The 56,960-nt window shown below is 42.0% G+C and carries 51 protein-coding genes, 1 tRNA gene and 1 riboswitch; of the genes, 11 read left to right on the top strand and 41 right to left on the bottom strand.

All coding sequences use genetic code 11. The features are described from left to right. Window positions 1-666: 666 nt before the first annotated feature. Window positions 667-1,089: a hypothetical protein gene (locus tag ACHUGF_RS17395; protein WP_394133136.1), complete on the bottom strand. Its 423-nt coding sequence runs from the start codon at window positions 1,087-1,089 to the stop codon at window positions 667-669. 327 nt (window positions 1,090-1,416) lie between these two features. On the opposite strand from ACHUGF_RS17395, the gene ACHUGF_RS17390 reads away from it, so the two are divergent. Beyond that, the gene (locus ACHUGF_RS17390) at window positions 1,417-2,382 is read left to right on the top strand and encodes an integron integrase (protein WP_394133134.1); all 966 of its coding nucleotides are present in this window, start codon (window positions 1,417-1,419) and stop codon (window positions 2,380-2,382) included. 27 nt (window positions 2,383-2,409) lie between these two features. Here ACHUGF_RS17390 and ACHUGF_RS17385 read toward each other — a convergent pair whose 3' ends face one another. The 11 genes from ACHUGF_RS17385 to metA form a co-directional block, all read right to left on the bottom strand. Then, the gene (locus ACHUGF_RS17385; RefSeq protein WP_394133132.1) at window positions 2,410-3,324 is read right to left on the bottom strand and encodes a M14 family metallopeptidase; all 915 of its coding nucleotides are present in this window, start codon (window positions 3,322-3,324) and stop codon (window positions 2,410-2,412) included. A gap of 251 nt (window positions 3,325-3,575) precedes the next feature. Continuing rightward, a complete protein-coding gene (locus tag ACHUGF_RS17380; protein ID WP_394133131.1) occupies window positions 3,576-3,812 on the bottom strand; it encodes a hypothetical protein in 237 nt (78 codons plus the stop codon). Window positions 3,813-3,972: 160 nt separating this feature from the next. Further along, window positions 3,973-4,731 carry an SDR family oxidoreductase gene (locus ACHUGF_RS17375; RefSeq protein ID WP_394133130.1) on the bottom strand — a complete coding sequence of 253 codons (759 nt, stop codon included), beginning with the start codon at window positions 4,729-4,731 and terminating at the stop codon, window positions 3,973-3,975. Between the two features lie 11 nt (window positions 4,732-4,742). Then, the gene (gene mmsB / locus ACHUGF_RS17370) at window positions 4,743-5,648 is read right to left on the bottom strand and encodes a 3-hydroxyisobutyrate dehydrogenase (RefSeq protein ID WP_394133128.1); all 906 of its coding nucleotides are present in this window, start codon (window positions 5,646-5,648) and stop codon (window positions 4,743-4,745) included. A 12-nt stretch (window positions 5,649-5,660) separates the two neighbouring features. After that, a complete protein-coding gene (locus tag ACHUGF_RS17365) occupies window positions 5,661-6,776 on the bottom strand; it encodes an enoyl-CoA hydratase/isomerase family protein (protein ID WP_394133126.1) in 1,116 nt (371 codons plus the stop codon). Beyond that, window positions 6,776-7,552 (bottom strand): enoyl-CoA hydratase, encoded by a 777-nt coding sequence (locus ACHUGF_RS17360; protein WP_394133124.1) that lies wholly within the window; start codon window positions 7,550-7,552, stop codon window positions 6,776-6,778. Before ACHUGF_RS17360 ends, ACHUGF_RS17365 begins: the two co-directional genes overlap by 1 nt. Before the next feature lie 61 nt (window positions 7,553-7,613). Beyond that, window positions 7,614-8,771, bottom strand: coding sequence for an acyl-CoA dehydrogenase family protein (locus ACHUGF_RS17355; RefSeq protein WP_394133122.1), 1,158 nt, complete (start codon window positions 8,769-8,771; stop codon window positions 7,614-7,616). Between the two features lie 189 nt (window positions 8,772-8,960). Beyond that, complete coding sequence (locus ACHUGF_RS17350) at window positions 8,961-10,454, bottom strand: CoA-acylating methylmalonate-semialdehyde dehydrogenase (protein ID WP_394133121.1); 1,494 nt, start codon at window positions 10,452-10,454, stop codon at window positions 8,961-8,963. A 208-nt stretch (window positions 10,455-10,662) separates the two neighbouring features. Beyond that, the gene (locus ACHUGF_RS17345; protein ID WP_394133119.1) at window positions 10,663-11,856 is read right to left on the bottom strand and encodes an acetyl-CoA C-acyltransferase; all 1,194 of its coding nucleotides are present in this window, start codon (window positions 11,854-11,856) and stop codon (window positions 10,663-10,665) included. Between the two features lie 306 nt (window positions 11,857-12,162). Further along, entirely contained in the window at window positions 12,163-14,010 is a 1,848-nt protein-coding gene (locus tag ACHUGF_RS17340; RefSeq protein ID WP_394133118.1) for a diguanylate cyclase, read from the bottom strand. 287 nt (window positions 14,011-14,297) lie between these two features. Then, entirely contained in the window at window positions 14,298-15,245 is a 948-nt protein-coding gene (metA, locus tag ACHUGF_RS17335; RefSeq protein ID WP_394133116.1) for a homoserine O-acetyltransferase MetA, read from the bottom strand. Between the two features lie 366 nt (window positions 15,246-15,611). On the opposite strand from metA, the gene ACHUGF_RS17330 reads away from it, so the two are divergent. Further along, window positions 15,612-16,355 (top strand): SDR family NAD(P)-dependent oxidoreductase, encoded by a 744-nt coding sequence (locus ACHUGF_RS17330; RefSeq protein ID WP_394133115.1) that lies wholly within the window; start codon window positions 15,612-15,614, stop codon window positions 16,353-16,355. Between the two features lie 93 nt (window positions 16,356-16,448). Here ACHUGF_RS17330 and ompW read toward each other — a convergent pair whose 3' ends face one another. The 7 genes from ompW to phhA form a co-directional block, all read right to left on the bottom strand. After that, window positions 16,449-17,102, bottom strand: coding sequence for an outer membrane protein OmpW (gene ompW / locus ACHUGF_RS17325; protein WP_394133113.1), 654 nt, complete (start codon window positions 17,100-17,102; stop codon window positions 16,449-16,451). A 338-nt stretch (window positions 17,103-17,440) separates the two neighbouring features. Continuing rightward, window positions 17,441-18,091, bottom strand: a complete 651-nt coding sequence (locus ACHUGF_RS17320; RefSeq protein ID WP_394133112.1) for a nucleotidyltransferase family protein — start codon at window positions 18,089-18,091, stop codon at window positions 17,441-17,443. Window positions 18,092-18,211: 120 nt separating this feature from the next. Further along, the gene (gene maiA, locus ACHUGF_RS17315; RefSeq protein ID WP_394133110.1) at window positions 18,212-18,862 is read right to left on the bottom strand and encodes a maleylacetoacetate isomerase; all 651 of its coding nucleotides are present in this window, start codon (window positions 18,860-18,862) and stop codon (window positions 18,212-18,214) included. 62 nt (window positions 18,863-18,924) lie between these two features. Next, the gene (locus ACHUGF_RS17310; protein WP_394133109.1) at window positions 18,925-19,911 is read right to left on the bottom strand and encodes a fumarylacetoacetate hydrolase family protein; all 987 of its coding nucleotides are present in this window, start codon (window positions 19,909-19,911) and stop codon (window positions 18,925-18,927) included. A gap of 240 nt (window positions 19,912-20,151) precedes the next feature. Continuing rightward, window positions 20,152-21,690, bottom strand: coding sequence for a transcriptional regulator TyrR (gene tyrR / locus ACHUGF_RS17305; protein WP_394133107.1), 1,539 nt, complete (start codon window positions 21,688-21,690; stop codon window positions 20,152-20,154). A 159-nt stretch (window positions 21,691-21,849) separates the two neighbouring features. After that, complete coding sequence (locus ACHUGF_RS17300) at window positions 21,850-22,191, bottom strand: 4a-hydroxytetrahydrobiopterin dehydratase (RefSeq protein WP_394133106.1); 342 nt, start codon at window positions 22,189-22,191, stop codon at window positions 21,850-21,852. A 33-nt stretch (window positions 22,192-22,224) separates the two neighbouring features. Then, window positions 22,225-23,022: a phenylalanine 4-monooxygenase gene (gene phhA / locus ACHUGF_RS17295; RefSeq protein WP_394133104.1), complete on the bottom strand. Its 798-nt coding sequence runs from the start codon at window positions 23,020-23,022 to the stop codon at window positions 22,225-22,227. Window positions 23,023-23,340: 318 nt separating this feature from the next. On the opposite strand from phhA, the gene napF reads away from it, so the two are divergent. Both napF and ACHUGF_RS17285 read left to right on the top strand, forming a co-directional pair. Continuing rightward, a complete protein-coding gene (napF, locus tag ACHUGF_RS17290; protein ID WP_394133102.1) occupies window positions 23,341-23,823 on the top strand; it encodes a ferredoxin-type protein NapF in 483 nt (160 codons plus the stop codon). A 121-nt stretch (window positions 23,824-23,944) separates the two neighbouring features. Then, window positions 23,945-24,388 carry a bactofilin family protein gene (locus ACHUGF_RS17285; protein ID WP_394133100.1) on the top strand — a complete coding sequence of 148 codons (444 nt, stop codon included), beginning with the start codon at window positions 23,945-23,947 and terminating at the stop codon, window positions 24,386-24,388. Window positions 24,389-24,555: 167 nt separating this feature from the next. Here ACHUGF_RS17285 and ACHUGF_RS17280 read toward each other — a convergent pair whose 3' ends face one another. The 12 genes from ACHUGF_RS17280 to hinT form a co-directional block, all read right to left on the bottom strand. Further along, a complete protein-coding gene (locus ACHUGF_RS17280; RefSeq protein ID WP_394133098.1) occupies window positions 24,556-24,981 on the bottom strand; it encodes a GFA family protein in 426 nt (141 codons plus the stop codon). 80 nt (window positions 24,982-25,061) lie between these two features. Next, window positions 25,062-25,754 carry a DUF2982 domain-containing protein gene (locus ACHUGF_RS17275; protein ID WP_394133096.1) on the bottom strand — a complete coding sequence of 231 codons (693 nt, stop codon included), beginning with the start codon at window positions 25,752-25,754 and terminating at the stop codon, window positions 25,062-25,064. Window positions 25,755-25,864: 110 nt separating this feature from the next. Beyond that, a complete protein-coding gene (locus tag ACHUGF_RS17270) occupies window positions 25,865-26,713 on the bottom strand; it encodes an ElyC/SanA/YdcF family protein (RefSeq protein ID WP_394133094.1) in 849 nt (282 codons plus the stop codon). A 293-nt stretch (window positions 26,714-27,006) separates the two neighbouring features. Then, window positions 27,007-27,555 (bottom strand): NAD(P)H nitroreductase, encoded by a 549-nt coding sequence (locus ACHUGF_RS17265; RefSeq protein WP_394133092.1) that lies wholly within the window; start codon window positions 27,553-27,555, stop codon window positions 27,007-27,009. A gap of 103 nt (window positions 27,556-27,658) precedes the next feature. Next, entirely contained in the window at window positions 27,659-28,249 is a 591-nt protein-coding gene (locus tag ACHUGF_RS17260) for an HvfX family Cu-binding RiPP maturation protein (protein ID WP_394133090.1), read from the bottom strand. A gap of 168 nt (window positions 28,250-28,417) precedes the next feature. Continuing rightward, the gene (locus tag ACHUGF_RS17255) at window positions 28,418-29,566 is read right to left on the bottom strand and encodes a phosphotransferase family protein (RefSeq protein WP_394133088.1); all 1,149 of its coding nucleotides are present in this window, start codon (window positions 29,564-29,566) and stop codon (window positions 28,418-28,420) included. After that, window positions 29,563-30,234 carry a nicotinamide riboside transporter PnuC gene (gene pnuC / locus ACHUGF_RS17250; protein ID WP_394133086.1) on the bottom strand — a complete coding sequence of 224 codons (672 nt, stop codon included), beginning with the start codon at window positions 30,232-30,234 and terminating at the stop codon, window positions 29,563-29,565. Before pnuC ends, ACHUGF_RS17255 begins: the two co-directional genes overlap by 4 nt. A gap of 11 nt (window positions 30,235-30,245) precedes the next feature. Continuing rightward, window positions 30,246-30,506 (bottom strand): hypothetical protein, encoded by a 261-nt coding sequence (locus ACHUGF_RS17245; RefSeq protein ID WP_394133084.1) that lies wholly within the window; start codon window positions 30,504-30,506, stop codon window positions 30,246-30,248. A 198-nt stretch (window positions 30,507-30,704) separates the two neighbouring features. Next, window positions 30,705-32,888 (bottom strand): TonB-dependent receptor, encoded by a 2,184-nt coding sequence (locus ACHUGF_RS17240; protein ID WP_394133082.1) that lies wholly within the window; start codon window positions 32,886-32,888, stop codon window positions 30,705-30,707. A gap of 56 nt (window positions 32,889-32,944) precedes the next feature. Then, window positions 32,945-33,050, bottom strand: a riboswitch (TPP riboswitch). Window positions 33,051-33,344: 294 nt separating this feature from the next. Beyond that, entirely contained in the window at window positions 33,345-33,737 is a 393-nt protein-coding gene (locus tag ACHUGF_RS17235; RefSeq protein ID WP_394133080.1) for a YcfL family putative periplasmic lipoprotein, read from the bottom strand. 9 nt (window positions 33,738-33,746) lie between these two features. Then, the gene (locus ACHUGF_RS17230; RefSeq protein WP_394133078.1) at window positions 33,747-34,790 is read right to left on the bottom strand and encodes a PaaI family thioesterase; all 1,044 of its coding nucleotides are present in this window, start codon (window positions 34,788-34,790) and stop codon (window positions 33,747-33,749) included. Further along, window positions 34,783-35,136, bottom strand: coding sequence for a purine nucleoside phosphoramidase (gene hinT, locus ACHUGF_RS17225; RefSeq protein ID WP_394133076.1), 354 nt, complete (start codon window positions 35,134-35,136; stop codon window positions 34,783-34,785). The genes ACHUGF_RS17230 and hinT overlap by 8 nt, the downstream gene beginning before the upstream one ends. 506 nt (window positions 35,137-35,642) lie before the next feature. Here hinT and ACHUGF_RS17220 point away from each other — a divergent pair. Beyond that, on the top strand, window positions 35,643-37,403 hold the full coding sequence (locus ACHUGF_RS17220) for a M61 family metallopeptidase (protein ID WP_394133074.1): 1,761 nt from the start codon (window positions 35,643-35,645) through the stop codon (window positions 37,401-37,403). Between the two features lie 134 nt (window positions 37,404-37,537). On the opposite strand, the gene ACHUGF_RS17215 is transcribed toward ACHUGF_RS17220, so the two are convergent. After that, on the bottom strand, window positions 37,538-39,292 hold the full coding sequence (locus ACHUGF_RS17215; protein ID WP_394133072.1) for an acyl-CoA dehydrogenase family protein: 1,755 nt from the start codon (window positions 39,290-39,292) through the stop codon (window positions 37,538-37,540). A 231-nt stretch (window positions 39,293-39,523) separates the two neighbouring features. On the opposite strand from ACHUGF_RS17215, the gene ACHUGF_RS17210 reads away from it, so the two are divergent. Next, window positions 39,524-40,426, top strand: coding sequence for a hypothetical protein (locus ACHUGF_RS17210; RefSeq protein WP_394133070.1), 903 nt, complete (start codon window positions 39,524-39,526; stop codon window positions 40,424-40,426). A gap of 78 nt (window positions 40,427-40,504) precedes the next feature. On the opposite strand, the gene ACHUGF_RS17205 is transcribed toward ACHUGF_RS17210, so the two are convergent. Together ACHUGF_RS17205 and ACHUGF_RS17200 are read right to left on the bottom strand one after the other, a co-directional pair. Continuing rightward, a tRNA-Ser gene (locus tag ACHUGF_RS17205) sits at window positions 40,505-40,592 on the bottom strand. 129 nt (window positions 40,593-40,721) lie between these two features. After that, window positions 40,722-41,351: a YchE family NAAT transporter gene (locus ACHUGF_RS17200; protein WP_394133068.1), complete on the bottom strand. Its 630-nt coding sequence runs from the start codon at window positions 41,349-41,351 to the stop codon at window positions 40,722-40,724. A gap of 420 nt (window positions 41,352-41,771) precedes the next feature. On the opposite strand from ACHUGF_RS17200, the gene ACHUGF_RS17195 reads away from it, so the two are divergent. After that, entirely contained in the window at window positions 41,772-41,927 is a 156-nt protein-coding gene (locus tag ACHUGF_RS17195; RefSeq protein ID WP_394133066.1) for a hypothetical protein, read from the top strand. A gap of 14 nt (window positions 41,928-41,941) precedes the next feature. On the opposite strand, the gene ACHUGF_RS17190 is transcribed toward ACHUGF_RS17195, so the two are convergent. The 3 genes from ACHUGF_RS17190 to ACHUGF_RS17180 all read right to left on the bottom strand — a co-directional run bounded on the left by ACHUGF_RS17190 (window position 41,942) and on the right by ACHUGF_RS17180 (window position 46,545). Beyond that, window positions 41,942-42,526 carry a hypothetical protein gene (locus ACHUGF_RS17190; protein WP_394133064.1) on the bottom strand — a complete coding sequence of 195 codons (585 nt, stop codon included), beginning with the start codon at window positions 42,524-42,526 and terminating at the stop codon, window positions 41,942-41,944. 237 nt (window positions 42,527-42,763) lie between these two features. After that, complete coding sequence (locus ACHUGF_RS17185) at window positions 42,764-44,818, bottom strand: dipeptidyl-peptidase 5 (protein ID WP_394133062.1); 2,055 nt, start codon at window positions 44,816-44,818, stop codon at window positions 42,764-42,766. Between the two features lie 185 nt (window positions 44,819-45,003). Beyond that, window positions 45,004-46,545 carry a fumarate hydratase gene (locus tag ACHUGF_RS17180; protein ID WP_394133137.1) on the bottom strand — a complete coding sequence of 514 codons (1,542 nt, stop codon included), beginning with the start codon at window positions 46,543-46,545 and terminating at the stop codon, window positions 45,004-45,006. Window positions 46,546-46,940: 395 nt separating this feature from the next. Here ACHUGF_RS17180 and pabB point away from each other — a divergent pair, with 395 nt between their 5' ends. After that, complete coding sequence (pabB, locus tag ACHUGF_RS17175) at window positions 46,941-48,419, top strand: aminodeoxychorismate synthase component I (protein ID WP_394133060.1); 1,479 nt, start codon at window positions 46,941-46,943, stop codon at window positions 48,417-48,419. A 150-nt stretch (window positions 48,420-48,569) separates the two neighbouring features. Then, a complete protein-coding gene (locus tag ACHUGF_RS17170; RefSeq protein ID WP_394133058.1) occupies window positions 48,570-49,112 on the top strand; it encodes a DUF4287 domain-containing protein in 543 nt (180 codons plus the stop codon). Between the two features lie 29 nt (window positions 49,113-49,141). On the opposite strand, the gene ACHUGF_RS17165 is transcribed toward ACHUGF_RS17170, so the two are convergent. From ACHUGF_RS17165 to ACHUGF_RS17150, 4 genes are all read right to left on the bottom strand, one after another. Continuing rightward, on the bottom strand, window positions 49,142-49,405 hold the full coding sequence (locus ACHUGF_RS17165; RefSeq protein WP_394133056.1) for a hypothetical protein: 264 nt from the start codon (window positions 49,403-49,405) through the stop codon (window positions 49,142-49,144). 426 nt (window positions 49,406-49,831) lie between these two features. Continuing rightward, window positions 49,832-52,945 (bottom strand): efflux RND transporter permease subunit, encoded by a 3,114-nt coding sequence (locus ACHUGF_RS17160; RefSeq protein WP_394133054.1) that lies wholly within the window; start codon window positions 52,943-52,945, stop codon window positions 49,832-49,834. Continuing rightward, on the bottom strand, window positions 52,942-54,261 hold the full coding sequence (locus ACHUGF_RS17155; protein ID WP_394133052.1) for an efflux RND transporter periplasmic adaptor subunit: 1,320 nt from the start codon (window positions 54,259-54,261) through the stop codon (window positions 52,942-52,944). The genes ACHUGF_RS17160 and ACHUGF_RS17155 overlap by 4 nt, the downstream gene beginning before the upstream one ends. Beyond that, window positions 54,251-54,889, bottom strand: coding sequence for a TetR/AcrR family transcriptional regulator (locus ACHUGF_RS17150; protein ID WP_394133050.1), 639 nt, complete (start codon window positions 54,887-54,889; stop codon window positions 54,251-54,253). Before ACHUGF_RS17150 ends, ACHUGF_RS17155 begins: the two co-directional genes overlap by 11 nt. 1,093 nt (window positions 54,890-55,982) lie before the next feature. Here ACHUGF_RS17150 and ACHUGF_RS17145 point away from each other — a divergent pair. Together ACHUGF_RS17145 and ACHUGF_RS17140 are read left to right on the top strand one after the other, a co-directional pair. Next, entirely contained in the window at window positions 55,983-56,351 is a 369-nt protein-coding gene (locus tag ACHUGF_RS17145; RefSeq protein ID WP_394133049.1) for a hypothetical protein, read from the top strand. Between the two features lie 128 nt (window positions 56,352-56,479). Beyond that, complete coding sequence (locus ACHUGF_RS17140) at window positions 56,480-56,800, top strand: hypothetical protein (RefSeq protein WP_394133047.1); 321 nt, start codon at window positions 56,480-56,482, stop codon at window positions 56,798-56,800. Window positions 56,801-56,960 lie beyond the last annotated feature (160 nt).

The raw sequence follows: 56,960 nt of genomic DNA, 5'->3' as shown, positions 1-56,960 counted from the left end.
GCCGAATGTAGAGCTTCTGTCAGATCCACTGTTGTTGTAGATTACTATTGCTTGACAAAGGGGAGTCCATGTAGCCCAATTAAGGGGTGAACAACGCCTCCACCCAACCTAAAGCATTGTGCCATAAACACTAAAACTGAAGTAGAAGCAAAAGTGCCAAGCGTTGTGAATCCCTCTTAAATTGCTTGTTATAGGGCGAACACTATAAATTTCATAATTTTCCCACACAAAAACAAACACTTAGTCACAAAACACAAAGCCACTTCGGACCTATAATCTACCGTATTGTATACAAGAAAAGGAAATGCAACTATGCCCTACTTTGTTATAAATCAAAACCAACAAGCGAATGGAGACCACGAGGTTCACCAAAAAAACAGTGGGTGTGCTCACATGCCAAATGTAAGTAACCAAATTGACCTTGGGTACCACGCAGACTGTAAAGGAGCAGTCCTAGAAGCAAAGAGAAGATGGCCAAGCCACAGAATTAACGGATCCTACTACTGCTGTAACCCTTGTCATACGAGCTGAACCACATTAGGGCTAGGAATTGGACTAGCCCTATAACGCCCATTTAAGGGGCTGATAATAGTTTGCTAAAATAGTGTAGCGAAGCGAAACCGAGCAAACTGTTAGCAGTCCCGCTTTAAATTCTTGTTAGTTGTACTATTTACGATACTCATATTTTACTTTTAAATCAGCGCTTTTCCTACCATTTGGGTTAATACGACGAGCCTTATATAAGTCAGAAACACTTATAATTAATTCAGTGTCATTTACCCAACGCACCTCAAGGCCAGTTTCTTCTGGACGACCTGCAAAAGTGAATATACGTTCTGCTGTTAGCTTAGGATTATCGCTTTTTATATCAACACCACCAAAGAAGTCTGTTGTTGCTCCGCCACAATCTCCAATAGATATTTCAGCTACTTGTTTTCCGTCGGGGGAAGCAACAGATTTTACTACTTCATGATAGCAAGTAGATTCACAACCTCTGAGGATAAGTGAAAAAGCAGCCCAAAGGACTAGTAATATCCAAAAGGAATATCCACCAAAATTAAATAGGGCTTTCTTAATTGCAGAACGCATCAACTCTCCATGTACAACTAACATTTGTATAGTGCGCATGCGCATTTATCATGTCAGACCTGTAAAAACGCGCACGACTAAATTATTGAATTTAATCAGCTTACAGAAGTATTTATCAATACACCACTCTGAAAAAACGCGCATGCGCGATTATTTTGCGTACTATTTCGAATAATGATTCATAACCATATGAAATTTAATGATTTATCAAAAATGGAATTCAATAAATGCGCAAAGCATTTGACCAGAAAACTTGAAATATCGCGATTCTGATTAATACTGTACAAATATACAGTTTTGGCGAGATAAAAAACAAGGATGTTCATTATGCAAAACAGAAGCCCATTTTTAACTCATGTACAGCAACAAATGCGGATGAAAGGATATAGCCTAAAAACTGAAAAAGCATATCTGTACTGGATAAAAGCCTATATTTTGTTTCACCAAAAACAACACCCAAGCTTAATGGGGGAAACGGAGGTAGCTGATTTTTTGAGTTATCTGGCGAATAAACGCCATGTTGCAATAAACACACAGAAAGTGGCATTAAACGCATTGGTATATCTATATCAAAAACACCTAAATACTCCCTTTGCAGATATAGGGTTTAAATACGCCTCTAAACAACGGCAGTTGCCCATAGTGCTAAATCAAAGCGAAATATCTGCAATATTATCTGAACTTAACACGCGTGACCGTTTAATAATTGAAATGCTATACGGTAGTGGCTTGCGAATATCTGAATGTTTAAGATTAAGGGTTCAAGACATTGATTTAGAGAGGCTATCTATCACTGTCCGAGATGGAAAAGGACGCAAAGATAGACAAACACTCCTTAGCCAAGTTTGTGCAAATCAATTACCTGAAGTGATTCAAACAGCGAAAAGCATACAAGCCAAAGACAATGAAAGTTGCATTGGGCCTTCTTTGCCTTATGGATTAGAAAGAAAATACCCTAATGCATTCAGAAAGACCGCATGGATGTTTATTTTTCCATCGCTAAAGACCTGCCTTCACCCTAATACAGGAACACTTTGCCGCCATCATCTGCACCATAGCGTTATCAGAAAGGCATTAAGTAGAGCCGTATCTGCCACTGAAATCAATAAACGGGTAACCTGTCACACTTTTAGGCATAGTTTTGCGACTCATTTGCTTCAAGCTGGACGAGATATTCGCAGTGTACAGGAACTATTGGGGCATAATGATGTAAATACGACTCAAATTTACACACATGTACTGGGTCAACATTATGCGGGGACTGCTAGCCCGTTAGATAGTTTGAAGTATTAATGTGCCCTTTAAATCCAATCAATGGCGCTATTTATTTAGAGATAACAAATAATCTAAACCACCAATAATCGCAGCAACCTGAGCGTCGTTGCACTGCTCAGAGGAGACTTTCGGGCTGTCAGGATAAACTTCAGTCGTGGTGTTAAATTGATTGTTAGTCATGCCAGCACATAGGCCCAACTTTTTGGTGGGATAGTTAATTACACCAAACTGCTCAATATCGACACCAATTAATTGGCCATCATCATCTGGGGCAATATGAGTCACTTTGGCCACTTCATCATTAATGGCTTTTTGAAAATCGGCTTGTGGGTTATCGGTATCACCTACCAAATAAAAACCATCTGGGATCACGCCTTTGTCGTACACCTTGCCATCTCTAGCAGCCAATGCGGGTCTAAATTCTAACTCATCGGTATCGGTCGTTTCATGTAAGTCAAAATGAGCATAAACCGTGTTATTTACTTCATCTTGCAACAGCTTCATGAGTGCGGCTGATTCTTCAGCTGGGCTATTGGCATAGAATGAGCGATTTGGGTCAACTGCGTTTGGATTCCAACGGTTAATGGTTTCATATCCCCAAGGGCTCACACAGGGGGCAATGATAAAATTAAACTGCGCTGAATAGCGCTTGGCATCATGCAGTAAGAACTGAATCGCTCCTTGAACGCCACTGGTTTCATAGCCATGTACGCCGCCAGTAATGAGGATGGTTGGTTTTGCTTCATCCCAGTGTGTTGATTTAAATGCCATTAATGGGAACCGGCTCGGATTGTAAGATAATTCACCGTATTGAATTTGGGTAAAGTCTTCACTTACATGTTTAAGCTTTGCTAACACTTCATCGGCATAGCTTCGCTTAACTGAGGTTTGGGCCAACCACTGTTGCTTGTGTTGTTCATTCCATGGCTCACCTGGAATGCCGATATATGAAAAGGCCATCATACTTCCTATTTATTGTTTTATGTTGTTCGGATTGAGCTATTGAGCTATTGAGCTATTGAGCTATTGAGCTATTGAGCTATTGAGCTAAATAGTGCCTGAGTGGCGATAGGTGTGCAATGAATGGGTGCACTGATAAACGTAAAAATTTGTTCTGTGGTTGTTTAGGGTTAATGATTTTGTAAGAGGTAATGATTTGTAGGGAATAGTGATTTTGTTGTGCTGATGACTCTTTAGAAATAATCGCGAAGTTATTTAGCGTTTGGTAGACGAAACTTTTGTGCAAACCAGTGCAATACAGCCACTTGCTGTACTTTCGTTAATCCGAAAAAAATACAAATCCATGGCGATACCAGTAAAAACCAAGGTAAAGCAGCAGTTGAGCGATCAGAAAAAAACAAATACAGAAAACCACTGTAGTTAACCAGCACACCTGCGGCGCCAATAACTAACATAAGTTTTCGATATATTTGTTCTAAGCTTGGCATGTTGTTCTTCCTTTTTGTTGGCCGCTCACGTTATCAAACTGTCCAGTAAAATTATACGTCATAATCTGCTTCCGAGCATTTTTCAGACATTAGATGATAATTATTGCAATAAAAAGCCCCTCATACGTGATCATACAAGGGGCAAATTTAGCTGTAATCGTTATAGACGAATACCACCATCAATTTCAAACACACGACCATTGACATAATCGTTTTCAATGATAAAACGCACTGTTGAGGCAATTTCTTGTGCTTCGCCTAAACGGCCAACGGGTACCATTTTCTCTAAACGCTCTAGTGCTTCAGGCTTCATTGCGGCGGTCATTTCCGTTGCAATCACACCTGGTGCAACTGAAGCACTACGAATGTTGTAACGCGCAAGCTCTTTTGCCCAACCCACAGCCATCGCTGCAACACCCGCTTTTGACGCTGAATAGTTAGATTGCCCCATATTACCGGCTTTAGCTAGGCTAGAAATATTGATGATCACACCTTCATTTCCGCCTTCAATCATTGCAGCAGCGGCTTCGCGACCACACAAGAATGTACCAGTGAGGTTCACGTTAATCACTGATTGGAACTGCTCAAAGCTCATGCGGTCTGTGACTTTACCTTCTTTGGCTTTTACCATAAGGCCGTCACGTAAAATACCGGCATTGTTAATGAGCACATGAATGTGACCTAAGTCTTCACGGATATACTTGAAGCCAGCTACTACGTCTTCTTCGTCTGTAATATCAAGCGCATAACCTTGCACTTCAGTTGTCGCACCTAAATCAGCGCAGGCGCGTTCTAGCTTTTCTTGGTCAACATCAATTAACGCAAGCTTGGCACCTTGTGCAGCTAAGTCATGCGCCATTGCCAATCCTAAACCACCGGCACCACCCGTAATGACTACAACCTTATCTTTCAATTCCATTATGGGATCCTTTATTTTTTATCTTGATTGGCGAATTGTTCAAAAATACTTGAGAAATCAAGACGGCCATTACCTTGTTTTGCATGGTTAACATACAAGCTGCGAGCTAATGCGCCCATTGGCGTGCTAGAGTTTGACGCCAATGCTGCTTGTTGAGATAGACCTAAATCTTTCACCATTAGGTCAACCATAAAACCACCTTGATAGCCATTTGATGATGGCACGCTTTCCATCACATCTGGGCAAGGATTATATTTGTCCAAAGTCCAGTTTCCACCACTACTCACTTTCATGATGTCAGACAATACTTTAGGGTCTAATCCGTTATCAATACCCAGCTGCAGTGACTCACTGGTACCTACCATTAATACTGAGAGCAGCATGTTATTACAAATCTTGGCAATTTGTCCCGCACCAATTGCCCCTGCATGGAAAATATTTGCACCCATTACGGTTAATACCGTTTGTGCTTTTTCATATGCACTGTCGCTGCCACCACAAATAAAGGTTAATGTGCCTGCTGCAGCCCCTGCTGTGCCCCCCGAAACAGGCGCATCCATGAAGGCGATACCTTTTTCATTTGCATGTTGGCCCACTAGCTGTGCTGTACCCGCATCGATGGTCGAGCAATCAATCAACACTGTGTCTTGCCCCACTACATCCAATAAACCTTTGTCAGTGTCGCTGCCAAGGTACAAGCTTTGTACGTGTTTGCTAGCAGGCAGCATCGTAATCACAAAATCAGCGGATGCTGCTGCACCACATGCTGTTTTTGCACTCAATGCACCCTGTGCTGTAAGGGCTTCAACAGCTGCGGGTACAAGGTCAAACACTGTGACTGTCATGCCGGCTTTAATCAAGTTAGCGGCCATTGGGCCACCCATATTACCTAATCCAATAAATGCTACTGTTGCCATTATGCGTTCCTTTTACATGTGTTTTAGTGGGTGTGCATCCACAGCCCAAGGTGATGTGAGCAATTGCGTCACAGCTTCTGGTGTTACTTCACTTGCATGGCTAAATTGCCATTGAGGATTACGGTCTTTGTCAATCAACAATGCACGTACACCTTCACAGAAGTCACCATGTGAACAGCAATTGACACTCACACCTAGCTCCCATTTAAAGCAATCAGCCAAGCTTTTGTCTGAGCCTATGTTAGCTTGTGCAAAAATTAAGAACCAACTTAGTGGGCTCCCTGCCATTGCGGTTTTTTGTGCGCGTTTTAACCAATCTAGCTCAGTATCTAATGTTGATAATTGATGGTGAACATCTTCAATTTCACCTTGCATCAACATATCAATCTCTGTTTGGTATTGCTCTAAAAGGCTTTCACCTATGTCGGCTTGCGTTGCATCTTGCATGCGATTGAGTAACTGAGTTAATAGTGTGTGGTTGTCACTGCTATTTTTACTCCAGTTAACCTCTGCTAAAGCATCAAATAATGGCTCTTTATCGTCGCTGCCTAAGAAGTGATTACCTAGATTCACGTAAGCGGCATCGGCTGCATTCATGTTATAGGCTGTTAGGCCTAAAAACAGACCTGTTTTACCCGGCATGCGATTTAAAAAGTAACTGCCGCCCACATCTGGGTATAAGCCAATAGTGACCTCTGGCATCGCAATACGACTGCGCTCAGTCACAATACGATGACTACCACCCGCCATTAACCCAAGGCCACCGCCCATCACAATACCGTCACCCCACACCATTACTGGCTTGCCATACTGGTGTAGTAAATAATCGAGCTGATACTCTTGAGTGAAAAAGTCACAGGCTTCAATGGTCATTTGCTGAGGTGTGGCCACTGAGGCATGGTAAATGGCACGTACATCACCACCGGCACAAAAGGCCTTATCGCCACTGCCATCAAGCACCACAAAGGCAATGCTGTCATCTTGCTGCCACTGTTTTAGCTGTTTGGTCATGGCTTTCACCATATCCAAATTTAATGCATTGAGTGCTTTTTCGATATTCAGTGTCACGACACCAATCTGCTGGCCAGACAAAGTACCTAATGTTTGAAATATTACATCTTGAGTCATTAGCAGTTCTTCCAGTTAGGTTTACGTTTCTCCAAAAAGGCATTCACGCCTTCAGCCTGATCTTCTGTATCAAACAAACCAATAAACAGTTCGCGCTCTAATGGTAAAGCTTGAGTGCGTGGCATAGTTCGACCGGCTTGGATCAGCGTTTTACACACAGTGACACTGCTGGGTGATTGACGCGCCACTTTTGCAGCCAGTGCCACAGCAGCATCAAGTGCTTGGCCTTGCTCAACCACTTCTTCCACTAAGCCGATTTGCTCAGCCTTTTCTGCACCGATCCGCTCGCCACATAGGATCATACGTTTAGCCCAGCCCTCACCCACGAGTGCAGTGAGGTTTTGCGTACCGCCTGCACAAGGCAGTAATCCAACGGTTGCTTCTGGCAGCGCCATTTGTGCCTGAGATTCTGCAATGCGAATATCACATGCTAGAGCTACCTCTAAACCGCCGCCCATGGCATAGCCATTGATAGCGGCAATTGACACGCCTCTAAAAGCACTTAAGGTTTCAAAGGCATGGCCAAAATGTTTTGCCATGCTGGCCGCATTGCCTTTATCACCATCAGCAAATAAATTTAAGTCTGCACCCGCTGAAAAAAACTTCTCGCCCTGACCTGTGATCACCAATGCATAAATGTCTTTATCTTGGTTGAGCTCTTCAACCATGCTTGCTAATAACTGCAGACTTTCTGCCGTCCAGGTATTCGCTGGCGGATTATTCATGGTTAGAATGGCAGTATTGCCTTCAATTTGTTTTAAAATGGCTTCGCTCATAATCTGTCCTTAATCAGTCCTGAATCAATGGGGATTTACAGGTGAGTTAATCACTCAACCATTATAAAATTGGGTGTGCATTCTCATCTAATAAACGACGCGCAATGATTAAACGCATAATTTCATTAGTACCTTCAAGAATTTGATGTACACGTACATCACGGAAATGACGCTCAAGTGGGTATTCGCGAATATAACCATAACCACCATGCAACTGCAGCGCGCTATCACATACTTGGAATCCAACATCGGTTGCGAAACGTTTTGCCATAGCACAATATGCCGTCGCTTCAGGATCTTTAGTATCTAATTTAAATGCCGCTAAACGCACCATTTGGCGTGCAGCAACCAGTTCAGTCGCCATATCGGCAAGTTTAAATTGCAACGCTTGGAATGCGGCAATTGGCTTACCAAATTGCTTACGCTCATTCATGTACTGAGTTGCACGCTCAAGTGCGGCCTGCGCAGTACCAATTGAACAGGTTGCAATGTTAATGCGCCCACCATCAAGCCCTTTCATAGCAAACGTAAAGCCTTGGCCTTCTTCGCCTAATAGATTGGTCACCGGAATACGTACATTTTCAAATGTGATTAAGCGGGTTGGTTGGGCATTCCAGCCCATTTTATCTTCTGCTTTACCGTAAATCACACCTTCAGCATCAGCTGGAATTGCCACAGCTGAAATGCCTTTAGGGCCAGCTTCACCCGTGCGGCACATGACCACTAACAGCTCGGTATCGCCAGCCCCTGAGATAAACATTTTTGAGCCGTTGATAACGTATTCATCGCCTTCACGTACCGCTTTAGTTTGTAACGATGCTGCATCGCTACCCGCACCCGGCTCAGTCAAACAGTATGAAGCAAGTTTTTGTCCTGTTGTCAGGCTCTCAGACCACTGTTCACGTAGGCTTTCACTGCCCCATGTTGTCACCATCCACGTTGCCATATTATGAATGGTAAGCATGGCTGTAGTAGCTGTACAACCATGAGATAGTTCTTCGAAAATAATCGATGAATCAAGGCGAGATAACCCCATTCCACCTTCTGATTCTGGCGAATATAGTGAGCAAAAACCCAGTTCACCGGCTTTTTGAATCACATCTTTTGGGAAGTGATGTTCTTCATCCCATTTAGCGGCGTAAGGTGCTAGCTCTTCTTGTGCAAATTGGCGGGCTAAATCGGCAAATTGACGTTGGTCTTCATTTAAATTGAAATCCATTTTTACAATCCTCGTTATTCTTTTATGACTCTTGGGCCATTTTTATGTTTTATATGTTTGCGTTGCTAATCGAGAAACAAATTCTCTTTGAAGCAATTGCTCACTTTTGCTCAACTATGATGAATAGTCGAAGTTGAGAACCTGAGCTCAAAGGCAAAAAGCCCCATCTTATGATGAGGCTTTATCAACTTACTTCAGGTTAATGCTCATGTTAGGTCCGGTGACGACACTGTCGTCGAACCAACGTGAAGTGATGGTTTTGGTTTCAGTATAGAAACGCACCGCTTGCTTACCATAAGCATGTTGATCACCGTAGAAACTGCCTTTCCAACCAGTGAACGAGAAAAATGGTAGTGGCACTGGAATTGGCACGTTAATACCCACTTGACCCACTTCAATTTCGTGTTGGTATTTACGGGCTGCGCCACCAGATGCAGTGAAGATTGAGGTGCCATTGCCATAAGGGCTGTTGTTTACTACTTCAATAGCTTCATCAAGGGTGTCGGCTTCCATGCAGCACAATACTGGGCCAAAGATTTCTTCTTTGTAAATGCTCATGTCAGTAGTGACATTGCTAAACATGGTTGGACCAACCCAGTTACCAGACTCGTAACCTTCTACTGTAAAGTCGCTGCCATCAAGCAAACACTCTGCACCCTCTTCTTTACCTTGGGCAATTAAGCTCAGCACACGTGCTTTTGCTGCAGGGCTGATAACAGGGCCATAGGCCGCGTCTTTGTCATCCCAAAGCCCAGGACGAACCTTAGAAAGCGCTTCTTTTAACTCTGGTATCCACTCTTTCGCTTTACCCACAAATACGGCAACTGAGAGGGCCATACAGCGTTGACCCGCAGCACCAACAGATGCGCCAACTAGGTTATTGATCACTTGCTGCTTATTGGCATCAGGCATGATCACGCAGTGGTTTTTAGCCCCAGCAAACGCTTGTACACGCTTGAGGTTATCAGTACCTGTTTTGTAAATGTATTGGCCAACACCCACTGAACCAACAAACGAGATAGCTTTAATTGCTGGGTCACTTAGTAGCTTATCAACGGCTGTTTTATCACCATGAACGAGCTGCAGTACGCCTTTAGGTGCACCCGCTTCTTCAAATAACTCAACCAGACGTTGTGGCGTCATTGGGTCTTGTTCAGATGGTTTTAGGATGAAAGTGTTACCACATGCGATTGACAGTGGGAACATCCATAATGGGATCATCGCAGGGAAGTTAAATGGTGTAATACCTGCACATACTCCCAGTGGTTGTGTGTAAGAATAGGTATCAATATTACGAGCAACGTTTTCTACCGTTTCACCCATCAACAATGATGCGACATTACAAGCATGTTCAGCAACTTCAATACCACGCCACACATCACCTTTGGCATCTTCAAAAGTCTTGCCTGTTTCTTTGGCTAAGATTGTGGCGATTTCATCATGGTGTTCTTTAAGTAAGTGTTGGTAACGTAGCATTACGCGAGCGCGCTCTGATACAGGTACTTCTTTCCATGTTGTAAATGCTTGTTTAGCACTGCTAATTGCCTGTTCAACTTCAGCTTCCGTCGCGCAGTTAACTTTTGCGATAACGCCATTGTTTGCAGGGTTAGTCACTTCGATTACCTTGCTACCGTTACCTGTGGTGAACTCACCTGCAATGTAATGCTTTACTTGTGTGGTCATGATAGTCCCTTCCATCCTTTTCGGATTGTTATGACACTGCCTTGTAGGCAATGTTGATTGTTTTTATCGGCTAGCTGCGTTAGCCAGCCGAGTAGAGTCTTGTTGTATTTATAAGGATTGATATTTTGTGTTAAATACCGTTTGCTTGAGAAAGCAAAAGTGGATCAGTAATGCACATTATCGCCACTGACTCACCATGGCAATTTGACTATTCAACCTCAATAGCCATCGCGGTTGCTTCGCCACCACCGATACACAATGACGCAACTCCGCGAGTGAGCCCGCGTGCTTTCAGTGCGTGAATAAGTGTCACTAATAATCGAGCACCTGAACAACCAATTGGGTGGCCTAAAGCACATGCACCGCCATTAACGTTAACTTTATCTGCATCTAAACCCAGTTCAGAAACAGCCAGCATAGTGACCATGGCAAATGCTTCGTTAATTTCAAATAAATCAACGTCTTCTTTACGCCAGTCAACTAAACCAAATAGTTTTTGCATCGCGCCGACAGGGGCCGTAGTAAACATGGCTGGTTCTTGAGAGTGGGTAGTATGCCCTTTAATATTGGCTAATACTGTTAGACCTAAGTTATCAGCCTTTTCGCGGGTCATTAGCAGTAATGCCGCCGCACCGTCTGAAATAGAGCTAGAGTTAGCCGCCGTGATGGTACCGTCTTTTGCAAACGCTGGACGTAGGCTTGGGATTTTATCAGGGCGTGCATTACCGGGCTGCTCATCGGTTGTCACAGTCACATCACCACGACGAGTGCTGAAAGTCACTGGTTCGATTTCAGCTTCAAATGCACCTGAATCAATCGCCTTGTTGGCTTTCTCTAATGAACTTAATGCAAATTGATCCATTTGTTCACGTGTTAGACCAAAGTCATCAGCTGTTTTTTGAGCAAATGTCCCCATCGCGCCACCAGTGTAGGCATCTTCAAGGCCATCAAGGAACATATGGTCTAATACCTTGCCGTGCCCCATACGCATGCCGCCACGTGCTTTGTCTAATAAATACGGCGCTTGGCTCATGCTTTCCATACCACCAGCAACGACCACATCATTACTGCCAGCTTTAATTAAATCATGGGCTAACATGACTGTTTTCATGCCTGAACCACACACTTTATTGACTGTGGTAGCACCGGCTGTTAACGGCAGTCCTGCACCTAGTGCTGCTTGGCGTGCTGGCGCTTGACCTAAACCCGCTGGCAATACACAACCCATTAATACTTCATCAACCGCTTCGGCTGATACACCAGCCTGAGCAAGCATACCTTTGATAGCCGTGGCCGCTAGAGTGGGTGAAGCCACTTGAGATAACTCACCTTGAAAGCCGCCCATTGGCGTACGCTTTGCTGCCACAATGACGATATCTTTACCTGACTTTTCCGTGCTCATAACTTCTCCGAATAGCATTTAATACAAATTAGCACCACTTTGACGTTTACGCGAACGTAAAGCAAGTCTATTTTTTGTGATCGATGGCAAAATTATCTGAAGGATTGTCACCCAATATTTACACTTGAATATTCTCGAAATGGCAACGGCATAAACTGAGTTGATGAGTTGAATGAACTGCGCAAGAAATGGCTAAAAGCACCTAATGAGAGGCGATACGGTTAAACGGAAATAAATATTCTAGATATGAGCTTTATGAACAGGGTTAAGCCCATATAAATGTATTAAATTGAATTAGACGATCTGCTATCTAGCGAGTTGAGTTTGGTTTTTACCCTGCCCTTTAGCTTGATATAAAGCAATATCAGCAGATTTTATCATGGCTTCAAAGCTGTCATATTTATCTGACATTACCGCCACGCCGATACTGACAGTAAAATGCAACTGAGTCTCAGCCAATGAGAAAACTTGTTGTTCGATGGCTTTTCTAACACGCTCAGCCACTTGTACAGCCTGTTCGCCTGACGCATTTGGCAATATCATCAAAAACTCCTCACCACCAAAACGGCCGAGAATGTCGCGCTGCTTTAACATGCGTTTAGCTCTTGCTGCCAATGCTTTAATGGCCTTATCACCGATGTCATGACCGTATTGATCGTTAAGCTGCTTAAAATTATCAATGTCGAAAATCACGACAGCAAAGGCTTTGTGATGTTTTTTCGCTTCTCTAAAGAGTTTCTCGCCTTGCTCAACGGCGTAGCCGCGATTCGCCACATTGGCTAAAAAGTCAGTACGGGCAAGCTTGATAAACTGTTTGCGCGAATAAAATAGAAAGCCCACCGCCATCAGTAAGCTGGCTATCACCAATACGGTTACTATCATGGTCAGTTGATTAATATTTTGCGATTTTTTCTCGGTGCTTAACTCTAACTCTTTAATTGATAATTCTTTTTGCAATACGATTTTCTCGTATTCAGCAACGGTCAGGTTATGATCTAGTGACACATACACCACATTGTTTTTCACTACTTTGGCATACCTTGCCTGCTCAGACTCTATCACCATTAGCAGCCTTTTTAACGACTGTGGCACAAAACCACCAGCATATTCACTTATCGCTAAATTGGCTTCGCGAATATCATCATTGTGGCTGGTGAAAGTGGCAGATTCGATAAATTGATTAGCTTTTTCAACGGCTAGATCAGTTTTGTTCTGCATAAAGTAACTCAAGGATAACAAGCCATAGGCATTGTCGATAAAGTGCTGCTCTTTGGTGGTGGTTTGCAACGCTAAGGCTTGCGCTAATAAGCGCTCAGCCATTGGGAAGTTGTTTTGATGATAGGCGCTTCTGCCCGCATTAAGATAGTAAAAAAACTCAAAGTCAGGATACTGAGTAAAATCCTGCGCCATTTGCAGCATGAGTTGTAAATGTTGTTGATTATCTTGCCAGTTTCGTAATTTTATCGACTCGCCTACGAGGTTATGCAGCATGTTAAAGCTGTCTTGCACATCGTCGACCTGACGCCATAAATTGTAGGCGCGTTGAAAGTACTCATAGGCATTCTCGGTTAATCCTTGATCGCGATAAAGCGCCGCTGTGGCATTAAAGATCATCGCTTGACGCCTAATGGGCAATTCGTGTTTTTGGGCAATATCCAATGCCTCTCTCAGTCGAGCAAGCCCCAAATTAAAGTTCTCTGATTGATCTAAACAATAGGCACTTTGGGTTAATGCTTCTGCTAAGCTTTCTGGGTCTTTCACCTGCCTTGCTAACATCACCGCTGTTTCTCTATCTGGGCAATATAGCGACTTGTCATTGGTTTGCAGATAAATCATAAACGAACGTTCAATATAGCTTTTAACCAACAAGCTACTGACTTCAATCGTTTCAAGCCGTTCGATAGCTTGCGTATAGGTTTGCTGGGCTAAGTCTAAGTCTGTGAGTTTTTCCTGCGCAATGGCCACAAGATGTAATAGTTGTGCCTGTTGCAAAACTGGCCACTGAGTTGAGTCAATAGACTGTAAAAAAGTGAGTTGATTCTCACCATGACTAATAGATAAATATTGCTTTAATACCTGTTGATATGGCGTGTCTGCGATATGAGTCGATTGTGAAGATATGTCAGAGGGTGTGTTTGCTGCAGTAAAAGCCATGTTTATGACCATCAGCGTTAGCAAACAAGTTGCAAATGATTGTTTTATAATTCTGTGCATAAACGACACCGTTAGCGACTTCACTTTTAACCTTATCTTTTTATTCAGTTAAATCAAGTAAATCATTAGGGCGTATTATTCCTGGTTATTAGCCATTTCATTTACCTTAGTAAATAAACCACCTTCTCTTCTGAAGAAGGTGGTTTTGGGGCTGAGAGTAAAAATGCCACTCATATCATGGTTGAAAGAGTGGCATAAGCAAAACTGTCATTGAGTAGCAGTCGCGATTAGCTTTGTTCAGACTCCCATGGTGTGATACCACTCATATCAGATAGGTCATACGGAGTTAACTGGTATACATAATAGTTAAGCCAGTTACTCACTAACAAACTACCATGACTGTGCCAACGGGCCACTGGGCTGTTTTCTGGATTGTCATCTCTAAAATAATTAACTGGAATGTCAGGGTTTAACCCTTGTGATAAATCCCGTTGATATTCATCTTTTAAAGTCGATTTTTGATACTCAGGATGGCCGAATACGAATAAGTTTCGGTTATTCTTACTAAGAACTAAATACGCCCCAGCGTCAGCTGATTCAGCTAATACTTCGAGTTCAGGGTGCAGCTTTAACTCTTCAACATTCATTTCGGCAAAGCGGGAATGTGGAGCAAAAAACTCTTCATCAAAGCCACGTAGAATTGGATGCGGTGTTGTAGTACGTTGATGTACAAATACGCCAGATCGTTTACGCTCAAGTAGTTTTCTTTGTAAATTAAATAAGTGGAATAAACCCGCATGGGCAGCCCAACATAAAAAGAGGACTGAAGTGACATGTCGCTGCGACCAGTCAATAATTTCACGAATGTGGTCCCAGTAATCAACATCTTCAAAATCAATTTGGCCTAGAGGTGCACCGGTAATAATCAGGCCGTCATAGTTATTTTGCTTAACTTGTTCAAAATCACGGTAAAACGCGTTCATATGGTCAATAGAGGTGTGTTTGGACTCTCTATCATGAATACGCAGTAAATCGACATCGACTTGCAAAGGCGTATTCCCTAACAAGCGTAACAGCTGGGTTTCCGTCTCAATTTTATTAGGCATTAAATTAAGAATAAGTACCCGCATTGGACGGATGTCCTGATTGGCAGCACGGGTTTCTGACATCACAAAGATGTTTTCCGACTCTAAAATGCCTGCAGCAGGTAAGTTGTCTGGAATTCTTACTGGCATATTGTTAAACCTTTATATAAAAATGATAAGTCTCGATGTCATAAGCGGTTCACTTATTACGACACTCAAGTTGTTGATACAAGCCAGATCACAAATTCAAAAGAAACTCTGGCGCCGCCATATCTACTGTGTAACACGCCATGATTGTTTTAATAGTTAATTGGCATGAAGAGGCAACAAGCTCGAATAGCGTTATCAGTGAGTTTGCGACGAGATAACGAACTGTTGCTAGCATCATTAAGCGAACCATTTCCATGATACACAAAGGCATCTAGAAGTCTATACGTCTAATCTTGAAAAATTTCGATCTTGTTATCAATATCAGTAATTTCTATTATAAGTCACCATTTCTATTTAATTCTGAATATGACCTCTGCCACAGCCATGATCATTGGTGCAAGCTCTCAGCTCAGCCAAGAACTTGCTAAACAGTTATCCCAGCAGAATACTGCACTGATTTTATTTGTCCCTGACCCTGAAGCCGTTAAAGCGTTTACAGATCAGTTATCAACGCCTGTTTCAGTTTACCCACTCGAAATCAGCCAACCAGATAAAGTGATTGAGCAAATTACTCAAGCATGGCATCAACATGACGGCGCCCATTTAGCCATCATCAATACCGGCATGAATGGCTATGACCCTAAACTGCCTTGGGAATTAGATGAAGGCATTATTGATGTAAATGTGAAAGGCTTTGCTGCTATCAGTAACTGCGTATTTAAACTGATGTGCGAACAAGGTTATGGCCAGTTAGCCGCAATCAACTCTATTGCAGGGCTGCGAGGCGGCCCTAACGTGGCGTACCATGCATCAAAAGCGTTCGCACAAAACTACCTTGAGGGGTTAAGCATGCATGCGCAGCGGTTAAAGCTCCCTATTACGATTTCTGACATTCAGTTAGGGTTGCTTGATAAAGCCGCCATGCAAGGCAACCGATTTTGGTTACCTCCTCTGCCAAAAGTGGCTAGCCAAATTATCAGTGGTCTCCAAAAAGGTAAGCGTAAATTTTATGTCACAAAGCGTTGGCAATTAGTGGCTTGGTTAACGCGTGGCCTGCCAGAGTTTATCTACAATACAAGACATTGGAAGCCAAAGAAGAAAAAGCGTTAATGTCGCTTTTTCCATAGCGCAAATTGAAAAGTAACACCGAAACAAAAAAAGCCAGTCGCAAGACTGGCTTTTACTAAGTGTTAAGACTTCATCTTAAAACTTGTAACCAACACTGACCATGTATACCCATGGGTCAACGTCTACTGTCACTTCTGGATAAGGTGTTTCGCCTGCATTAAAGTTCACATCTGTAGAAATTTGTGCATACCAAACAGATGCATTCACAAGCCACTTATCAGTCACGTTGTAATCAATACCCGCTTGTGCCGCTAAGCCCCAAGAGTTGCTCATGCTTAAACTATTTAAATCAAACACACCTTCTAATGAATTGGTGATTTCATTATCAAAGAAGTTAGTGAAGTTAACACCTACACCCACATAAGGACGTAATTTTGAGTTGGCATTACCAAAGTAATATTGTGCAACAAGGGTCGGTGGCAAATGCTTTGTTTCAGCAATTTTGCCTACACCGTCAAGTGAAATATCGTGAGTAAACGGTGTAGCAGCAAGTAGCTCTACAGCCCAGTTATCAGTGATCATATAACCAAAGTTCAAACCTAATTGCGTGTTATCGCTCACTTCAAATTCAGACACATTTGCAATTACAGGACTCGACTCATTTGGTGCAACCATAACCGCACCAGCTCTTACAATAATGTCACCAGCTTGGTGTGCAATCGCACTTGTCGATGCGCCAGCTAACATTAAACCACTTACTAACAATCCTAGGGTCGCTTTTTTGTTCATATCCATACTCCGTGGGTGCAACAAATGAATGTTTTTATTAACATCCTTAATATTTGCGCCTACACTGCCAGAGTTTTTCATTAGCAACTTTGACACAGATCAATAACACGCGATAACTAAATCTAGGTAGATACACAACTTGATATAGATCACATTCGACCATGACATTTTGAAGTGTACATTAGGAATAATGCCATTAAGATCACGTAAGACGCATTTGAAATGTTTGTTTCATGAGTTTTTTAACGTTTAACTTTGTGAACCATAAATGGTGGGGTAAACACTTTTAACGAGCAGATGCCCCCTGTAGAAGTTACAAATACACAACAGATTTGATGTTATTTTATATGCAACATTGGGTATCTATCTAACCAACCTTTGCTATTTACTCGCTGAATAAATAATTGATGACTGCGCTTTGGGTTATGAGTGAGTGAATAATCAAATAAACACCTCAAACCAAAGGCTGCTTTGACTGTGATATTTGATAATAACATGGGTGATACGTCTTCAAAATGAGGCGTTGTTGAGTGCCAAATCCGATGCACATAATCGGTATCAATATCAGACAATTTAACTGCGACAGCGGTTTGCTTCTCTGGCCACCACTTCATAGCATCGATACAAGATTGATAGGGTTTATCGCCATTTCTACTATGCATACGCGCTTGATTTTTAACTGAGAAAGGCAAAGTTATGCGGCGCTTTAAATCTTGTTCAAACAGCTTATCTTGCTGTGCATCTGTTTGTGTATTTTGATAATAAATGACATCAATGTCATTTAATGGTGAATGCTCTATTTGGTGCAACTTATCCCAAATCAAGTTTCGCACAAAACCTGCGGCAATATACCAATCTCTAATCCCTTGTTGTTCAAACAAATACGCACACAAGCATAAAGCATGTGCGCGCATCTTATCTTCACTGATCCACTGTGCAACTTGTTGATCTAGCTGATCGTTATTTAGCGCTAAAAAATTTTTATCCAAACAATATTTCTCAACTATGGCTGCGACATATTACCCTTGTTAAATATCACATGCTCATCTAAAGGCTACACAAACAATAGGCAAGAGATTGATCACCAGCTTTATCAGTGCATTGCAACATTAACCGGCATCCGCTTGATTTTCAGGTAATGCATGTTCAAATGCGGCTAGCTCATTACACGCTTGATCTACTCTAACGATATTAGGGTATGCAGATAAATCTACATTAAAGCGTTTTGCGTTATATACCTGTGGCACAAGGCAGATGTCTACCAGAGTGACAGAGTCACCAAAACTATAACACCCTGAGTATTTCTCTAACTGTTGTTCAAGTGCGCTAAACCCCAAATGGATCCAGTGGTGGTACCATTTCATTTTATTGTCTTCAGTGACATCCATTTCATTGACGAGATATTGCAAAACTCTCAGGTTATCAAGCGGATGCACCTCACAGGCAATAGACATCGCCATTGCTCTTACAATGGCCCTTTCTTCAGTGCGTTCGGGCAATATACCTAGCTGCGGATAACGCTCTTCTAGGTACTCAATGATGGCTAGAGACTGGGTTAAACAAAACTCCTCATGGTCATTGGAATCAACCAATGCCGGGACTAAATGATGTGGATTCAGTGCGCTAAATGTTTCAGAAAATTGTTCACCACCATTTTTGACCAAGTGAATTGAAACATGTTCAGCTTCTAATTGTTTGTAATTAAGGGCGATTCTAACTCGATAAGCAGCACTTGAGCGCCAGTAACCATATAACTTCATCGTATTTCCTTATAAAAAAAGCAATAACGGCTGTTATTGCTTTTTATCCTGAATAAACAGCGTTAGCTTTTATATTCTACGACTTTTTGATCAATTGAACCAAAAATACTGACGTTATTTTCATCAAACATCTCAATACGCACTGTGTCTCCAAAACGCATGAATGGAGTTGAAGGCTTACCCTCAGCAATAATTTCAAGCATACGTTTCTCAGCTAAACAGCTTGAACCAGCACTGCGGTCATAGTTTGAAATTGTACCTGAACCAATTACAGCACCGGCACATAACGGGCGTGTCTTAGCCACGTGAGAGACAAGCTGGCTGAAGTTGAATGTCATATCAACACCTGCATTAGGTCGACCAAACAGTTCACCATTTAAATGAGTCACTAACGGTAAGTGAACTTTGCTATCTTGCCATTTATCACCTAATTCATCTGGTGTGATAGCGACAGGAGAGAATGCACTTGATGGCTTAGATTGGAAGAAACCGAAGCCTTTGGCTAATTCACCTGGGATAAGGTTACGCAATGACACATCGTTAACTAGCATAAGCAGTTTAATGTGTTTCTCTGCATTGTCGGTATCAACACCCATTGCAACATCGTCTGTCACCACGGCAATTTCAGATTCAAAGTCGATCCCAAACTCTTCACTCGCCATTGGGATATCAGCTTTAGGTGCGATAAAGCAGTCTGAACCACCTTGATAAACCAATGGATCAGTCCAAAAGCTTTCAGGCATTTCAGCGCCACGAGCCTTACGTACTAATTCAACATGGTTAACGTATGCACTGCCATCGGCCCATTGGTAAGCGCGTGGTAGTGGCGATAAACAGCGTGACTCTTCAAAGTCTACTGCATTATCCATTTGACCCGCATTCAGTGCTTCATATAACTCTTGTAGCTGAGGGTTTAGTAAGTCCCACGCATCCAGTAACTGTTGCATCGTATGAGCAATAGCGGGCACAGCCACTGCTTTGGTTAAATCTTTGCTAACTAGCATTAATTGACCGTCACGGCGGCCATTATCATAAGTGGCAAGTTTCATTATTGCTCCTGACTTGTTATTCCTTGCGATGCTTCAAACAGCACTCTGGCAAATTCTGATGGCTGTTAGAAATACCTGAAAATGAATCTAAATAAAATAGCGTGAGTTAAATCACATATCGGCTTTGAGTCAAGCCATATGTAAACCTATAGTTACACCTAAGTAATTTGCACGCTGCATACGCATTTAGCCATTGAAATGCGACGCCAAAACGCCGCATTGTGGCATTTTTTTGTTACATCACTTTTTCTTTGCAATTTTATAGTCACGCAATTTATTGGCAATTGCGGTATGCGATACACCAAGTTTCTTCGCTAACTGACGTGTACTCGGATAGGCTGGATATAATCGGCGTAATAAACTGGCTTCATATTTTTTCATTGCTTCATCTAACGAACCTTCAAACTCTTCGTCAAAGTAACCAAAACCTTCAGCATAAGATGGCAGCTTTAATTGCTCTACTGTCAATTCTGTCGCGCCATCCCACATGGAAACCGCACGGAAAATAGCATTTTTAAGCTGGCGCACATTGCCAGGCCATGCATAGCTAAATAAATAATCACGGCACGATGCAGATATCCGACGCAATGGGCTAGAAAGCTGCTGACTGTAATGTTCTAAAAACATCTCAGTTAACGGGATAATGTCAACTTTGCGCTCTCGCAATGCTGGCATGTGATAACTCAGCACGTGAATGCGATAGTATAAATCTTCTCTAAACTCACCCGCCTGACATAATTCAGCTAAGTGTTTTTGCGTAGAGCAGATAATGCGAATATCCGCCCTTACCTCTTCATCACCGCCGATGCGTCTGAAAGTACCATCTTGCAACAAGCGTAATAATTTTACTTGCGCAGTTTTAGACATTTCGGCGATTTCATCTAGGAACACAGTTCCGCCTTTGGCTTCTTCAAACAGGCCACGTTTAACCACTTGTCCATTGCTGACAAAACCAAATAATTCTTCTTCAGCGACGCTATCAGGCAAGGCAGCACAATTGATGGTGATAAACGCCTTCTCACGGCGCATACTTGCATCATGACTCGCCCGTGCCATCAATTCTTTACCCGTTCCGGTTTCACCAGTAATTAATAAAGGCGCATCAAGCTGAGCCATACGCTTGGCCTGCTTAAGCACCTCTTTCATTTTGTCACTGATGGCCAGTACATTATCAAAACCTGTGGTTTGATTTTGCAGTGCATTAAACTGTTTGCCGACTCTTGCAGGCGATTTTAATGACACTACTGCACCCGCTAAAATTTCAGTGCCATCTTCATCTGGTAGATAAATCGGCAACATTTCAGCTAAATATTCATTGCCATTGATTTGCAAACGATTTGCCTGAGCTAGCACTGGCGATTCACTCATCCAACGGGCAAAGTTAAACCCATGAACCCAATGGTTCAACGGCTCATCTAAAACCTCATGCTCTCCCATTCCCAAGGTCAATAAAGCCGATTCATTGGCAATACGTATACGTCCTTTGGAGTCAAGGGAGAAAACTGAATCAGGCAGGGTTTTTAATAAGGTTTTCAGAGCGTAGTGTTCTTGCTCTGAAGGCATAAAAGAAACGGTGCGAACATCATGAACGCTTTCGACTTTACGGATCTGAGGCAGTAGTTCTTTTAACGTGTCGAAATCGATTTCGGCAAATTGAAAAAATAAAAAGCCTTTATTGCTAGCGTCAATGGCAATCAAATTGATGCCATGTTGTTCTAAAACAATCAGAATATCTTTCGCGAGGCCGACACGATCGATACAACTTACTTCCAAACGCATAATTTGACCATTCCCTATTTTTAATAATGATTTTTGGAAACTGGGCATACGTTAGAGTGAACGGAGCAATGTGGCAAGTGATGTTTACACTAAATGTGTAACAATCTGAAACATTCAGCACCTTACGTTTACGTAACGTGCTGAATTTAGATACAAATGTTAGTCTTCTAATAACTGGTCTGTCTTCGCCGCCATAATGAAGTCATTCTTATGTAAGCCTTTTATTGAGTGTGACCACCAAGTCACTGTCACTTTGCCCCATTCAGTTAACATACCTGGATGATGAAATTCTTCTTCTGAAAGTTCGGCTAGCTTATTAGTAAATGCCATTGCCAATTTAAAGTTTTTAAACTTATAAACACGCTCAAGCTGCATAATGCCATCACGCACTTCGACTGCCCAATCAGGGATCATACGAATGAGCTCTGCTAATTCTGCGTCTGTTACTTTTGGTGCATCAGCTTGGCATGCTTCACACTTCATATCCGTTAATGCTGTCATTTTTACTCCTAGTTCAATGCTTCTATTTATATTCTAGCTAGCTTGTTTCTTTGCTGGAAACAAAGGGTCAAATAAACCTAACTGCTTAGCCTTTTCAACCTGAGCCATGATGTCCATCTTGGCAATCTCATCTAAATAGTCAATATTCTCAATCACATAATAAATTGGCTGCATAATATCAATGCGATAAGGCGTGCGTAACACATCTAACAATTCAAATGGCTTACGGATTGGTTCATCACCCATGGCATAAAGTGTTTCACCGGGTGAGCTTAAAATACCCCCACCATAGATATTCAGGTCGCCACCTTTGCTTTGCATTAAACCAAACTCAACGGTGAACCAATACAGGCGCGCTAAGAATACACGGTCTTCTTTTGATGCAGCTAAGCCCAGTTGACCATAAATATGCGAAAAGTTGGCAAATGCGGGGTTGGTTAATAAAGGGCAGTGACCAAATATTTCGTGGAAAATATCTGGTTCCTGTAAGTAATCAAATTCTTCTTTGGAACGAATAAAGGTAGCCACTGGGAATCGCTTATTGGCCAACAATTCGAAAAACTTGCCGAATGAAATCAGCGCGGGGACAGCTGATGTTTGCCAACCGGTAGTATCCAATAAAACCTTATCAATTTCAGGTAATTGTGGAATGCGATCCGTCGGCATGTTGAGTGCATCAACGCCATTTAAATAAGCATCACAGGCGCGGCCGGGCAAATTCTTGATTTGGCGCGCATAAAGTTGCTGCCATAATTGATTCTCGTTGTCTGAGAAATTGATATAACCCTGAGCATCTGGCTCATGGGATACATATTGCGTTGCCTTAGTCATTTTGTTTCACTTTACGTTAACTTCCTCCCTTCATACTGTGCCAGCTTGGCCATTTTGTTAACTAGTTCACAGTTTATTGTGTGAGCATTTTACGACATAAATCGTAAACTTATGAGTACATGGTTAAGATTCAAAATAAAAAACACTTAAAAATCATCAAGCTAATTGTGGATGCTATTTTTGACACATAACACTGTTGATCAAGCTTTACCTGATGAACCCCATAGTTTTAATAGCATTTATCAGTTACTGAATTACAATGGCAAGATTGAATTGGCCATTAGTAATGGCCAAACATGACTTCAATTTGAGGATGAAATGAGTCAAAGCATTAACCACAGCCGCCGCAATTTATTTAGGCGTAAAAAAGACAACGCTCTACGCCCTCCTTGGATAAAGCAGTCAATTGAATTTACTGACGTGTGTACGCGATGTGATAAATGTATTGCAGACTGTGAAACGCAAATCCTATTTCGGGGTGATGGTGGCTTTCCAGAAGTGGACTTCAAAAAGGATGAGTGTAGCTTCTGTCAGAAATGCGTCGATGCTTGTGATGAACCCATTTTTGACACACAGCAAGCGCAACCTTGGTCACTCAAAGCGCAATTAAATGATAAATGTTTAACCCTCAGTGGTGTATGGTGCCAAAGTTGTAAAGATGCCTGTGAGCCGCGTGCCATTCACTTTAAAATGGCTGTGGGACAAATCCCTAAGCCTGAATTTGATCTTGATGCCTGCACTGGCTGCGGCGCTTGTATCAGCCCATGTCCCAGTGATGCCATCGACATGAGTCGTTTATAGATAATTAATTTTCATGGTAATGTTAAACCCAGTGAAATAAATCACTGTGCAGTAGCTCTGAATCGTTTTATATTATTGAGCAGTAGACATTTGAGCCGCAAACAACAATAAAGAGCAGTTTATGTTTCAAGCAAAACAATCAAATAACCCATTAAGTTTTATTGCCCAGTCTTGCCAAGTAAAAGGCAACCTTACATTTTCTGGCGATATACTCATTGCGGGTACCATTGAAGGCAACTTATCCACCTCGGGTAATGTGGTCATTGAAGCTGGCGGTGTTGTCAAAGGCAACATTGAAGCAAAAGATGTCACTATTTCTGGCAACATGCATGGCGAAGCACACTGTCATAAATTAAGCATTGCTGATAAAGGTTGCTTTGAAGGTGATATTTTCAGTGAGAAATTGGAGATTGTAGAAAGCGGTCAATTTATTGGTCAGCGACACTTAGCCAGCGCTAAATCTGCTTCTAAGGCTGCTGTTACTACATCAAATACCAAAGAGAAAACCAATAAAGAAAAACCGAATGAACTTGCAGAAGAACAGCCATTAACTGAAAAACAATAGCCTAATCAAATATCTCTTTCATTTCAGATATATGATAAATAAAATGCCCAGCGATAACTGGGCATTTTATTTAAGAAATATCCACAAATCTAATAAAAATACTGCTTATATCAAGTCAAAGATATGTGACTTATTGCTTTCAATGACAAGTTCGCAGTAGTTCGAAGTTAATCTTTAGTCTGCCCTTGCTGATATCGCGGACACTCATCTTTAATCGTTAACCATTGCAGTTGGCTTTGAGTATAGATGTGATAAGTGGGTTGTACGGTATTAGGTTCATCTAAGGTCGTAATCGCTATCGTGTAGTAGTCAGGGTAGCGCGTATCCCTAAAACTCACACTCGCCCCACATGCTGCACAAAAACCGCGTCTGACATATTCAGAAGAAGCATATTCAGTCACTTCACCTTGTAGCCAAGTCACTTCAGTGACCTTAAAGTCCATCCAGGCACCAGCCACAGAACCAGTGCTTTTTTGGCAATGGCGACAATGGCAGTAGTCGGCTGCAAATGGAGGATGATCAATCCGGTATCTTAGTTGACCACACAGGCAACCGCCCTCTGCTGGTAAACTTAATTGATTAATTAGCGTCATACGCTATTCCTTATCGCAATAGTTATTTTAAGTTTTCAATAAAGATTGATTTGCCGTTGATTCACCTGAGAAAAAGCATGTTAACTCACTGGCTCTGTTAACTGAGTTTGCTGCCATTGTCTTACCAATGCAATAAACTCTTCAGGTAAACAGTCCAGCATATCAATGGGAATATAAACGTGATAACCAAGGATACTATTGAGCGTTTCACAGCGATGGCCAAACATGGCTAATACGCCTTTATATTGATACTCATCTACCGACAAAGGTGAAAACTCAATATTCATATAGTGTTCTAATGATTGCAGATCTTCATCTTGTATAGCCGCGCTCATCAGCAAGGGGCGTTGCTCAGTCAGTAAACCCGTCGCCAATCTAGGGGAAATACTATCTAATAATGGCGGTAGATGTTTTAGCTTAATGCCAACATAGGGAAGCTCACTCAGCTGCATATCCTGATGAACGCGTAATATATCAACACGCTGAATGTTACTCCATTCAAGTTGATATTGTCCGCGACGGTGATAAAAGCCTAATACATCAGCACTGAGTTTGATGCTAACTTCAGGCTCTTTTAGTTTATACACGCCTAAAATAGTGCCGATAATACCTAAAGAAAACAGAATTAAGGCCATCGCAAATAGTGATTTTGCAAAAATAAACATTAATAAACCGGCAAGTAAAGCACTGCTACCCAACACCGTTAATGTAATGCCATTGCGCTTAGAAATCGGTCTTATATGATGCTCATCCGCAGGCGGCAATACTGTCATCGAGTTTTCCTTTATTGTGTTGTTTAACAAGACTTTGGCCTAAAACTGGCACATGGTTATTAAGCTTGTTATGGTTCTTGTGATGAATCACCGATTCATTAAGTGGCAATTTAACCATACCCTTTAAAAAACAACCATAACCGCCCCACATATTCATGGATGGCTTTTTGGCTATTCAATAAATGTTGCGCATCCAGTCGCCACCATGCGCCATGCCTCTGGATAAAGTCACTTGGCGCAGCTGTCGGCTGCATACCAAGATAAGTAAAAATAGACATCGATCTCGGCATGTGAGTGGCTGAGGTTACCAGCCTAAAGGGTTGTTCACCAATCAGCGCTAAGGCAGCCTGAGCCTCCTCTATGGTATCTTTAGGATGATCAAAGCGAATAATTTTCTCAGGTGTGACCCCAAATTCAATTGCCGCATTGGCCATCATTTGCGCGTGAGATTGAGGTAAATATCCACCGCTCCAGCCACTGACAATAAGCTTACATTGTGGCGCGAGTTGCCACTGTTTTACCCCTTCAGACAATCTTGCCAAAGCGGTACTAGAGAGTTGCTGTAAACTTGTATGCTCGGTTGCGGCGCGATTTCCAGAACCCAGTACCATCACAAAACAAGACTCACTAGTATCATTAGAATCTTTATTATCCCAAATAAGTCTATCTGGGGTATCTATCTCAATACCTGAGGTTAACAATGCACTTGCGGGCATCTGATTTTGCACTGGATATTGCTTTTCTAACGTCGCCACTAATGCATTACTCACATGTAATTGGCTCAAAAGCACCACAAGACTTACGCCTACAGCAATAAAGCTGATACCCAATGTTCTAGCGCGACTGATTTTTTTATTGAGATAGCCGCTACAGATTAACAGCAGGCCAGTGACCACAAGTAAACTTGCTAAGGGAATTGGCATAAACAACTGACTGACGAGCTTTTTAACCCAAAACATAAAAGGCAATCGTTATCCTATTTTGATATTTAATCTGAAAAAAACGTACTAGTTAAGCTGCTCACTATTATTGGTATAGATCGCAAGTTGAACAAAATTACCATGACGTTTAAATTGTGCGGCTATTGTGGGAAAGCAATGAGTCTGTGTCAATCATCTAATTGTCACAGCTAGAAAAAATCGTTTATATGGTTAGCCATTTTGCCTGAGTAGTGCCAAACATAGCTATAAGCAGCATTAAAAAAGCGTTTACCCTTTCAGATAAACGCTTCAGTTAAACAGTTGATTGGCGATTATAAATATCTTACAAAATCACTGCCCGATTTTTGTGGTTTAATATTGGCGTTCAACGCGGGTGTTCCAATATATAAAAAGCCGACCACTTGATCATCTTGCGCCAACCCTAACCCCTGATTAACGTTTGCATCGAACGCAAAATCGCCAGTACGCCACACAGCACCAAGACCAAGCGCAAATGCAGCTTGTTGCATTGCCATCGTCGCGCAGCCTGCTGCTAAGTGTTGTTCTAACACTGGAACCTTTGGATGCTCCTGAACTTTTGCCACCACGGTGATAACCATTGGTGCACGGTGAGGCATTTTTTTAGCTTTCTCAACAAAGCCTTCTTCAGCGCCTTTAGCCAATGCAGCTTGCGATAACACATCACCTAATTTATCCAGTCCTTCCCCTTGGGCAATAACAAATTCCCAAGGCGACAGACCACAATGATCAGGTACGCGAATACCGGCATCAAGAATGAATTGTAATTGTGCTGCATCAGGTGCTGGAGCAGTCAATCGTGGCGTTGATTGGCGAGTTAGCAGTAAGGTTTTAGCGTCCACTGTACGTCCTTTTTATACTATTTTTCAGCTATATTAACAAATATCCCACCAGGTTGGTGGGATATTTTACTTGCTGAATTACATCATTTTTTTGATTTTATGCTTAACTGAATTTCTTGCTGATGAAATGATCGACACTAGTAAAGCGACCACCTCCCATCATTAATAACGCTAACAGCATCACAAAATAGGTTATCGCGAACTCAATACCATTATTTAAGACCACGAAATTACCTGAGCTTGTCAGCCACTCATAATTGCCATGCTCTTGTAAGATACTCTTTGCCATCGCCAACTTCTCAGAAGATGCTGCAACAGACTCATTGGCAAGCCACGAACTAGCATCAGCAATTGCGAGCCAGCCATTTTCCCAATGTACTGCAAATGCCGCCACCAACATGGTAAACATCATTGGAATTGCCACAAGGCGAGTGGCTAAACCTATTAACAATAGAATACCGCCAAAAAACTCAGTACCCGCAGCTAATGCCACCATCAGCTCAGGCATGGGTAAACCTAGTCCCCAATCAGGATTGCCAAACCATGCGGCAGTATCACTAAAGTGAGAAAGCTTGTTATAGCCTGCCTGCATTAATACTGGCGCTAAATAAATCCTTAAAGCTAGAGGCGCAAGGCCATCAAGTAGTTTGATTCTGTCAAACACCTGATTATATAAATTTACAATTGATTGCATGGTTCATCCTTATGAACGGGTCATTACTTTATCTACTTTAAAAGACCTTAACTCAGGCCTGTTTATTTCAAACTAATTGAAACTTAGATGACATGGCTAATTTTGCGAGCAAATATGACTATCAAGGGAAAAGCATAAAACAGAACAAACATATGTCTATGATGGTAATTAATCCGTCAACTGAGCAATAGCATGCTGAAAGTAATCAATATAGTGCTGTGCCTTATTTGGTTCATTTACCCACATTAATAGCGCCCACATGGCAGCAAATACCCAATACATATTCAGCGCCGAATCAAGCTGTTTATCACCGATTGATGTTAGTGACATTTGCGAGACATAGCTAGCCAAGAGCTGCTCAGCTTGTTGTCTAGTGAAATGGTGACTGGCCACCACACTGGCAACATCGAATAAAGGATGGCTGGCAACGGCATATTCAAAATCAATACATTGCAATTTCGGCTGTTTGCATTGATTCGTGGTCAATAAAATATTGTCTGGCGATAAGTCTCTATGACAAAAAGTTAAATTGAATTGAGGTTTATCTAACTCAGATAACCACTGAATAATTGAAGAATGTAGATTAACAATGCCATTAAAACATGCTTGCCAAGATGTCTCTTTCGATGGTTGATGACAGCCCAGCTTAATGGGATTCGAGTTAACTGTCTTTACCTCAACCCATTGAGAAACAGGCAATTGTGGAACGGCTATTTCCCTATCTACGATGACAGCGCTATAACGCTCAAGCTGTTCAAGATAATCATTATATTGCTGTGTTACTGACATTTGCACATCAGGTACAGGCAATTTATGTAATGAGACTAATAAGTCTGTCAGTAACGGAATGAATTGCTCGCTTGATAAGGTAGGTCTGTTTTGCTGTTTAGCTTGTTGTTGGTTAGCTTGTAGTCGCTTAGTTTTTTGTTGCTGATTATTTGATTCCGCTATCAAGCTCTGATCATTGATCATACCTTGCCAAGATTGTGCTTGGTTTACATACTCACTCAAGTAATACTCACCATTCAATGAGTACCACAATAACTTTGGTGCTAAATCTTGTAAGTAAGCTTGTTGCCAGCAAGCGGTTTCTAACTGTCTGTTACACCATGTACTTGACTGAGTATTTATTCTCAGCACTTTATCACCGTCAATGCAGTGCAGCTGCAAGTTAGTATTACTTAAGCCAGACAAGCTGGAAATCGTAGTGCACGTTTGTTGTAGCTGTTGCCAAAGCTGAGCAGGCATAAGATTTTGTAGTTGAGTAATCACATCATCGACTAAAAATCGACTCAGCTTGGCTTCGAGGGAGTTCATAGACTCGCAATCGCCGCGTTGTGTTGTGAAGGTTCAAGTCGCTTTTTCCACATAAAATAACCCGCAACAGCCATAAACACATAACCGACAAACAATAGCGATGTCAGCATCAACCCTTTGTGGAAATACAGATAAATACTCACTAAATCAATCACCACCCAATACAACCAGTTTTCCAATACTTTTTTGGCAACCAAGTAAGTCGTCATTACCGCAAAACAGGTTGTTGCCGCATCAAGGTAAGCAAATGACGCTTGGGTGTATGTCGCCATTACATAGCCCAAAATCAACGAAATGACACTTGTAACTGCAATAATGGTTAAGTGTCGTTGCAATGACCATGACACAATATCTGAACCAGTTTGAGAGGCTGAGCCAGTGTTGGCAGCTTGCTCTGATGGCAAGGCATTATTAGGACGGTATACCCACAACCAGTAACCGTAAACCGCCATGCCCATGTAATAGACATTGAGTGCCGATTCCATCAATAACGAGACATTCCAAAACAGCACGGTATAAATTAACGTACTAAAAAAAGCGGCAAACCAGCAAAGTTTATTGGCTTTCATTGCCAGTGCTAAATACGCAATCGCTAACACTACCGCGACTGATTCCCAAGCAGTCATTGCGCCTGCATCGGCAATGGCCTGAGAGAATGCCTCAATCATATTAGTTCCTGTTATTCGCTATGACTGAGATCTAACTCACCGCCAATAAATTTACATACAAACGCAGCTTTACCAAACTTCTCGTGAGCAGCTTGCATTTCGATAGCAAGCATATTCATCACATCAGCATACTCACCGCACACTTGAGTGGCCATTGCATTGGTTTTACGCTCAATATTGGCGTAGCCATCAAGGCGCTGGATAAACCATTTAATCGGCTCAAGATATTGCTCATTAAATGGATACATACTAATTTCTGCAGTTAATTTCATGGGTTACCCTTTTATAATCATAACCAAACAATAGTTAAAGCATGCCTAGGTTACACATCACTACTAAGGTTTAGTAGGGAATTGGTTTAACAGGTACTTGGTTTAACAAGTAGCCGGTATTACAAGGTCAATTTTTAATATTCAACAATATAACAACGGCAGCTTTCGCCGCCGTTAATGGGGAAACGCGTTCACGATTTACATGATTTTATATTCTAACGTTAAACCAAGTTGACGCGGATCAGCATAGCGGATGTATTGCTTGTCAGCCCAGTCTAGGTCTGGCTCATTACCAAAGTAGAAGCCACGCACACCATATTGCTTATCAAACAAGTTACGACCCCAAAGGTAAGCTGACCAAGAGTCAGCTTCATAACCTAAACGAGCATTAAAGATGGTATAAGCTTCTGATTTTGAGTCGTTGCTATCTGAGTAATAAAAATCACTTTTACCACTGGCATTGATATTGGCAAACCAGCCCTCATCAGCAAAATACGTCATACCCATGCTGTAAGTGAAACGTGGTGAGTGGGCTAAATCACGACCAGTTAAGTCAACAACACCACCGTATTTGTCACTGTACTGGTAATCACCATAAGCGGTCTCTAACCAGCCCAAACTACCATATACTTGGATGTTATCAGTTGGATACCAATTAGCATCTACTTCAGCACCATAATTATGAGAGCTGCCCGCATTTTCAGTGAACAAAATAAAGCGTTGTGGGTTATCAGGGTCTTGTATAGAAGCCGCTACTTGTTGATCGCGTCTATCCATATAGAACAGCGCAAAATTGCTGTCCACGTCACCATCAAACCAGCTCGATTTTAAACCCAACTCGTAGTTATATAGCGTTTCAGTATCAAATTCTTTTTTATCAGCCAATTCAGGTGGTAATGTCATATTAAACCCACCTGCTTTATAACCTCGAGCCACTCTAATATAAGCATTATGATCGTCATTAATCACTTTAGATAACGCAATGTGGCCACCCCACATGTTTTCTGAAGGCTCAAATACATCACCATTTGAATCCATATAGTCGCTTTCACGTCGCTCGATACGTAAACCAGTTGAAAGCAAGTAGTCAGAGCCTAATTGCGTATCTAGTTGAGCAAATACTGCATAGTTAGTCGCTTCATAATCCGACACTAACACTTCATCTGGCCACTCGTTGTATTCAGAATACAAATCATTGTCTTCTTGCAGATTCATCGCATACACGCCAACTAGCCAGTCAGTAGAATCATTAAAGATTTTGCCTGATTCTGTTGAAGATAAACGAAACTCTTGAGACACGGTTTTGCGGGTACCACGCTTATCCCAGAAATAGTCATATACACACGGCTCTTTGCCAATCACATTCCAGTCATCATCATAGGCAACACATTCCTTACCAGCCCAGTAATCAGGATTTGCCCAGTCACCATCATACATATGGCGGTGATCGGTTTTCGCAAATGATGTTAACGATGTTAGTTCAACATTCTCAGCACCTGAGTAAGTGAACTTAAGGCCAGCACCTGTGGTTTTCTGGGTATCGACACCAGGCATATCTGTAAGGGTATTGAAGCCGTTGTTATCTAATGTCCAAGCATCATAGCCATTATCAAAATTGCCGTGCAGCAAGTTTAAGTCAATTTGCAAGGTGTCGGTTGCATACCAGCGCAACTTAGCACGCGCGGTCAGCTCATCACGGCCATTGGTGTCATCGCGGCCTAAGTAATCATTAGTGCGGTAACCATTTTGATCATGCTTTTCTACTGATACACGGTAAAGTAAATCACCAGAGTCGGTGATGGGGCCCGAACTGAAACCTGAGAAAGTACGTAAGTCATCATCGCCTAAGCTGACTTTAGCGCCGTGTTCGAAATAATCTGTTGGATCATTACTTTTAAGGTAAATCAAACCTGCCAAGGCATTAGCACCATATTGAGTACCTTGTGGGCCTCGAAGTACTTCAACTTGCTGCATGTCGTACATGCTAGAGACCATGCCTAAGCCAGATAAATCGATATCATCAACAATGAAGCCCACAGAAGAGTTAGGAGCGCCTTGATATTGCTCTTGCTCACCCACACCACGAATTTGGAAGTATTTAGGGCGAGAACTACCGCCCGACCAGTTAAAGTTAGCAATAGAATTCAATACATCTTCAAAATGCTGTGCACCTTCATCTTGCAATTGCTGCTCTGAAATGACTGTGACGCTTGAAGGCATTTTTTCAAGTTGAATGTTACTAAAATCGGCATTAACAACAATAACTTCCATTTGCTCTTCTTCGGAAACAACGGGAGTATTGGCAGCATGTGTACTGATACTGGTCGAAAAGGTGGCGATAATCGCTAAGGCTAGCGATGATTTAGATTTAAATGACAACATAGGACCTCAAATTCCAATTTTGAGATCCGGCATCGGTAGCAATAAGATGTGCACAGAATAAAGATGTAGCCCATTCCTACGCCGGTATTAGCCGGATCAGGTTCTAAGGGTTTGTATTTCAACATCTCAGTCAGCGTTACGCTAACACCCCTTGGCGACGGGGATTATACCTAAAAGAACTTAGAATTTGCTATTGAATAATACTTTATATTAACCCGATTGAAGCAAAAACACGCAAAACCATCACATGTCACGCTGATTTGATACCAGTGTTAACATTCTCGGTCAGTGCAAGCTGGTTTTTGCTCAACGAGCAGCTTTGCACAAAATTATGCTTGCCCACTCACAGGTAAATACATTAAAAAACACAATGAACAGATGTAATGCGGCAAATATCAGGGATATCCCCAATTAACAGCAGATGCCGCATTAATTGATTGGATTTATGGCGCGCTGTTAATGTGAGAACGCTTTTCTCACATACACTTCAAAGCGGCTCGCTTGAGGATTTGGCGCCACGGCTGCGACCTGCATTTGCTGCATTCCGTGAAGTTTCAGCGACTTCCAGCTGCTTGCTTCATCTTCTAAAGTAAAGCCCTCAGCGTCATACCAAGTGAATTTATACTGTAAACGTAAATCTGTTGCTACACGGCTTGCAATGACTGCAGAGCCTTGCAATAAATCGCCTGACATACGCTGGCGCACATCTGACACGCTGACTTCACTTTCAAATTTACGGTTATCAACCCGAATGTCACCTGTTGAGCTTGCTGAAATGCCCGCTGTATGATTTGCACAGCCTGTGACGACTAATGCTAAAGCAATCATTAACCATTGCGTTATTTTCATATCTCGCTCCTATTCTAATAAAAAGTGTGCCCGAGCAGTGGCTATCAACTGCTTACGGTTAGATTGCCAACAATTTATGCTAACGTTGGCGACACGTCTACCCTGACGTGTAATTTTACACTCGGCAAAGGTGTCTTGATGTAAACCCGCACGTAAATAATCGATAGAAAAATCGATAATTTTAGGGACTTTTTTGGCTTGCATAAATACCATTAACTGCACAATGGCCGACATTTCCATAAAACCAGCGATCACGCCACCATGAATTGCAGGCAAAATTGGGTTACCAATGTTGCTGCCTTTTGTGGGTAGCTTGAACACCATTTCATCGCCAAAGCGTTCAACAGACATGCCAATAAACTGTGAGTACGGTACCTTCTCAAGTAAATAGCTGTAGTCATTCAATTCAATGGCACGCTTGACCACATCCTGTACATTTAACGGGTCAAATTGGCCATCTTGCTGGATTAACTCTGCAGCTGTATTCTCATTTGCAGACATTAACTCATCCGCACCCTCTGGTGAGAACAACGGCTCTGCATCGCCCATCAAAGCTTGTCTAAACTCTTCGCCAATCATTTCAGGGCTAATGCGCATAAAAGAGCCCACAGCATGAGCAATAGGCTCATCAATACTGTCTTGATACGCAATAGCACGCGTAAAGGCCACGCTAGAAGTCAGCCTATAACACTCAACAAAGGCATACACAGCCTTGTTGGGTTCAGCTGGGCGCATATAATCAACCCGTAAATCAAGAGTTGGTGATATTTCCAGCGATTTAAATTTATCTAAAATGGCGCAAACCACTGCAGTACCACAAGCGGTATCAATAATCGTGGTAATGACACCACCATGAATCACCCCCGTATCTGGGTAGCCAACAATGTCTTGGCTGTAAGGTAATTCAAGCAATACATGGTGTTCACTGGCCTCTTGCACAGTTAAACCTAACTTTCTGCAATGGGCTAATTGATTAACAAAGCGAGTAGCCACTTCAGTCAGTGGAAAAAATTCAGGATTAACCTTTAAGGTTTTATCAATATGATCAGTCATGAGATAACATTGGTCCTAGTGGACGACCACCAACAAGGTGCATGTGAATATGGTAAACCTCTTGGCCACCATGCTTATTACAGTTCATGATTAATCGATATCCATCTTCAGCAATCCCTGCTTCATCAGCCAGTTTTGCAGCCACTGTCATCATTCTTCCTAATGCTTTTTCATCAGACGCTTTGACATCGTTAGTCGTTGGGATCAAGTGGTTTGGAATAATTAAGATGTGTGTTGGCGCTTGGGCTGCAATATCTCTAAATGCGGTGACTAACTCATCTTGATAAAGAATATCTGCAGGAATTTCTCGACGAATGATTTTACTAAAGATGGTTTCTTCGGCCATGGTGACATCCTCATGTTACATGATTGTCGTTGCTTGTAGTTGTAAACGTTTATTGTAGCAACTCAAGGGTTGATTGCATGTGGATTCTAGCAATTGTTATGGGGCTGGCACTAGTAAAAGCGTAATAATCTCAAGCAGTCAGCCTAATTTTTATCTTAATTATTTGTCAGTGTCACAAATAACCACATCACCTCGATAAAAATAACTAGGGCTTGTTGACCTTTCAAAATTACTTTTGCAGCGCGTTATAGGAAATTTATACAAGGCAGCGCTTTTGATGTGTAATTACTCCACATGATAAGTCGTTCACGCAGTATTAAATGACAACAAGTACTGCCGTATTACAGCTTGTTTAATATGCGAGCTGAGTTATCCAAACATCAAAAGCCATTGCCTAATGCAACTGATTTTGGCAGCATGAGCCACACTCATATCAAGCTTGTGTGGCGAGTCAACGTCACACCTAGATATTATTGAGCCCAATCATCATAAAAGGGACTGACTTCATGCATTACCATATTCACGCCATAGACCCAAAAGCCCACTTATTTGAGGTAAGTGTCAGCATCGAACATGCCCAAGCTCAACAAGTATTCACCCTGCCCGCTTGGCTACCTGGCAGCTATATGATCAGAGATTTCGCTAAAAACATTATTAACCTCAAAGCTTATGATCAACAAAAGCAACCATTAACGATTAACCAAATCGATAAGCAAACATGGCAAATCAATAATGCTGCTGGCGTCGTGTCTCTAAGCTATCAAGTCTACGCGTGGGATTTATCGGTAAGAACTGCGCATTTAGATACCAACCATGGTTTTTTTAATGGCAGCAGTGTTTTTCTGGCCGCTAAAGGGCTTGAATCTCAACCACATCAATTAACCGTCGCAAAACCTGCGTTAGCTGAATTACACGATTGGAAACTTGCCAGTAGTATGGCCCGCACCCAAGGTGAGCAATTTGGTTTCGGTGAATTCAGTGCAGAAAACTATGATGATTTAATTGATCACCCTTTTGAAATGGGTGACTTAACCATTGCCACTTTTGAAGCCTGTTCAGTCCCTCATGATATTGTGCTCAGCGGTAAACATCGCGCGTACATGCCAAGACTCATTAAAGACTTAACCGCCATTTGTGAATACCAGATCAAGTTTTTTGGCACACCCGCTCCCTTTGAACGCTATGTGTTCATGACCACAGTACTAGATAAAGGCTTTGGCGGTCTTGAACATAAGGCGTCAACGGCACTAATGTGTTCCCGAAATGATTTGCCTACATCGATGGATGCTGAAGTAACCAAAGGGTATCGCACCTACTTATCACTGTGTAGTCACGAGTATTTTCATAGCTGGAATGTAAAGCGGATTAAGCCAGCAGAGTTTACCCCATTTGATTTGAGCCAAGAGTCTTACACGAAACAATTATGGGCTTATGAGGGGATCACCTCTTACTTTGATGATTTTATCACCTACCGCAGTGGCCGAGTCAGTCAAAAACAATACCTTGATATGCTCAGCGAACTGATGACTCGCGTTTATCGTGGCCAAGGGCGCTTTATACAAACACTGAATGACTCCAGTTTTAATACTTGGACCACTTTCTACCAACAAAAAGAAAATGCCGCTAACGCCATTGTGAGTTACTACACCAAAGGCGCGATGTTTGCCTTAATGCTTGATTTAACCTTGCGTATCGAAACCCAAGGAAAATATTCCTTAGATGATGTGATGACCGAGTTATGGCAACAATATGGTCTAACCGGTATAGGTACCGAAGTAGATTCACATCAGCGCATTGTAGAATCCTTGTTAGGGCGAAATTGCGATGAGTTATTTGCTTATCTAAACTCAACTGACGACTTGCCACTTGCACCATTACTTGAAAAAGTCGGTGTAAAACTGAACTTGCGCACCAGCCAAGGCGCAGAGGATACTGGCGGCAGTCATCATCAAGGCTACAAAGTGGCATTTGGTGCTAAAGTGGCTCCAGCGCCACTAGGCGTTAAAGTCCTCGCTGTTGCCCATGATAGTCCAGCCCATCAAGCAGGTCTGAGTGCTGGTGATATATTCATAGCCGCTGATAATCTACAAGTTGATAGCAGCTTTGAAAAACAACTGCAAAACCTTGAAATCGGTACAGAACTTAACCTGCACTGGTTTAGACGAGATGAGTTAATGCAAGGAAAATTGGTGTTAACTGAAAGCCCTAAAGATACTGTCAGTTTATCTATCATTGATGCCGATAAAACAACGCTTTGGCTAGGATAAAGACTGAACTAACACTACTGCTCAGTCACCTATTGAGTAAACGACAAAAATAGCCTAACTGCTAATAAAGAAGCCGCGATAACCTAATCGTTATCGCGGCTTTATTCTATATTGCATCAAGCAAATTTGCTTTTTTAGAACATATCTGCAGGCATCGCCATAATAGCTGCATCACCTTGATCAACTTGAGACAAGTGATAATCAGTCTTCGCTAATAGCTTGTCTAAATAGAAACGCGCGACAAAGGCTTTTTGCTCAGCAAATTGCTTATCTTCATGATTGGCAGATTTATCAGCCATCAATAACCAGTAATAACCATACAAGGCATAACCAAAGGCATCTAAGAAGTCGACTGCACACGCATTAATCAGCGCGGGTTGGCTTGTCTTGTTGTCATTGATGTAACTTGCAGTACTTAAGATCGCATTGAAACGAGATAACACAGCTTGTTTATCTGCATCAGCAGAACCCAGTAAGGCAATATCTTCAGTCACATCTGCAACAAACTCCGTTAAGGTCGCGAGATTATCACCCGTGACTTTACGCCCTAAGAAGTCTATTGCTTGAATACCGTTTGTACCTTCGTAGATTTGCGCAATACGCGTATCTCGAACTAACTGCTCAATGCCTGTTTCGCGGATATAACCATGACCACCAAATACCTGCTGGGCTAAAATAGTTGACTCTAAACCACGATCAGTTAAAAAAGCCTTCGCTACCGGCGTCATTAAGCCAACATAACGGCTTGCTTTTGCCTTAACATCATCAGCAGCAAATTTAGCTAAATCTAATTGCTTGCCAGTGAATACTGACAAAGCTCGACCAGCTTCTGTCATTGCACGGATGCTCAGTAACATGCGGCGCACATCACCATGAACAATAATTGGATCACTGTCTGCACCTGTTGGTGAGCCACCAGCCGCTAAACCTTGCATACGTTCTTTGGCATAATCGGTCGCCATTTGATAAGCCGCTTGAGCACTACCCAAACCTTGAATACCTATGGCCAAACGCTCGTAGTTCATCATAGTGAACATACATACAAGTCCGCGGTTTGGCTTACCGACTAAGAAACCTTTGGCATTGTCATAGTTCATCACACAAGTCGCAGAGGCTTTAAGCCCCATTTTGTGTTCAATAGAGCCGACTGTCACACCATTTGGTTCACCTAAACTACCATCATCGTTCACTTGTACTTTAGGCACTAAAAAAAGTGAAATACCTTTTGAATTGGGTAATTTGGCAAGTACTAAATGCACTACGTTTTCGGTTAAATCATGATCGCCACCGGTAATAAAAATCTTGGTGCCGCTAATTGCATAGCTGCCATCATCCTGTGGCACAGCTTTAGTGCGAATGGTACGCAAATCGGAACCAGACTGTGGCTCAGTCATATCCATTGCACCGGCCCATTGACCAGAATATAAATTAGGTAGATAAGTATTCTTTAATTCTTCGCTGGCATGAGCATTAATACAAAGCGCCGCACCTGCAGTTAACGAGCCATACAAAGTAAACGAGTTACATGCACTGTAGCCCATTTCATCAACCAAAATACCTAGCATTTTTGGCATGCCCATGCCACCTAGCTCAGGGTCGCCACATAAACCAACCCAACCGCCATCGGCAAATTGCTGGTAAACATCTTTAAAGCCATCTGGGGTGATCACTTTATCATCTTGATGGCTTACACCTTGTTCATCACCACTTCTATTTAAAGGGTGGATTAGATCACGGCTTATTTTGCTGGCTTCATCTAAGATAGCCAATGCCGTATCGCTATCTACCATTTCGGCAACATCAGGCAAGCTTTGCCAAGTTTTATTCGCTTCGAAAACGTCTTCTAGCAGGAACTGCATGTCTTTCAATGGAGCTTGATACGGATTCATAGCACTCTCTTAAACAAGTAATTTAAACGACTGTTTCAATTATTATCAATGCGATAACAAAAGACAAGCAATTTCTAATCAAAACTCAGTTTCACATGCATCTATAGCACTTATCTGCCAGCCTATTGAGTATTAACAGCTAAAAATCGGCAGCCTATCACCTTTTAGGGCATTTTCAGTTACACTGATAGGCATCGACTATCACATTCACACGCTAATATTGCAGTTTCTATGACAGCTTCTTTTGCACCATCAACTACAGGTTTCACATTTGAACACATCACCATTATTGGTAATGCACAAGGAGATGTGACACCTGCTGCACAGGGTTACACGATTACATTTAATGGCACCTATATTGACCACCCAAAAGTCATCAATATTTGTAACGGCCCATACGCAAAATCAGACAAAAGCTTTGTCGTCACCAATAGTCCAGATAACACTTGGTTTGAAAATCAATTGGAAGAAGTCGCAAAACAAATCGAACCGCAAATTGGCTGCTGGCCATCAACCGGTTTAGTCACGGTTATATTGATGTCGTTGCTCAGTAAACATGTCGATGTGCAGTGCATGGCACTATTACCTAGCTTAACCAGACAAACAGATATGCAGCCCAGTCAACACCTATTATGCGTGGTTCATAACTGGTTAGGAGAGCGCAGAATTGCGCTTGGATTGGCACTGACACAAGATAATATTCATTGGCCTGAGTTGTACTTGTCACCCCATATGATTGCCGAAGATGAACAACGTACTCAGGCTATGGCTGATGCCAATATGGAAATTGCAGACCCATTCGAGTTACTCCATAAAATCACTCGTAAAAGCGAAGCGCCTGCAGCAATGATGTATACCTTTCAAACATCCATTTTTAAGCAGTTGGCCAATCTCAGTAGCCACATTTGGCTCACAGCTGCCTCGACAAAAAGTATCAAGCAAGTCGAGACTATGTTTGCCCACCCACAAGCAGAAACACAAGCGAGCCCTTGGTATTTGACAGACCCGCGCATCAACTCCTGCCTTGATCCTATACGTCATCACCTCGCCTATTGTCAGCAGCTGATAGCGATTGCCAGCGCTCAAACAAACTCGCAATCTCATTCTCGTCCACACACCAATAAGCCTGAATGATAAGATTGCTCAGACTGTAAATTCAGGTGCCAGAAACAACAAAACCCCAGCATTTCTGCTAGGGTTTTGTTTTAAATTTGGCGGTGACGGAGAGATTCGAACTCTCGATACGTTGCCGTATACACACTTTCCAGGCGTGCTCCTTCAGCCACTCGGACACGTCACCGATTTCGACCTGTATTCAGATCTGGCGGGTACTTTACGCAAATGACTGAAATGGGTCAAGCAAAAACCCTTTAAACTCGCTTGTTTGCACAAATGCTATTCAGCTTTTGACATTTTTGCACTCAGTTTACTATAACAAACTTGGGAATAAGCCTTTTACACCCGCGGCAATAATCTCAATGGCAAGAGAAAGCATTAACAGCCCCATGATACGGGTGATGACATTAATACCTGTTTTACCCAACAATTTAAAAATCATTGGTGCCATTCTAAACAACATCCAACTGCAAAAACCAAATAACATCACGGTTAAGAACATGCCGATCGTGTTAGTAAAACCTTCATGCTCAGCAGCAAATACAATCACAGAACTGATTGCACCTGGTCCTGCCATTAACGGCAGTGCAAGTGGCACAACAGCAACCGAATCCATACCTGATGACTCACGGTCTTCTTCTTTGTTGCGCTTAACCTCACTGATTTTACCTTGCAGCATCGACATCGCGATAATACAAATCAAGGTGCCCCCCGCTATTCTAAAAGCGGATAACGAAATACTAAACATATTGAGAATATGCTGACCAATTAGCATGGTCACCGTTAAGATCACCACTACTGCAAAATTGGCAACTCTGTTGGTTTGCTCTCTTTCTATCTCAGTTTGGTGGCTGGTTAAGCTCACAAAAACCGGCAGTAACCCAACAGGGTTAATGATGGCAACCAAACCTAAGAAAAATTTTACAAAAAGTAAGTAATCCAATCTCGTATCCTCAAACGATAACGTCAAAATATGAAGGTCTATTAACCCTGATGCTCATAGCGATATATGCCATGTAACTTATTGAGCTTACATCAATAGTGCTCGCTCAAAAGATGCGCTACTTTAGCTTAGACATCAAACAGAGAAAAATGAGATTTTTTTGCTATTTCTGGTCACTTTGGATTAGAAAAATTTATTCATCGATCACTATAATTCAAATAATTGTCTAATTGGCTGTGACAAGCAGAAGTAAGTTAAGGTAAAATTCCTACCGATTCTGGCGTGAAAACTTGATTTTTCTGCTATAAACCCGCTTTATTTGAAATTTTATTTCACTATGAGCGACTAAAGCTTCAACGAATATAGCGATTATGGTTTGTGGTTATTTTGTTAACACTCTTTTTAGGACAAGGAATACTCATGGGAAAGCGTAACCGGATAAGTCACAAAAATGGTAATCGAAAACTCCATGCCTGTCGCCGTCGAACCGCTTATTTTCTAGGTGTGACTTCTAATCAGTCCAAAGCAAGTGCTAATTTATGTGATAGCCCGTCTGAATTGACTCGGATAAAGTAATATTCAACTTGATTTCAATACAATGCTTTAAGTTGAGTGAGTAATTGACTCACGACTAACTCTTCATCACTAGCCAATTGCTTAACCGCTTTAATGGATGACCAAATCACTTCTTGTTGTCGATCCCACGTGTAACGCGGGGCTGATTTATAGCTTTTCTTTCGATTAGCTCTGAACAGCATAATGTTCAAGTTATCAGGGTGAATAGCATCAATGCCATGTTCAGCAATACTATTGGCGTGGTCTACATCGAATAAATTACTAAATTGCGCGATACAAGAAAGTGAACTGGAAATCCGCCAAAACTCATCATAACGGAATTTGTCGTAAGCATTTAAGCGTTGTTCGCCCTGTGTTTCGATTGCGGCACGGTTAACGTAGTCGACATCGTCTATCGCCACATCGGATGTTAACGGGATATCAGGAAAATGCTTGCTGATCCAGTTTGTCATTATCCTGACTTCACGACTATCACCAAGTAATTTAATTCTGTCTACTTGTTGATATTGATGTTTATAGCTTCTTTGATAAGCGGCATAACACAGCGAAATTGAGCCATCAAAGTCGGCAGAATTTAGCAGTTGATTAAAGGTTGTCATTCAATTCACTCTTTTAATAACCATGTATGGTTGGTTAGATAAAACACCTTGTCCCATACTAGCGTTTACATACTGTGCTTACTGTTCTTATGGTGACATTCAACTCGTTTTAAAAGTGAACAATTTGGTGGGATAGATAATTATGAACGGCTTGACGATTTCGAAAAAAAAAACGCATACACTTTTCAATGTATGCGCTTTATTTTTACAAGTTTGATTAACCCATCAATGAGGTTGTTAGTCTTCAGCAGTCCAACGGTCCATCCAGCCTAGTACGTTTTTATACCATTGCTGCAGGTTATCTTGATTCAAGATCCAGTGATTTTCATCAGGGAACATTAATAGCTCTGAAGGAATATCGTTACGCTGCATGTAAGTGAATGCGGCTAAACCTTGACCATAAGGTACTCGGAAGTCTTTTTCACCATGGATAACCAACATTGGCGTTTGCCAGTTTTCTACATAGTTAACTGGGTTGAACTTCTCAAATAGCTCTTTGTTGTCTTCATAAGTTCCACCGAATTCAAACTCTGGGAACCATAATTCTTCAGTCACATAGTACATAGAGCGCATATCAAACAAACCGGCATGGTTAACTAAACACTTGAAACCATCATTCCATTTACCTTGGAACCAGTTCATCATGTAGCCACCGTAAGAACCACCTAATGCACATGCATTATCGGCATCTAACCAAGATTGCTGTTTAGTCACAGCATCCATACCTTTTTGTAAATCAACTAATGGCTTGCCACCCCAATCTTTGCTGATTGAGTCAGTGAATGCTTGCCCATATCCAGTTGAACCGTGGAAATCGACCATGACCACGCCGTAACCCGCTCCCGCCCACAACTGAGCGTTCCAACGACCACTGAACGAGTTGCCAAATGAACCTTGTGGACCACCATGAACTAAGTAGGCAATCGGATATTTTTTACCTTCTTCATAGTTAACAGGCTTAATCCAGTAACCATGCACGGTTTCATCATTCCAGCCTTTAAAGTTAAACTGCTCAAATTCACCAAACTTAATGTTTGCCAGTTTCGCTTCATTCACATTGGTAACACGCGATAAACGCTCACCTTCGTGGTTCACTGTGTAAACATCACCTGGTTCAACTAGGGTTTTGTGGCTAAAGACCAGCTTGTCTTCAGTAATCGCAATTAAGTTGTTGCTACCATAGTTGTAAATTGGGCGAACATCACCAAACTGCGTGTTCACTTCAAAGATACTAACCTGACCCACATCTTGAGCGGTCACATAAAGCTTACGACCATCAGCACTAAATTGCAGTGAGTGTGGGCTTCTATCCCACAATGGCGCGACTTCTTTTTCTTGGCCAGTCACATTATCACGTAACATGATACGGAAACGGTCAGCTTCAAAGCCAGGACGCGTCATTGCTAGGTAAGCCATAAAGCGGCCATCAGATGAGAATGTTGGGTGAGCATCCCATGCTTTGTTTGCTTCAGTTAAGTTAACCGTTTCACCACCCGCTACAGGCACTTGCCAAAGGTCGTAGTTAGTTGTCCATGCTTGATCTTTACTTGGCGCTTTTGCGGTATAGACAATGTGCTTACCATCTGGTGTAAATGTCACTTCTTCCATACCCGAAAACGGCTTAGGCGGCGTTTCAGTGTCACGGCCAGCGGTAACATTCACCGCATCTTTAATCAGCTTGCCATCAAGTTTTGCCACAAATAAATGATTACGGGCATGATCTTCCCAAGTATCCCAATGACGCACCATTAACTGCTTGTACTCGCGTCCTGAAGTTTTGCTTTCAGCGAGTGCTTGTTGCTTATCCACTGTACACGCAAGGTCTTTACAGTCAGGTGAAACGCGCATGGTCATCACAACTTGCGAACCATCTGCAGATAATTTGTAGCCGTTAACGTCTAATGGTAAGTCAGAAACCGCCATGGCTTCGCCGCCAGTAAGCGACAAATTATAGAGTTGACTAGAGCCATTACGTGCAGCTAAGAAATAAATCGACTTGTTATCAGGCGCAAAGGCGACATCATGCTCAGTGCCTTTGGCAGAGGTAATTTGCTTTGGCGCCGCGTTGGCATTGGTTAAATCAAGGCTATATAAGTCAGAGCTTGACTCGCCTTGTTCATCAATGACTTTAACGCCATATACCAGCGTTTTGCCATCATGTGATACAGCCGTTGAGTGCAGCTTGTTAAGATTGACTAAATGTTGAACCGTAAATGGCTCTGGCGTCGCCGCGATAGCAGTACTGAGCATACCAGAGGCTGCTAGCGCGACTAAAAGAGAGGATTTTTTCATTGTTATGGTTTCTCTGTTAAAAATGGCAACTAATACGGTGCTTAAAGCATCATAAAATACATATTCATGTTTAAGCGGCAGGTATTAGTAGAAAAATGCAGTTTGCAGACTAACGAATGCAAAACGCTCAAGCAACTGCTTTTTGTAAGCAATTCCTCAAGCGTTCTTCACACGTCCATACGCAACTATTTTTTAGCGTTTTCGATGTTCACTTTCCACACCGCTGGGCCAGTATCATGGGCATTAACACCTTGGCTGTCTACCGCAACCGTTACCGGCATATCTTGTACTTCAAACTCGTAAATGGCTTCCATTCCTAAGTCTTCAAAAGCCACCACTCTCGACTTTTTAATCGCCTTAGACACTAGGTAAGCTGCACCACCTACGGCCATCAAATAAACCGCTTTATGCTGCTTAATGGATTCTACCGTTTGCGGACCACGCTCAGATTTACCAATCATGCCCATTAAACCGGTTTTCTCGAGCATTAAATCGGTAAACTTGTCCATGCGCGTAGCTGTTGTCGGGCCTGCAGGGCCAACAACTTCATCACCAACAGGGTCTACTGGGCCGACGTAGTAAATGAACTTACCAGTGAAATCAACACCATCAGGTAAACCTTCACCTGATTCAATCAGAGTTTGAATACGCTTATGCGCAGCATCACGACCCGTTAGCATTTTGCCGTTGAGTAATAATGTGTCACCACTTTTCCACTTTTCGATCTCAGCTTGAGTCACATTATCTAAATCAACTCTGTGGGTGTTCTCACCTGCTTCACGAGTGATTTCAGGCCAATCTTCCAGTGAAGGTGGTGATAAGTCAGCTGGGCCAGTACCATCTAAATGGAAATGAACATGGCGCGTTGCTGCACAATTAGGGATCATTACCACAGGCTTAGAAGCGGCATGGGTTGGCGCTGACTTAATTTTAATGTCCAGTACCGTTGTTAACCCGCCTAAACCTTGTGCGCCAATACCTAAATCATTCGCTCGATTGAAGATTTCTAAACGCAGCTTTTCTTCAGTTGTTTCTGGACCTCGTTCAATTAGCTCATGAATATCAATAGGATCCATTAATGATTCTTTCGCCATGACAGCGGCTTTTTCAGCTGTACCGCCAATGCCTATGCCAAGCATACCCGGAGGACACCAACCTGCACCCATTGTTGGCAGTGTTTTCTCAACCCAAGCTGCAATATCATCAGACGGGTTTAACATCACCATTTTAGACTTGTTTTCAGACCCGCCGCCTTTCGCTGCAATCATGACTTCTACCTGATTGCCAGCCACCATATCGATGTGGACTACCGAGGGCGTGTTATCACGAGTATTTTTACGGGTACCGGCTGGGTCTGCAACAATTGATGCACGCAGCGGGTTATCTGGATTGGTATAAGCACGGCGAACGCCTTCATCTACCATTTGCTGTACTGTCATGTCAGTCTTGTCCCACTGAACATCCATCCCTACTTTTACAAATGTAGTGACAATGCCAGTGTCTTGACATAAAGGACGTTTACCTTCAGCAGACATGCGTGAATTAATTAAGATTTGAGCTATGGCATCTTTCGCGGCTGGGCTTTGCTCACGTTGATACGCTTCATGCATCGCATCAACAAAATCTTTTGGGTGATAATAAGAAATATATTGTAATGAATCGGCAATGCTCTCAATAAAATCGGCTTGCTTGATTACTACAGATTGAGAAGGGTTGTCACTATTCATAGACATATAGGGGCGCTCCTGCAGCCTGTTTGGCTTTGATTATATATTTTTTTGTGAGGGTCTGTTTATCTTTGCTGATTAGAATTTGTTCGAATTAAAAGCACTTTAATCGCGGCGTGAGCGATGACGTTTAGTAACCTAAACAAATTCGCTTATAACAATGAGTAAAGTACTTTTAAACGAACCTTACAGGCAGCACTTGTTGTCATTACTACGGCGTTAACGACTTATTATGTGGAATAACCACACATCAAAGTCGCGGCCTTGTATAAATTTCCAACAAGTCGCTGCAAAAATAATCCTGAAAGATGACCAGACCCTAATCCTTTTATGGCCAGTATGATACTCTTTCCATCCATTTTGGGCTACTCCACTTTTATACATAAGGGCAAAAGATGTTATCGCGCTTAAACCACGCACTCGCCATAAAAGCACTCGACTGGAAAATTGATAGTAAAGCGTTATTTAGCCATTTTGCGCACACGCCTTGGGCAATACTATTAGATTCAGCCCATGCCGAACATGAAGATGCTCAGTTTGATATTATCGCGTTTAACCCTATTGCCACGTTAACGGCACAAAATGAGCACGTTTGTTTTCAAAGTAAACAAGCACAAACTGACAAACTGACTATTGAGCTTACTGAACTGCTCAACACTCAAACCCAAGCATTAGATGCGTTGAACATCGCCCAGCAAGCGCTTTACCCCACAGCATATGAATGCCAGCTGCCTTTCAGCGCGGGGGCACTAGGCAGTTTTAGTTATGATCTTGGCCGGCAACTTGAAACCATTAACTCCGTGGCGAGTGATGATATTAACTTGCCACAATTGAATATTGGTTTTTATGACTTTGTATTAGTGTTCGATTATCAGCAAGATTGCTGGTATGCCTGTCATTACTTAGGCCAGCAAGCCCTAGATGAGCAACTTGAAGCGTTGCGAGGTATCATCAAAACATTACACTCATCAGTAAACTCTCATTCACCAACAGGCTCGCTTGGTATTTTTGCGAACGCGAGTCAACGCGATAATGCCTTCAAGTTAACCCGTGATTGGCATACCCAAATCACTAAAGACAGTTACCTTGAAAAATTTGAACAAGTGCAAGCGTATTTACTCAGCGGCGATTGTTATCAAATCAATTTAACCCAAAGATTTGAAGCGCCATATCAAGGTGATGAATGGCAAGCTTATTGCCAATTATCACAGGCAAACAAGGCCCCATTCTCAGCGTTTATGCGTCTTGAGAATAATTGCATTTTATCGATTTCACCCGAGCGTTTTATACAAAAGCGTGCAACGCAAGTTCAAACCAAGCCCATCAAAGGCACATTACCCCGTAGTAACGACCCTCAAACCGATAAAGCATTAGCAAAACAATTACAGCATTCAGAAAAAGACCGCGCCGAAAACTTAATGATTGTTGACTTATTACGTAACGATATCGGCCGAATAGCCGCACCAGGCAGTGTAAAAGTACCTAAGTTATTTGATATAGAAAGCTTTCCTGCTGTTCATCACTTAGTCAGCACTATCACGGCCACATTAGATAAGCAATTCAATGCCGTAGATGTATTAAAAGCCACATTCCCAGGCGGATCGATTACTGGCGCACCTAAAATTCGTGCCATGGAAATTATTGAGGAATTAGAACCCTCACGACGCAGCATTTATTGCGGCAGCATTGGCTATATCAGTCAAGACGGCAACATGGATACCAGTATCACCATTCGTACCCTCGCGACGGATAATCAAAAAATATATTGCTGGGCTGGCGGTGGTATCGTGGCTGATTCAATCGGTGAGGCTGAGTATCAAGAGTCATTTGATAAGGTCAGTAAAATATTGCCTGTATTGTCACAACAGCCTTGAGTGGGTAAACAGCCTTGAGCGATATAAACAGCCCTGCGCGATATAAACAGCCACGAACGGTTACCAACCTTAATTAAGCATCACACCATCCAATTGGCACATTTTATAAAATGCTGTTTATACTTATTTTAATTAAGAACTGGAGGCGCTATGGATAAAGCATTACAGACCATGATTGACAATATGCCCGAGAAAACAGGCAAAGCACTACCTGAATGGCTGGCATTATTATCAACTCAGCAATTTGAAAAACATTCTCAGGCAGTCAACTTTTTAAAATCTGAACACGGTGTTAGCCATGGCTTTGCCAATACCATAGTGACCCTATCTAAAAACGACAATGCTTCCGAACAAGATCTCGTGTCAGCACAATATCAAGGTAAAGAAAATTTATTGCCGATTTATCAGCGACTACATGAAATCATCAGTGAGTTTGGTCGTGATGTGACTGTCACGCCAAAAAAGACCAGTGTCAGTTTCATTCGTAAAAGGCAGTTTGCCCTCGTTAAACCGGCTACTAAAACAAGAATAGACTTAGGCTTAAAGCTTAAGGATGTAGAGATACAGGGGAAATTAGAAGGCTCTGGCCCATTTGGCACCATGTGTACCCATCGAATACAGCTAAAGCAAATAACTGATATCGATGATGAAGTCTGCCAATGGCTAAGTAAGGCTTATGATATGTCAGTGTAAAACCCAATCAATAGTGGTAGGGCTAATCGCTATGATGTTTTTTCGCTATCTATCTCGGGTTGCTTCACTAAATGCCCCATAAATTCTGACAAACCTACGTGTTTACGAATGCGTTCAGCCCATAGGCCCCCCGCTAAAAACCCGAGTAATGCAAAACTGGGCAGCGCGAACTCACCTATTGAGCCACTGGAATTGACATGAACGAAAAAACCTATGAAAACACCAATCAAGGTTGGCGAAAATGCCACAGCTAACCAAAGCATGACTTGGATTAATATCCCGAAAACTTTCATCTAACTCCTGAAATAAGGTTTACCTAAAAGCCAAACCTTTCCTTTTTATTGTTATTTCTTACTTGCTTTGGACCAACTTTATCCGCGAGTACTACTCATCAATAAAGCAATACTTTACATTTACTGGCTAAGCCAAACAGCTAGCCGTAACGATTAAACATCACTGTAAATATAAGTACTTAGAATATGTTCAGTATCGTTTTTGGATGAAATTTAAGCTGAATCATTTAAAAAGCGTCAATAATTTAATCGATTTCACATAATTTTACTAGCACAAAAGTTTTACATATAGGTTGAGCCTATAAGCAGAGTCATTTATTAAGGCAACCTGACTAGTATTAAAAGATATTTATTTCAGAGCATAAAAATGCCGAATGAATATTAATTCACTCGGCATTTTTGCGTGAGTATAATGATTACGATTTGCTAAATCCTAGCGTGCTGACGCACTTTGCCAAAGTCAGCCAAAATGGCATAGGCACATGGAATGATAAATAACACCAACAATGTTGAAGCAAAAATGCCAAACACTATCGATACCACTAACGGCTGGACGACTTGTGCTTGTAAACTTGTCTCAAGCAGTAATGGTAACAGGCCTGCTGCAGTCGTTAACGAAGTTAAAAAGACCGCCCTAAACCGCTCACGACTGGCACTCACTACCGCCTGCTGTACATCTTCACCCAGTTCAACATGATGGCGAATATACTGCACCAGTAGAATCGAGTCGTTCACCACAATACCTGCCAATGAAATAAAACCCATTACCGACGGCATCGACATATTGTGACCTAGCAAGAAATGCCCCCATAACACACCAATTAATGATAATGGGATAGCTAACATCACAATCAAGGGTTCTAAATAACTTCTAAATTGGAAACTTAAAATGGCAAATAAGCCAAATAAACCAATAATAAAGCCTTTCATCAAAGAGTCTGCGGTTTTAGAAGTTTCTTTGGCGCTACCTTCAAAATCTACCCGAATATCTGGAAACTGCGCTTTGATTAGCGGCACCCATTCTTGACGAATTTTGGCGTTAGTTTCTGTACTATTGGCGATGCGATTATCCACATCAGCCATTACCGTAATGGTGCGCAAGCCATCAATTCGCTGAATGCGCACATATGAACGTTGAAATTCAAGGTTTGCCACAGCCGACAAAGGTAATTGGCTACCATCACTGAGCATAATGGGAAAATTAGCCAGAGCTTGTAAGTCCCCTGCTTGCTGTTTGTTTAACCGAACATCAATTTCAATATTTTCTGGTCCCACCTGGATTTCATCCGCGGTTTGGCCAAAGTAAGCACTGCGAAGTTGTGTCGCCACCATTTGACCATCAATACCAAAGCTTTCCGCTCCCGGCCTTAAACTGACTTTGACCTCTTCTTTACCCGGTCGCATGTCATCCATGATGCCATTGATCCCAGAAAATTGGCTTAAGTAATCTTGCAATGACACCGACGCTTGCTTTAGCTGACTTAAGTCATCCCCCTGTAATCTCAGCTCAATATCTCGACCAGCCGGTCCCATTGATGGCTGCTTAAATACCACGGCAATGGGCTCGACCATTTCGCCACTCGCCTGACGCCAAGCATGTAAAAAGTTTTCTATTTCAGTATTTCGTGTCTCAGCTGATAACAAGTCTAAGCGCACTGTTGCCACGTGAGGACCTGACTCTCCTGCATCAGCATTAAAATTAAACTGTGCAGTCATATCCCGTATAAGCGGCTCAGGTTCATTGTTATCTTGCGTATAACGTTCACCAGCTATTTTTGCCTGTGCAAGCACATGATCAACCACCGCTTGAGTTTGCGACAAGGTTGAGCCTGGTGGAAGTAAAATACGCGCTTCAGCTATATCGCCATCTAATTCTGGAAATGGCACAAACTTCAAGGCACCACCGGCTAATAGCGAAAAGGATAAAAACAGGACACCAAGGGTAATACCCACACTGGCATAGCGCCACTTCACCACATGGGTGACGGCAGTGACTAGTTGATTATCTCTAAAGCGTTCAAACTCAGCTAAAAAACGCAATTTAAAGCGTAAAAAAGGATTAGATTGCCCTTGTTGCTGCTTTTCATGTTTAAGCGAATGGTTCAAATGATTAGGCAAAATGATAAAGGCTTCTATCAAGCTAATAGATAGCACCATTATCAATACCACAGGGATTTGCGACAATACGGCGCCCATTTGGCCATCAAGACCTAATAAACTGCTAAAGATGAGCACCGTCGTGATAAATGATGAAATCACCCCAGGCGCCACTTTTTTCACCCCTTGTATCACCGCATCTTCAATATCTAACCCTTTATCAACATGAGAAGCAATCGACTCGGATATGACAATGGCATCATCCATCATGATACCGATAGCCATCAGTAATCCCACTAAACTCATGATATTGATAGATACACCAAGCACACTCATTAAATAAAGGCCACCAAGAAATGCCACAGGTAAGCCTGCTGCAACCCAAAATGAGTACCGTAAAGAAAAAAACAGCCACATACTGAAGAACACTAGGATAATCCCTTGCCAACCATTGGTTAGCATCATATCCAGTCGGTCTTTTAGCAAAGATGACAAATCGTTGGTTAAGGTGAGAGTAATGCCATCAGGTGCAATCAAACGCTCCTTCTCAATAAAGTCATTCACCTGCTGCTTAATGGTCAGCGCATCGTCAGCTTTGTTTTTCTGGATTTTAATGATGGCCGCAGGTTTGCCATTGAACATCACGTGCTCTTCATCTAAATCAAAGCGATCGGTTATGGTGGCAATATCGCCTAGGCGAACCACACTACCGTCATTTTGCGAGGCAACGATTAATTGTGACAAAGAGCTCGGGGTGATCTTGCGTTCATCAAATCGGATTAATAAGTTTTTATCGGCAAGCTCTATGTTACCTGCTGGCATTTTTACATTTTGTCTACCCACAATATCGGCAATATCAGCAGCTGATAAGCCTAAACGACGCATATCAACTTCATTCAGTTCAACGCGGATCTGGTGATCAGAAAACCCTGAGATACTCACCAGTTTGATGCCACCATCGATTTTTAGTCGACGCTTTAAATCTTCAGCATAATATTTAAGGTCTGGCCAACTGGTCTGCGCCTCAATTGCAATATCAACAACCGGCTCAGCCCAATCTAGTTCCTTAACAATCGGCGATTCAATTTGTGCAGGGAAGTTTTTCACGGCATTGATTTGGGTTTGTACATCAATCAACATACGACCCATATCTGCATCGTCTTCAAGCTTAATGCTCATATTAGCAATGCCTTCTTGGGCATCACACTTCACTTCAACAATGTTAGATAATCCATCAACCGCATCTTCCATACTCAAACAAATGCTTTCTTCCACCTCAACAGGTGACGCACCAGGATACACTACGGAGGCTGTGATATAAGGCGGTGCAAACTCGGGAAAGGTCTCACGCTTAATTGAGCCGACATTCAGCAAACCTACTAACAAAAATGTCAGCATAATCAGGTTGGCAAGTGTGGGATGCTTTGTTACATATGCTATCACTGGCTGACTCCTGAATTATCTTGAGCCGCTTGTTCAAGCCTTAGCGCCATACCATCAATCGCAGGAATAAGATCATTAATAATTACCCTATCACCAGCAATAATATCACCACTGACAGCAACGCCATCCTCATGGCGAAATAACACATCAACAGGCACTATCTTAAGTTTATTGTCACCATCCATGACATATAACTGCTCGCTGTGAAGTGCTCTTTCTGGCACGGAAAACTGCTCAGTTTGATGACCATGAATGAGTGCTTTAACAAACATGCCATTAGTTAACGGCGGGCGAGTTAAAATATCTAACTGTGTAAAATCTTGCTCAACTTCTAAGAAGACCCCAATTGTGCCTTGGTTTGGGTTCACCGTCTCAGCCACACGTGTCACTTTCGCTGGCCACTCAAAACGGTTACTGCCAGCACTAAAAATGATACTTGCGTTTAGGTCAAACAATTCAATCGACGGCATATTCTGCTCATCTTTAGCCATATAGCTCAGCGACTGCACTAATTTACGCATATCTTGAATTGACAATTCAGCTTTGATTTCTGCAGTACCTAATTGATGGGCTATCAACATCACTTCACCATTTGCCACAACTTGGTTTTGCTCAATATTGACGTCAGATAACCTAGCATTAAAAGGTAAGATAATTTGGGTTTGATCTAACCTACGTTCGGCATCCTTTAACTGTGCTATATCCACTTGCTTTTGCGCCAAGGTCACATTGCGGTCATCAGGTAATACCTTGAGCGAATTTTGTAAGTCTTCCACCACATTGGTTTGCGCTAACAACGTTTGCTTCTGGCTTTCTAAGTCAGAGCTAGACACAAGGTTTTGTTTTTTAAGGGTTAGCTTACGTTGATATTCTTGCTCTGACAGTTCTAGTTTCTGTTGTTCTATCTCAAGGCTGCGCTGCAAGCTGCTTTCTTGTTGATCTAATTTCACTAACTGAGCTTCAGTTGAATTTAAACTGGCTTGTGCTTGCGCCAATTTTAACTCGTACTCCAAAGGGTCAATACTGAGCAGCAAAGTACCTTGTGGCAAAATACGACCTGTTTCCAATTGTGGATGACGATAAATCACTTCACCGGATACTTCGGCTAAGGCTTGCCATACATGTTTAGGCGACACACGACCAAAACCTTGAATAGTGGGAGAAGCCGGCTTGGGTTGTAGTGTGAGCACCTCGACTAAGCGCGCATTATTATATTCCGCCACCAATTTTGGTGAGGGTTTGAGTACAATCGCCAAAATTAAAATCAAAACACCCGCAGCAATACCTGGGATAACGAGGCGTTTTTTAGTGTTCATGAATAGCATCCTTTTTGAGTAACCCACGTTGAAGCAGGTTGATATTTTGCTGAGCAAGTTGTGTAAAAAATTCGGGAGTAAGTTTTAGGCCCATTCGTTCAGTGACATGTTGCGGCACTAGGAATGGAAAAATCATCAATGACATAAAGCTCAACTGTGCACTTTTAGCATCTACGTCATCACGTAACACACCTTGTTGCTTGAGCTTGTCAAAGAAAAACATATTGGGTTCTTGATGGATAAAGTTGAAAATGGCTGCTGTATCCGGAAATTCATCTCCTGAATGCTGCATATTTAAAATGCGGTACATTAATCTAGGGAATTGTGGGTTCTTGGCCATGACCTGATAATAGGTACTTAATAACTTTGCTGGAGATTGTGCTTGCGGCATTTTATGCACAGCATTGAGCTGATCAATCACGGGTTGAGCTGTTTCTTTGATCATACTGACAAACAATTGATCTTTAGCACCAAAGTAATATCGGATCAGCCCAGGATCTGTACCTGCTAATCGCGCAATTTGCCGTAAAGTCACTTGTGAATAATCATTGTCGATAAATAAGGTACGCGCCGCATTAATTAATTTGGCACGATTATCCGTTTCACCGACAGGTCTTCCTACAGACATCTCGCCCCCTAAATGTCTAATTCCTCACCTGTAGAATTATTTTAGTTCATGGCAGAGTTGGATGGCACAGAAATAATTCCTCTTATGTGAGTTAAAACAGAATTATCTTTGTTTTGGCCCATTGGGCTGCTGAACAACGATAATCAAAAAGGTTGTGATTATTGTTTTTTTGAAGCCTATACACCAGACTTCGTTTGTCGTTTGTATACGGATAAAAAGTCGTGGGTTTTCAACCCACACCCGAGCAAGAGGGTATCAACAGCTATACCCTCTTGCATCTCCCAGCCGCCCATCGCGAAATTTTCTGGGAAGCGAAAGATTTCCATATGGGATTTATCCAGCTTCTGACTTCATTTGTAGGCTGCTTCGGTCTTATTCTAAAATGCTAACGCTTCCGTCGGGCCATCCATGGCCCCCGAAAGCTAGACTGACATCCATGTCAGCCTCACGTCATTTTCTCTGCGACCTCAATTTAATGAGAACATTCAAATAAACATCAGAACAGTTCAAATGCGTCTGCGGGCTATTTCTTCTCCGTTTGAAGTGTCCTGAAACTTTCTTAAATTGTTGAGGGATTAACACTTCAATGGAGCGCTGAAGGGTTAATTCTTTTCAATATAAAGGTGGGGACAAGCACTGTCCTCCTTGACTCTGGTGTGGGCGAAGCGCCACGACTTGAAATCAGAAAATATATGGTTTAGTAAAGCACCACGACGTTAATCAATATTGATAAGAACTTGAATACAACTAGCCCATCAATACTGTCTATTTACACAGTTATAATTAAATATAGATTTTTTGCCCTTTTTACTTCTCGTTATGTAAAACGAAAAATTCTCGGTTTGCTTTATGAAACAATGTTATATCACTGATAATTAAGGGGTTAGTTCTTAGGGCTATTTACATAACGAGCCAAAAAATGGCTCGATTAACTAAAGTCTCGATTTCTCCCATCCCAATGGGTAATTGAACAGGCTAATAAAGGCTGATAAGTTACTAAAATTATTAATTAAAAAGCGCAAGGCGAAATGGACTTTAAGCCAAATGTTAATGGTTTAAACCGGAATTCTCGCTAATACGCTGTTATACATAAATGAAAATATTCGCGTTTATCATCTATATTTTGCTCTCCAAATTAAGTTTTGCTAGTGAGAGCATCACTTTCAGTGAGCAAATTGCTAGCGACTATGCCCGAACATCTATAGAGGAATGGTCTTTCGTTTCAGGTTACAAAATTGAACCTGATAAGTTGCTGGTTGAACCAACAATTCTTAAAGGCGTGGATCAAACTGGTAGCAAAATTGTGATGGTTCTATTTCCATCGAGCAAAGGCTCTTATCAAGTTACTTTTACTGTAAACAAAGACGGTTACTTGGACAAACAAGGTGTAGGCGCATGGATTTACACTATCTCGGAAATTAAAGAACAATTCGAACAGCAACCATTTGTACCTGAGGCGTAAATTATGTATAACAAGCTAATAAATAAGGACAAAAAACAGTTTGCTGTTTTCGTTCCTCAACATTTTAGCAAACTATTTTTTGCCCATTATTAGGGCGTTATACCCCACAAGTGGAGTTTAAATTAACAATGGAAGTTAATGAGCAATACAGTCAGGAAGCAAGAATACAATTAGACTTCTATTCCTTTATGGCTGTTGCGATATGGGTATGCTTTGGTGTTGCTATTACGTCAACTTTAGCAATGCATTTAGTTGTCACCACAACGGCAACCTCGACAGAGGTTGAATCATCAATGTTTCTGTTCTCCTCCGCAGTGTATGGTTTTTTAGGATTCCTTTTTTCACTTTTTGGCTCTGCTGGCATATATCCCTTTTACAAATTTTGGTGTGGTAAAAAAAGAGGCCAACGTGTTACTGGGCGCTTTGCCTTTATCAATCGCGGTGTATAACAAGCTGCTAAATCCAGATTCACTAAGGCTGTCATGCCATTTGCTGAGCAAATGGCCCGCCAGCACTTGGTTCACTTATTAGCAGGGCTACATGGACTCCCCTTTGTCAAGCAATAGTAATCTACAACAACAGTGGATCTGACAGAAGCTCTACATTCGG

Source organism: Shewanella maritima (genome assembly GCF_043643735.1).
Taxonomy (GTDB): Bacteria; Pseudomonadota; Gammaproteobacteria; order Enterobacterales; family Shewanellaceae; genus Shewanella; species Shewanella maritima_A.
This window is presented reverse-complemented; position numbering and strand designations above follow the sequence as displayed.

Coding starts and splice junctions, on each gene's coding strand:
- ompW (WP_394133113.1), bottom strand. CDS start 17,102: ATGAACAAAAAAGCGACCCTAGGATTGTTAGTAAGTGGTTTAATGTTA.
- ACHUGF_RS17170 (WP_394133058.1), top strand. CDS start 48,570: ATGGATAAAGCATTACAGACCATGATTGACAATATGCCCGAGAAAACA.
- ACHUGF_RS17340 (WP_394133118.1), bottom strand. CDS start 14,010: ATGGCTTTTACTGCAGCAAACACACCCTCTGACATATCTTCACAATCG.
- ACHUGF_RS17365 (WP_394133126.1), bottom strand. CDS start 6,776: ATGACTCAAGATGTAATATTTCAAACATTAGGTACTTTGTCTGGCCAG.
- ACHUGF_RS17350 (WP_394133121.1), bottom strand. CDS start 10,454: ATGACCACACAAGTAAAGCATTACATTGCAGGTGAGTTCACCACAGGT.
- ACHUGF_RS17180 (WP_394133137.1), bottom strand. CDS start 46,545: ATGAATAGTGACAACCCTTCTCAATCTGTAGTAATCAAGCAAGCCGAT.
- napF (WP_394133102.1), top strand. CDS start 23,341: ATGAGTCAAAGCATTAACCACAGCCGCCGCAATTTATTTAGGCGTAAA.
- ACHUGF_RS17140 (WP_394133047.1), top strand. CDS start 56,480: ATGGAAGTTAATGAGCAATACAGTCAGGAAGCAAGAATACAATTAGAC.
- ACHUGF_RS17270 (WP_394133094.1), bottom strand. CDS start 26,713: ATGTTTTGGGTTAAAAAGCTCGTCAGTCAGTTGTTTATGCCAATTCCC.
- ACHUGF_RS17380 (WP_394133131.1), bottom strand. CDS start 3,812: ATGCCAAGCTTAGAACAAATATATCGAAAACTTATGTTAGTTATTGGC.
- maiA (WP_394133110.1), bottom strand. CDS start 18,862: ATGAAGTTATATGGTTACTGGCGCTCAAGTGCTGCTTATCGAGTTAGA.
- ACHUGF_RS17395 (WP_394133136.1), bottom strand. CDS start 1,089: ATGCGTTCTGCAATTAAGAAAGCCCTATTTAATTTTGGTGGATATTCC.
- ACHUGF_RS17260 (WP_394133090.1), bottom strand. CDS start 28,249: ATGCAATCAATTGTAAATTTATATAATCAGGTGTTTGACAGAATCAAA.
- hinT (WP_394133076.1), bottom strand. CDS start 35,136: ATGGCCGAAGAAACCATCTTTAGTAAAATCATTCGTCGAGAAATTCCT.
- phhA (WP_394133104.1), bottom strand. CDS start 23,022: ATGACTAAGGCAACGCAATATGTATCCCATGAGCCAGATGCTCAGGGT.
- ACHUGF_RS17185 (WP_394133062.1), bottom strand. CDS start 44,818: ATGAAAAAATCCTCTCTTTTAGTCGCGCTAGCAGCCTCTGGTATGCTC.
- ACHUGF_RS17145 (WP_394133049.1), top strand. CDS start 55,983: ATGAAAATATTCGCGTTTATCATCTATATTTTGCTCTCCAAATTAAGT.
- pabB (WP_394133060.1), top strand. CDS start 46,941: ATGTTATCGCGCTTAAACCACGCACTCGCCATAAAAGCACTCGACTGG.
- ACHUGF_RS17390 (WP_394133134.1), top strand. CDS start 1,417: ATGCAAAACAGAAGCCCATTTTTAACTCATGTACAGCAACAAATGCGG.
- ACHUGF_RS17385 (WP_394133132.1), bottom strand. CDS start 3,324: ATGGCCTTTTCATATATCGGCATTCCAGGTGAGCCATGGAATGAACAA.
- ACHUGF_RS17280 (WP_394133098.1), bottom strand. CDS start 24,981: ATGACGCTAATTAATCAATTAAGTTTACCAGCAGAGGGCGGTTGCCTG.
- ACHUGF_RS17195 (WP_394133066.1), top strand. CDS start 41,772: ATGGGAAAGCGTAACCGGATAAGTCACAAAAATGGTAATCGAAAACTC.
- ACHUGF_RS17230 (WP_394133078.1), bottom strand. CDS start 34,790: ATGACTGATCATATTGATAAAACCTTAAAGGTTAATCCTGAATTTTTT.
- ACHUGF_RS17215 (WP_394133072.1), bottom strand. CDS start 39,292: ATGAATCCGTATCAAGCTCCATTGAAAGACATGCAGTTCCTGCTAGAA.
- ACHUGF_RS17330 (WP_394133115.1), top strand. CDS start 15,612: ATGACCTCTGCCACAGCCATGATCATTGGTGCAAGCTCTCAGCTCAGC.
- ACHUGF_RS17150 (WP_394133050.1), bottom strand. CDS start 54,889: ATGTCTGTAGGAAGACCTGTCGGTGAAACGGATAATCGTGCCAAATTA.
- ACHUGF_RS17275 (WP_394133096.1), bottom strand. CDS start 25,754: ATGACAGTATTGCCGCCTGCGGATGAGCATCATATAAGACCGATTTCT.
- ACHUGF_RS17255 (WP_394133088.1), bottom strand. CDS start 29,566: ATGAACTCCCTCGAAGCCAAGCTGAGTCGATTTTTAGTCGATGATGTG.
- ACHUGF_RS17220 (WP_394133074.1), top strand. CDS start 35,643: ATGCATTACCATATTCACGCCATAGACCCAAAAGCCCACTTATTTGAG.
- mmsB (WP_394133128.1), bottom strand. CDS start 5,648: ATGGCAACAGTAGCATTTATTGGATTAGGTAATATGGGTGGCCCAATG.
- ACHUGF_RS17355 (WP_394133122.1), bottom strand. CDS start 8,771: ATGGATTTCAATTTAAATGAAGACCAACGTCAATTTGCCGATTTAGCC.
- ACHUGF_RS17240 (WP_394133082.1), bottom strand. CDS start 32,888: ATGTTGTCATTTAAATCTAAATCATCGCTAGCCTTAGCGATTATCGCC.
- ACHUGF_RS17300 (WP_394133106.1), bottom strand. CDS start 22,191: ATGACAGCATTAACGGATATGAAGTGTGAAGCATGCCAAGCTGATGCA.
- ACHUGF_RS17245 (WP_394133084.1), bottom strand. CDS start 30,506: ATGAAATTAACTGCAGAAATTAGTATGTATCCATTTAATGAGCAATAT.
- ACHUGF_RS17310 (WP_394133109.1), bottom strand. CDS start 19,911: ATGAAACTTGCCACTTATGATAATGGCCGCCGTGACGGTCAATTAATG.
- ACHUGF_RS17375 (WP_394133130.1), bottom strand. CDS start 4,731: ATGGAATTGAAAGATAAGGTTGTAGTCATTACGGGTGGTGCCGGTGGT.
- ACHUGF_RS17235 (WP_394133080.1), bottom strand. CDS start 33,737: ATGAAAATAACGCAATGGTTAATGATTGCTTTAGCATTAGTCGTCACA.
- tyrR (WP_394133107.1), bottom strand. CDS start 21,690: ATGCGTTTGGAAGTAAGTTGTATCGATCGTGTCGGCCTCGCGAAAGAT.
- ACHUGF_RS17155 (WP_394133052.1), bottom strand. CDS start 54,261: ATGAACACTAAAAAACGCCTCGTTATCCCAGGTATTGCTGCGGGTGTT.
- ACHUGF_RS17210 (WP_394133070.1), top strand. CDS start 39,524: ATGACAGCTTCTTTTGCACCATCAACTACAGGTTTCACATTTGAACAC.
- ACHUGF_RS17360 (WP_394133124.1), bottom strand. CDS start 7,552: ATGAGCGAAGCCATTTTAAAACAAATTGAAGGCAATACTGCCATTCTA.
- ACHUGF_RS17345 (WP_394133119.1), bottom strand. CDS start 11,856: ATGAGCACGGAAAAGTCAGGTAAAGATATCGTCATTGTGGCAGCAAAG.
- ACHUGF_RS17285 (WP_394133100.1), top strand. CDS start 23,945: ATGTTTCAAGCAAAACAATCAAATAACCCATTAAGTTTTATTGCCCAG.
- pnuC (WP_394133086.1), bottom strand. CDS start 30,234: ATGATTGAGGCATTCTCTCAGGCCATTGCCGATGCAGGCGCAATGACT.
- metA (WP_394133116.1), bottom strand. CDS start 15,245: ATGCCAGTAAGAATTCCAGACAACTTACCTGCTGCAGGCATTTTAGAG.
- ACHUGF_RS17165 (WP_394133056.1), bottom strand. CDS start 49,405: ATGAAAGTTTTCGGGATATTAATCCAAGTCATGCTTTGGTTAGCTGTG.
- ACHUGF_RS17190 (WP_394133064.1), bottom strand. CDS start 42,526: ATGACAACCTTTAATCAACTGCTAAATTCTGCCGACTTTGATGGCTCA.